Source organism: Halorubrum sodomense (assembly GCF_900111935.1).
In the GTDB taxonomy this organism is placed as follows: domain Archaea; phylum Halobacteriota; class Halobacteria; order Halobacteriales; family Haloferacaceae; genus Halorubrum; species Halorubrum sodomense.
Genome location: NZ_FOYN01000001.1, coordinates 871994 through 925947 on the forward strand (window position 1 = coordinate 871994; position 53954 = coordinate 925947).

A 53954-nucleotide genomic window follows, 5' to 3' on the forward strand; every position below is an offset into this window, starting at 1 on the left:
TCGTCGTCCGCGACCTCATCGAGCGCGACGAGCTCCGCGAGGAGGAGGACGTGGAGGCGACGATGCGGAACGTCTCGCGGCTCCTCCTCACGATCCGCGACCTCGAACGCGTCGGCGACCACGCGGTGAACATCGCCGCCCGGTCGCTGTACATGATCGAGAACGACGACGAGCTGCTGTACTGAGCGGCGGTCGCTCCGGTTCGGTCCGAACGATTCACGCCGGCGACCCGTCCGGAGCGCGCCGGCAGCCCCGAACCTATCACCGAGCGTGACGCTGTCCCCCCGTTATATCCCTCCGACCGGCGACGGCGTACACATGGTACTCGGAGCGATCGTCTCGTTCGTCGTCGCGCTGTTGGTCGGTGGGCTGGGAATTCACGTCAGCGGCCGCCTCGTCGCGGGCGTCGACGACTACTCGCACGCGGTGGTCACGGCGCTGCTCGGCGCCGTCGCGTGGGCGATCGGGTCGCTGATCCCCCTGATCGGCTCGGTGGTCGCGCTGGTCGCGTGGGTATGGGTGATCAAGTGGCGGTACCCCGGAAGCTGGAAGGACGCGGCGATCATGGGGCTGGTCGCGTGGGCGGCCGCGCTGGTCGTCATCGTGGTGTTGGACGGCGTCCTCGGCCTCGGAATCAGCGCGTTCGGCGTCCCCGGCGTCTGAACGGGTCGCACTCCGCTCTTCTCCCTTCCGTCCGCGTTGTCAGGTGAGGATCTCGAAGCGAGCGCCGCCCTCCGTCCCCTCGGTGAGGCGCACGTCCCAGCCGTGCGCGTCGACGATCCGCTCGACGATCGCGAGTCCGAACCCGCTCCCGTCCCGGCGGGTCGTGTGTCCCTTCTCGAAGACGCGGTCTCGCTCCGCGGGCGGGACCCCGGGCCCGTCGTCTTCGACGAACACGCCCGCCTCGTCGGGGAGCACGCCGGCGGTGAGCGTGACGCCGCTCCCGCCGTGCTCGACGGCGTTGCGGACGACGTTCTCGAACGCCTGCGTGAGCCGCGCGGAGTCGCACGACAGCGGGACGCTCCCCGTGACCCGTAGGTCGCTCTCGGACGCCCGGACGTTCTCGTAGCTCTTCTCGACGATCTCCTCGTACGGAACGTCCCGCCGCTCGCCGAGCGTCCGGCCCTCCTTCGCGAGCGTCAGCACCTCCTCGATGAGGTCGTCCATCCGCGCGACCGCGTCGATCGCCGTCTCGAGGTGCTCGTCCCCGTCGCTCCCCCGCGCGAGCTGGAGGTTCCCGGCCGCGATGTTCAGCGGATTCCGGAGGTCGTGAGACACGGTGGCGGTGAACTCCTCCAGCCGGTCGACCGTCTCGGTCAGCTCCCGCTCGTACAGCTTCCGGTCGGTCACGTCCCGCGTCAGCCCGACGAGCGAGGTGACGTTCCCGGCGTCGTCGGTGATCGGCTTACACCGCGACTCGACCCAGAGCCGCACCGCGTCGGACTTCTCGACCCGGTACTCGACCACCTGCGGCGTCCCCTTCGAGGCCGACTCCATCGCCAGCCGGACGCGGTCCGCGTCGTCCCCGTGGACGCGGTCGAGGAACGTCGTCGGATCGGCCCGGAGCTCCGACACCGGCTGGCCGAAGATCGCCTCGTGGCCGTCGTTGATGAACCGCAGCTCGTCCCACGTCGGCGAGAACACCCACCACACCTGGTCGGTCACGGAGGCGATCTGGCGGAGCCGCTCGTTCGTCCGGTCGCGCTCGCGCTGCGCCCGCCGGTGCTCGACGTAGGTGATTATCTTCCGGGCGAGCAGCGGCGCCTGGTTCTCGATGGCGTCCTGGATCACGTAGTCCGTGACGCCGGCCTCGATGCTCTCGCTCGCGACGGCCTCGGTCCCGGTGTTCGTGAAGAGCAGAAAGGGGAGGTCCGGGCGGTCCTCGCGGACCCGCTTCAGGAACTCGACGCCGGTCACCTCCGGCATGTGGTGATCGCAGAGCACGCAGTCGATCGGCTCCGCCGCCAGCAGCCGCTCGCCCTCGGCCGCGGAGTCCGCGGTCTCGATCCGGAGCCGGTCGCTCTCGGCGCGCAGCTGCGCGGAGACCAGCTCCCGGAGCCGGTCGTCGTCGTTGACGTACAGCAGATCGACGGGGGGGTCGCTTCTCATGCCCCCGCTACCGGAAGCGACCCGAAAGTCGTTGTCCCGCGACAATCACTTCTGATACCTCGCTGTCGCCCCCTGACCCGCCGGAACGCCGCGGTCCCGGACCCGGCACCGGACGGAACGGTGCGGTTCCGGACCCTCCCGACTCAGTCGTCGGCGACGGCGGGCGCCGTCCGCGGCTCGGCGCTCGCGTCTGTCGCCTCGGGCGCCGGCGCCCACTCCAGGTCGCCCTCGTAGTGGAACGCGCGGTGGTCCCGCGTCGGGTCGATCACCGTCAGCGAGAGCCAGTCGTTGTCCAGCAGCCCGGTCACCGTCTCGGCGTCGCGCAGGGCCTCGGTGACGCGGTCCACCGGCGCGTGGATCACCGCCGAGAGCCTGAGCGGCTGGTGGTACGGGGCGTCGGCGTCGGCCATCACCGACTGGAGCGGAAGCCCGGTCATCAGGTCGCCGCCGTTGCCCTGGTAGACGCCGACGTTGCCGACCGGGTTGTGAGTCACCTTCGACCCGCTTCCGTACGCCGCGTTGTCGACCGTCGAGAAGTAGTACTGGGCGTTGATCCACTGGGTGACGACGGTCGGCCCCGCGAGGATCGCTTCGAGCGCGTCGCCGTCCGGGTCGGTCGTCCAGTCGTACGAGTGGAGGAACGCGCGCCCGTCGAGGTCGAGCCCGCTCGTCAGCTCCCGGGGCCCGACGACGAACCCGGCGTTGCCGGCCAGTCCCCACTCGGGGCGCGCCTCGGCCCAGTCGGCGGCGCGGCGCTCCGCCTCGCGAACGGCCGGCGTCCCCTCGTCCGACCCGGTGCGCTCGGCGGCGGCGCCCTCGCGGGCGGCGTCGAGGTCCGCGCGCAGCCGGTCGAGGTCCGCGGCGTGCGAGTCCGGGACATCGCCGTCGTACAGTTCGATCTCGTCGGTCGTCGTGTTGTGTTCGGCGGCGAGGAAGACGGTGTCGTCGGGCACGTCGATCCCGCGCTCGCGCAGCCCCGCCCGCACGTCGGGGTCGTTACAGATCGCGGCGAGGGCGCGGGCGTTCGGGCCGCCGGGGTTGCCGGCGCAGGCGCCGCAGTCGAGGCTGGAGTCGTAGGGGTTGTTCGCCGTCTCCGCCGCGTGACCGGTGAAGACGACGAGCCGCGCGAACTCTTCGAACCCCATCAGCTCGAACGCGGTCGCGGCGTACTCGACCCGCTCGTCGCGGGTCAGGCCCGTCGGGAGCCCCTCGCCGGAGTCGTCGTGCTCGTGGACGCCGGGCTCGCAGAACTCGTGGTCGCCCGGCACCGCGTCGTCCGCGCCGCCGAGCAGGTCGCGGACGCGACCGGGCACGAGCGTGCGGGCCGCGAGCGCGAGCCCGTACCCGCTCCCGGCGCTCTCGACGAAACTGAACGCGGTGGCCGGGTTCGACTTCAGCGTCTCGATCACCTCGCCCGCGGCCTCGCGGAGGCCCGCCCGGCGGTCGCGACTCGCCCGCGCGTCGTCGTCGACCGGGACCTCCGAGACGCGGTGTTGCGCGTCGACGATGGGCGGACAGGCGTCGACCGAGACCTCGGAGTCGTATCCCCGGTACTCCATCGGAACGCCGAAGAAGCCGGCGTATCCGTGCGTCTCGTAGTCGCCGGTCGCCTCGACGTGGCGGCGGATGACCTCCGAGCGCGTGTCGATACAGAAGACCAACTGGGCGGCCGGCCGACCCGAGGCGTCGCCGTCGTCGAGCGCCTCGCTCTCCGCGGCGACCCGGCCGACGAGCTCACCGCGGTACGTGGCCTCCCACGCGCTCAGGAACGCCTCGGCGATTCCGTCGCTCCCCTCGGTCGGCGCCTCACACGCTCCGGTCGCCGCGTCGCCCGACTCGGTCGGCGGCGCGACGTCGACGTCGAAGGCGTCGGCCAGCGCGAGCCGCACCGCGAGGTACCCTTCCGGCGTGATCGGGTACGCGGACTGCCACGCGCCGCCGTCGTCGGCACGGCGTTTGAGCAGGCCGGTCCATCCGGGCAGCGCCGCGAACTGCGCTTCGAAGACGGAGTTCCACCGCCCCTCGGGGTGCGACTCCAGCGCGGACTCGATCGCTTCGATCGGTGAGTCCGGCAGATCGGTGACGAGGCCCCCGTCGGGAACCTCGTCGTCGTACGCGGCCACCGACCGGAAGGCGTCGTAGAACCCGTCCTCGCGGTTCGGCATCGACCACTGAGCCCGCCCCTCGTCGAGGAACACCGACAGCCACTTCGTCAGCACGCGGTCGACGCGCTCGGCGTCGGCGGGGCCCGCCTCGTCGGCGGCGTTCCGGGAGTCCGCCGCCTCCGCGGCGCTTGACGGTTCCGGCTCGGCGGCGGTCTCCGCCCGCGCCAGCAGGCTCTCCGGGTCGGCTTCGTAGCCCCGCTCGGTCAGTTCCGAGTCGAGGCGGTCGCGGTCGATCCGCCCCTCGTCGAGGGCCGCCCGGAACGTCTCCGGACTCGGATAGCCGCGGCCCCCGAGGCGGTCGGACGCCCGCTCGACGGCCTCGGGGAACGGGAGGTCCTCGAAGCCGGAGAGGGGGTTCGCGGTCACGAACGAGTGGATCGGCCACACCGATCCGACGGCGGTCGCGGCCTCGTCGACGCGGTCCTCGATAGCGCGTTCAGTGCTCATCGTACTCCTCCGTGGCGGTCAAGACGGTGTCCGGGGCGGGTTGGCCCGCGTTCAACAGCGCGACGTAGAGGCGTTCGCTCCGCTCGTACACCCCGGTCTCGATCGCGACGTACGCCGCGAGGAAGGCGACGGCGACGACCGCGTGAAGCGCGGTCAGTTCGGTCGGTGCGGAGACCACCGGGACCCCCGAGAGGACGCTCGAAACGGCCTCGTAGACGAGCGCGTAGCCCGCGATGGCCGGGAGGAAGACCAGCGGGACCGCGCCGTAGCGCGCCGTCGCCGGCAGGCCGGTGCGTCTGACCGCGCTCCGGGCCGCGTGGAGCGTCGTGAGCGCGACGAGCGACGCGAGCAGCAGTCCGCCGTCGACGCTCGTTCCCTTCCCGGTCAGGAGCGCGAACGTCGCGCCGCCGGCCAGCGCGGTCAGCAGGACGACGACCGCGCCCGCGAAGCCCGTCCCGGGGAGGTCCTCTCCGGTCGGACCGGTGTGTTCGACTTCCTCGCCCGCGCTGAGGAAGTGGTACGCCTTATAAAAGCCGTGGACGATCAGGTGCGTGATCGCGGCGCCGAAGAAGCCGAGGCCGGCCTGGAGTATCATGAACCCCATCTGTCCGACGGTCGAGCAGCCCAGTTCGGTCTTGACGTCCGGCTGGACCGTTTTGAGTAGCTTCCCGGCCAGGGCGCTCGCCGCGCCCACGACCGCGATACCGAGCATGAGCGCGGTCTCGGCGGTCACGACGGGCGCGAAGCGAGTCAGCAGGACTCCGCCCGCGTTGACGAACCCCGCGTGCATCAGCGCCGACGCCGGCGTGGGGGCGGTCATCGAGGAGAGCAGCCAGCCGTGGAACGGGACGAGCGCCGACTGGATCATCGCCGCGAGGACGAGCGCGACGCCCGCGACGAGCCACGCGGGCCCGCCGAGGCCGTCGGCGCTCGCGGCGATACCCGATATGGTCGTCTCGCCGGTCGCCCACCACAGCGCCGTCAGCGCCACGCCGAGGAGCGCGCTGCTGGCGAGGAAGTGCCGGCGGGCGACGCCCGCGGCGGCCCGGGCCTGCGGCCAGCCGTCGACGGTGCCGACGAGCCGGGCCATCAGGAGCCCCATCGCCAGCCAGAAGCACCAGAACAGCGCGAGGTGGTCGGCCGCGACGAGCGCCATCACGGCGAGCGTGAACCCGAAGACCCCGAGGAAGAACTCAGTCTCGTGGGCGCTCCCGGCCATGTAGCGGCGCGAATAGCTGTGGACGATCCCGCTGAAGAACGTCACGACGACCCACAGCAGGACGGTCAGTCCGTCGACGGCGACGGCGCCGGGGACCTCCCACGCCCCGTCGAGTCGGAGTCGGGCGACGAGCGCGACGACGCTCGCGGCGAACAGCGCCCACGCGAGCCGCGTTAGTACGACGGGAGCGGACGACGCGTTCGCCGCCTCCCGGAGCGCTCCGACCGTCGGTTTCGAGGTGCGTCCTGACATCGGTCGATCCGTTGTGCGACCGGTTCCGGAATCCGAAACGAGTTCAGATCCGATTTCGGTCGCTCTCTACACCGCCTGAGAACACTCCGGGTATTAAACTTGTCTTTATTCACAAATCGTTCGTAAATTGCGAATTATAGAACATTATGTTTCTGCGGGGCCGAGGAGTGGCGGGCGACCCGCCGGCCCTCGCTCTCCTCGCAGCGGCGAGACTCGCGCGTCGTTCGCCGTCGCCACTCAGGAACTCATATCGTCCCCGAGTTCGCAGGGACGGTATGGAGACGCTCTCGGGAACCGTCCTCGCCGGCGAGTCGTTCGACCCGATTCGGGGACGCGTCGTCGTCGAAGACGGACGGATCGAGGCGGTCGAGGAGGCGGACACCGACTCGACGGACATCGTGCTGCCGGCGTTCGTCAACGCGCACACCCACCTCGGCGACTCGGTCGCGAAGGAGGCGGCCGTCGGCCTGTCGCTCGAGGAGGCGGTGGTGCCGCCGGACAGCCTGAAACACCGCCGGCTGGCGGCCGCCGACCGCGAGGAACTGGTGTCGGCGATGCGCCGGACCCTCCGGTTCATGCGGCGGACCGGCACCGTCTCCGCCCTGGACTTCCGCGAATCGGGGCGTGCCGGGGCGCGGGCGCTCCGCGAGGCGGCCGCGGAGACGGGGGTCGACCCGTTCATCTTCGGGAGCGGCGACCCGTCCGTCCTCGACGTCGCCGACGGCTACGGCGCGTCCGGCGCGAACGACGGCGACTTCGCCGCGGAGCGCGCCGCCTGCGAGGAGCGCGACCGGCCGTTCGCGATCCACGCGGGCGAACCGGACGCGACCGACATCCACCCGGCGCTCGACCTCGACCCGGACCTCCTCGTTCACATGGTCCACGCCGGGCGGGAGCACTTGGAACGGGTCGCGGACCGGTCGGTCCCGGTCGCGGTCTGTCCGCGCGCGAACGCGGTCCTCGACGTGGGGGAACCGCCGGTTCGCGAACTGCTCGACCACGCGACGGTCGCGCTCGGGACGGACAACGCCATGCTGAATCAGCCGTCGATGTTCCGGGAGATGGCGTACACGGCGAAGCGGTTCGACGTGACCGACCGGGAGGCGTTGCGGATGGCCACCGCCGCAGGGGCGGAGATCGCCGGCCTCGACTGCGGCGTCGTCGAGCCCGGTCGGCGGGCGGCGCTCGTCGTCCTCGACGGCGACTCGGACAACCTGTCCGGGTCGGACGATCCGGTCAGTGCGGTCGTCCGGCGGGCGACCGGGCTGGACGTCGAGCGGGTCGTGGCCTGACCGACGCCGACGGAGGAGGCCTCACTCCTCGTCGTGACGCTCCGCGTCGAACCTACCGAACGGGGTCGTCTCGTGGGTCCGCACGAGCACCTCGTCGGCGACGGTGACGCCCATGTCGAGGAGGGCCTGCGCCACGGGCGTGATGTCGCTGTCCGACTCGCCGACGACGGTCACGAGGAGGTTCTGCTCGCCGGTCACCAGCTCCTGGACCGACACGACGCCGTCGATGTCGAGGATGTCGGGGATGAGTTCGCCGCGCTCCGGTATCGACGCGGTGCAGTAGAGCAGCATCCGGAGCGGGTACCCCGACCGCTGGTAGTCGACGCTGGCGCTGTACCCCTTGATCACGCCGTCGGACTCGAGGCGCCGGATGCGCTTGCGGACGGTGCTGTCCGAGGTGCCGGTCCGCTCCGCGATGTCCCCGGACGACGTGTTTCGGGCGTCCGCCTGTAGCGCGTACAGGATCGCCCTGTCGACGTCGTCTATCGCGCCGTTGTCCATGCGTTCGTCGTAGGCGCGTCTCGTTTTTATACGTTGTCGAGTCACCGCTCCGATCCCGACGCCTACATACGGTCGCCGTCAGTGGGTCGAATATGGGAACGTACACCGCGGACATCGACGTGCGGTTCCGCGACATCGACGCGATGGGCCACGTCAACAACGCCGTCTACGCGACGTACATCGAACAGGCGCGGACGCGGTACTTCCGCGACGTGCTCGATGTCGACATCTCGCGGGCGTCGACCGTGCTGGCGTCGATATCGATCGACTTCCGGTCCCCCGTCGAACTCGCTGACGGCGAGGTCACGGTCACCGTCGACGTGGCGGACCTCGGGCGGTCGAGCGCGACGATGACCCACGAGGTCCGGGTCGGTGACGCGGTCGCCGCGGCGGCCGAGGCGACGCTCGTCTCGCTGGACCCCGACACCGGGAAGCCGGCGCCGATCCCCGAGGAACACCGGGCCGGGATGGAGTCGTACCACGACCTCTGAGGCGGTCGCGGGGGACCGCTTCCGGATCGACCCGCCGAGCCGACCCGGACGCACACCTTCTTGACGGCGCGGACGGATCAATCGGTATGAACGTTCGACTGTACGCCCTCGACGGGTGTCCGTGGTGCGAGAAGGCGACCGACGCCTTAGACGAGGCGGGCGTCGAGTACGAGACCGAGTGGGTGGAGGCGCTCCACTCCGAGCGGAACGAGGTCAAGCGCGTCAGCGGCCAGCGCGGCGTCCCGGTCCTCGTCGACGAGGAGCGGGGCGTGACGATGGCGGAGAGCGCGAACATCGTCGAGTACGTCGAGAGAACCCTTCAATGAGCATCTACACCGGCCGCGGCGACGAGGGCGAGACCGACCTCCGGGACATGAGCCGGGTGTCGAAGTCGAGTCACCGGATCGAGGCGTACGGCTCCGTCGACGAGGCGAACGCGCTGCTCGGCACGGTCCGCCCCACGGGCCACGACGACCTCGACGACCTGCTGGAAACGGTCCAAAATCACCTCCACGTCGTCCAGGCCGACCTCGCGAACCCCGATCCCGACCCGGACGACCCGCAGGTCGAGAGCGAACACACCGAGCGGCTGGAGGCCCACATCGACGCGTTCGACGAGGAGCTGGAGCCGCTCACATCGTTCGTCCTGCCCGGCGGCGGCGAGGCGGGGGCCGCGCTCCACCACGCGCGCGCCGTGGTGCGACGGGCGGAGCGCCGCGTCGTCGACCTCGCGCGCTCGGAACCGATTAACGAGGCCGTCGTCACCTACCTCAACCGGCTCTCGGACCTCCTCTTCACCCTCGGTCGGGTCGCCAACGCGCGCGACGGCGAGCCCGAGGAGTCGCCGTCGTACTGACGCCCGAGCGCGCGACTTTTCACCGTCCCGCGCGAGACACCGGTATGACGCTCGACAGCTACGCGGCGGCGGTCTCCGGTCTCGACCCGGCACCCGGCGAGGTCGAGACGGCGGAGCTCGTCGTCACCGACGACGTGCTCGTGAAGGCGTTCGTCCTCGGTCCCGACGCGGCGGTCGACCCGCACGAACACGCCGACGCCACGAACGTGTTTCACGTGGTAGAGGGCGAACCGACCGTGATCCGCGACGACGAGGAGTCGGCGCTCGCGGCACCCGCGGTGGTGGAGAACGAGCGGGGCGCGGTCCACGGCGCGCGCAACGACACCGACGAGCGAGCCGTGCTCACGGCCAGCCTCGCTCCGCTCCCCTGATGGACGGCGAAATCGACCCCGAGGAGCTGTCGTCGCTGCTGTCGGAGCGGGGCGACGGGTCCGTCGACGAGCCGCTTCGTATCGTCGACATCCGCGACCAGCGCGCGTTCGACCGGGGGCACCTCCCCGACAGCGAGTGTATCCCGTTCCCCGAACTGACGAGCCGGGTCGCCGAACTCGACGACGCCGACCGGATCGTCACCGTCTGCCCGCACGGCGTCGCCAGCCGGCAGGCCGCCCAGCTGATCGGCAGCTACGAGGGGACACGGGAGGCGCGCGTCGAGAGCCTCCGCGGCGGGATCGAGGCGTGGGAGCGCGAGGTCGGCGAGCTGGTGACGGCGGGAGCGGAGTCGCAGGCCGAGAATGACGGGACGGACGAGGGGCCCGAGGCGCCGTTCTAACCGCGCCGTCCGTACCCTCCGACCGCTCCGCCCGCGCTCCCTAACCGCTCCGCCCGCGCTCCCTAACCGCTCCGCTCGAACCGCCCGAACGGCCCCGCGGCCGTCGGCAGCGCGACCACGGCCGGCACGAGACCGAACCCGGGCACCCCGTCGTCGCTCGCGCCGCCGACCGGCAACGCGGTGACGAGCAGGACTGCGACGAGCGAGGCGACGACGACCGACCGAACCGAGGGGCTCGAGGCCGACCGTGTCGTGGACGCACAACGCGCGTCGCCGATATATGGCCGTTCTTCACCGTTCGCCCGAACCGTCGGAACACGGCGCGGAGTCGGACCGACGGAAGCGTCGAAAACCCGCGAAAAAGAGGGGGGAGGGGGAGCGAGTGACGTTCCCTCCGTTCGTCAGTGTGCTATCCAATTTCAAAGGTATTCAGTGCTTACCGGCGGCGAACCGACGGATATCTGTGGATCCTGGTGAGCTATCGGGTGCGTCTCCCGGTTGAGCGAGCCCGGTCGAAGGTGGCCGACGTGGTGTCAGATCGCGTGTAGCCTGCCGGTCCAGAAGTCGCGGAACGCGTCCTCGAGGGCCGCTTTCGGGTTCCCGGTGGCGTCCGACACGTCGGTGACGTCGGCGTGGTCGCGAACCCGCCCCAACACGCTGCGCTCGCCGACGACTATCGTGCGGTCGACGTTCTCGACCCCAGCGAGCGCCTCGTTCGCCCGGTCGAGGTGGTCGTCGATCTGCCCCTCGCGGCGCCGCTCGAAGCGCCCCTGCGAGAAGCCGCCCTTCGAGTGAGCCTCTTTCACGTCTGAGGTGAACCCCTCGTACGCGACCCGCTCGCCGCCCTCGTAGGTGCCGAGCGCGAACGTGTCCGCCCGGACCAGCCCGAACGCGAACCGCCCGGTCGGCCGGAACCACGCGTCGTCGAGCCGGAAGCGGTCGCTCCACGCGTCGAAGGGGTCCGGCGCGACAGCCGGCGTCAGCGCGGCGCTCACTGCCCCGGTGTCGTCGGCGAGGACGACCGCCGGCGCAGCGCGCCGGACCAGTGCCGTACGGTCACCGAACCAGTCGCTGACGGTCTCGGGCACCGAGTCAGGGCCGGGGACGAACGCGGTGAGGAGTCCCTCGGGGCCGTCGCTCTCGACCGCCCGGAACCGGTCGAGCGCGTCTGCCAGCCGCGGGCCGCCGAGGTCGCTCACGCGTCGGAACTCGACGGACTCATCGGTGCCCTCAGTCCGATCGAGGCGCTCCTCTAACGACTCGATCCGGTGTTCGAGTTCGTTGACGCGCTCCTCGGCGCGCTGACGGTCGGCGACCGCGTCGGACCGGCGCTCCTCCTCGGCCTCGGCGCGGCGCTCGAGGTGGCGCTTCTCCGCTTCGAGCTCCTCGATCCGCTCTTTCAGCTCGGCGCGGCCGAGCAGCTTGTCGATCATACCGAATCCGCGCTCTCCCGCGACCTAAAAGGTGCGTCTGCGGCGACGACGCGACCGGGAACCCACACCGCAGTGCCGTGCGGTGGCGCACGCCTCCGAGTGACCGCCTCCGGCGGCCGGAGCGCCTGCGAGGGCGGCGGCGGCGGAGTCGTCGGCTGCCCGTGGCGCGTAGCGTCATCGCGGTCGGAGTTCGGGCTCCGTCGAAGTCACCTCTCCGAGGACGCGCTGAACACAGAGCGCGAATGTGTTACAAAACGAGGCAGGGCTACGCGGGAACTGATCACTCAGTACGGGGAATTCAAGCAACGAGTGGCGTCGCCGATCGGGAACTCGATTCGTCTCGGTCGCGTCGATACGTTGTTAAATACGGTATCGCGGTCGAGTCGCTTCCGTTCGGTTGGTGAGATCGGTCGTCGCGGGTCACTCTCCGAGCGTCCGATCGAAGAATCGCCTCCCGGCGTCGATTTTCTCCTCGGGGGGCGTGTCGAGTTCGTTCTCGTAGACGACCCACTCGACGGCGGCGACGCTCGCGGCTTCGAGCACGCGTTTCATGTCCACTACCCCGTCACCGTGTGGAACGTGCTCGAACTCCCCGAGACCGGAGCCCGGAGCCAGGTCGCGGAGATGGAGCAGCTCCACCCGGTCGCTGAGCAACGACAGCGCCTCGGTCGGCGCAACGCCCCCGGCACGGAGCTCGGCGACCTCGAGCTCAAACCAGACGGACCGGGGATCCGTCTCCGCGAGCAGCCGGAGGGGGGTGCCGCGAGGGACTGTGCCCGCGTTTCGAGTCCGGAGTCGCCGCCCCGCCGTCTGGAGGTAGTCGGCCGCTCCGTCAGGTACCGGCGTCGCGTCGATAAGCGCCTCGACACCGCCCGGTAGCAACGGACGCGTCCACCGGCGGTCGTTGTGGAGCCCCAGTTCCAGCCCTCGGTCGTCGAGCGCCGCCGCCGCGTCGTTCAGTCGGTCCGCGAGCGCGCGAACGGACTCACGGGTGTGAAAGTGCGCCGAGTCGGGGTGGGCGACGACGAGTCGGTCACAGCCGACGATCGCACACCGCTCCAACAGGTCACTCTCACCGGTGAGAGCGTCCTCGATAGTCGAGAGGTCAGCGTGGACCGCGACCGGAACGAGCCCGGTTTCGTCGAGTGCGGCAGCGATAGCGTCGGGCGGCTCCTCCTGAAACCGCTGGGCGAACTCGACGCCGTCGTATCCGCCTGCCGCGACGCGACGAACGAGATCAGGGAGGGAATCCGAATCCGACCGAACGCTGTACAGCTGAAAAGCGGTGCTAGCCGATGCGGTCATACGCGTCGATCACGAGGCGGTCTCGATTAGTATTCGGTGCCTACCACCCGGCAGCGAAAGTCGCTGCCACGCGCTTGAACCCCGTATTCAGTAGCTGACCCTTATCCGTGTCTGAGAACTTCAGCGGAACCGGTTTCGGCGGTGTTGGCTCCCGGAATCGAACTCCCCGCTCGCACGTGCCGGCCAACGTCGACATCGAACCGGGGCCTTCCCCGTCGCCTTACGCGTTCACGTACGGCTCCCACCCCTCCCACCGAAGGAGCGTCTCGGCGCGGTCCGCGTCCGCTAGGAGGACGTTCTTCCGGTCCGGGAGCGTCTCGTCGGCGAGCTCCTGGGGAATCGCGAGCGTGCCGCTCGGTACGTCGTCGTCGCCGCCGACCGGGATGTGGCCGCCGTCGACCTTCATGACGAGCGGGGCGTCGAGCCGCTCGACGCCCTCGCCGTCCGCGTACAGCTGCTCGTTGACGCGTTCGTGGTCCGCCCGCCGGATGACGGCGCGCTCGCCGTCGCGGGGTTCCACGTACAGTTCCCCAAGGTAGTAGCCGCTCGAGAATCGCTCGAACATTCTATGCGTGTCAGACTCTACCACGACAGTACATAAGCCTTTCTCGGACGTGACCGATCCTGCTACTCAGACGAAGGAACCGTTTCGGTCGTCCGCTCCTACTCCTCTCCGGACCGCCGCGCGACCTCGTGACGGCCGAACCCGTACCGGAGCCGGTTCGCGAGCCGCCGCGAGAAGCGCCCTTCGTTTCGCGAGTCGAACCGCTCCGCGAGCGCCTGATAGATGATCGGCACGGGGACCTCCTGTTCGAGCGCCTCCCGAACCGTCCAGGTGCCCGTCGAGCCGCCCGCGACGTGGTCGGCCACGTCGCCCAGGTCCGACCCCTCCTCGCGGAACGCCTCCTCGCAGAGCTCCAGCAGCCACGACCGGATCACGGCGCCGTTGTTCCACGTCCGCGCGACGGTCTCCATGTCGAGGTCGTACCGGCCCTCGGTGAGCAGCTCGAACCCCTCGCCGTACGCCTGCATCAGCGCGTACTCGACGCCGTTGTGGACCATCTTCACGTAGTGGCCGGCGCCCGACTCGCCCATGCGGTCGTGGCCGTCGGGCCCGGTCGCGACCGCGTCGAACACCGGGACCATCGCCTCGTAGGCCCACGCCGGGCCGCCGACCATCAGCGAGAAGCCCGCCTCCGCGCTCGCGGGCCCGCCGGAGGTGCCGCAGTCGAGGTACGCCGCGTCCGTCTCCTCGGCGCGCCGGACTGACTCCCGGAACTGCGAGTTGCCGCCGTCGACGACGACGTCGTCGCCGTCGAGGTGCGGTTCCAGGTCCGCGAGCGTGGCGTCGACGGCGTCGCCCGCGGGCACCATCAGCCAGATGCGCTTGCCGCCGCCGTCTCCCCCGCCGTCGTCCAACCGGTCACACAGGTCCGCGACCGAGTCGGCCGGCTCCGCCCCGTTCTCCGCCGCCGTCGCGGTCGCCTCCGCCGAGAGGTCGAACGCGACCACGTCGTGGCCCGCCGAAAGCGACCGGTCCGCGACGATCTGCCCCATCCGACCGAGCCCGATGACGCCGAGTTCCATGCGCGAGGGGTGGCGACCGGTCGCCGTAGTGGTTCCGGTTCGAGTCCTCGCTCCTACTCGTTCGCCTCCGCCTCGGCCTCGCGCTCGCCGAGGTGCGCGCGGAGCGCGTCCACGTCCTTGTTGCCGGCGCCGGTGTTCAGCAGAACGACGGTGTCGTCCGGCCCGAACTCGCCGGACTCCGCGAGCGCGAACGCGCCCGAGACGGCGGCGGCGCAGGTGGCGCCGACCTCCAGCCCCTCCGCCCGCGCGACCTCGATCGCGGCGTCGAGGATCTCGCGGTCCGTCGTCGCCACCGCCCCGCCGTCGGACTCGCGGATCGCCTCCAGGATGAGGCCGCTCGCGCCGGGATCCGGGATCGCGATCCCGTTACAGGCCGTGTCGACCTCGTCGTCGTCGAGGGGCTCGTGTCTCTCCGCCCCCGACTCGTAGGCTCGGACGACCGGGGCACAGCCCGCGGCCTGCGCGGCGTACATCGGGACGAGTTCGTCGGTCCACCCGAGGTCGCGCGCCTCGCGGGCGGCCTTGTGCATCCCGACGAGGCCGACGCCGCCGCCGGTCGGGTAGACGACCCCGTCGGGGACCTCCCAGTCGAGCTGCGCCAGCAGCTCCAACGCCATCGTCTTCTTCCCCTCGTGGCGGTACGGCGTGACGAACGTCTTCGTCGAGTACCACTCGGGGTGCTCCTCGATCGCCTCGGCGTACGCCTTTCCGGCGTCGCCGATCTGCGAGTTCCCGTCGACGGGGTCGGTGACGGTCAGGTCCGCGCCGTGGACCTCCGTCATCGCCTTCTGCGTGAACCCCGCCCGCGAGGGGAGAAACACGTGCGCGTCCAGGTCCGCGCGCGCCGCGTACGCCGCGGCCGCCTGCCCCGCGTTGCCGGCGCTGTTCAGCGCGACCTCGCTCGCGCCGTGTTCGCGCGCGGCCGTCATCGCGGCCGCCTGCCCCCGGTCCTTGAACGTGCCAGTCGGGTTCGCGCCCTCGTCTTTCAGGAGGACGCGGCCGACCCCCATCGCGTCCGCCAGCGCCGGGCACTCCACGAGCGGCGTCGCGCCCTCCCCGAGCGACACCGCCGTCTCGGCCGGGAACGGGAGCAGCTCGGCGTACCGCCACATCGACCCGTCGGGACGGGCGTCGAGCGTCGCCGGGGTCAGGTCGACCCGGTCGTAGTCGTAGTCGGGGTCGAGGATCCCGCCGCAGTCGGGACAGCGGTGCGTCGCCGCCGCCGCGTCGAACGTCTCCTCGCAGTCGACGCAGGTCAGGCCGATGAACGCGTCCGTCGTCTCCATGAACGCGCGCTCGCGCGCCGGGGACTTCGGTCCTGCGGTCGCGGCGGGGTATTTAGGTTCGAAACGTATGAAGGGGTACACCGAGGGGGACCGCCGCCGTACCCGGACGTGAGATGCGCGCACCAGCGACCGTCGGGACGGGCGATCCGCCGGGCGAACCGAGGTGGAAGCGATGAGCCGGACCGACCTGCGACTCGACCTCCCGACCGGGTCGTGGCTCGGTGACGTCTCCCGAAGCGTCCCCCCGGCGACGCTCCGGGTCGCGGAGACGATCGCGGTCGGCGTCGATTCGAGCGCGACCGGTGGCAACACCCGGCAGACGGCCGACGACGACCCGGAGGCGATCGCGACCGTCCTCGTCGCCGGCACCGAGAGGGACCGCGCCGAGGACGCCCTTCGCGATCACGACGCGGTCGAGCGCGCGACGACGGTCGAGCGCCGCGGCGAGGTTCGCACGCTCCGGGTCGCCGGGCGCGCCCCCGTATACCTCCCGGCGGCGCGGGCGGTCGGCTTACCGATCGAGTCGACGGTGGAAGTCGTCGACGGGCGCGCCACCGTGACGGTCGTCGGCGACCGCGACCGGATCGAGGCGTTCGGGCGGCGGCTCACGGGCGACGGCGTGACGGTCGGTGTCGCCGCGACCGACGCCGGCGACCCGGATCGGACGCTCACGGAGGCGCAGCGCGAACTCGTCTTCGAGGCGGTCCGGGCGGGGTACTACGACACGCCGCGACGGTGTACCCTCACCGAACTGGCCGAGGCCAACGAGATCGCGAAATCGACCTGTAGCGAGACGCTCCACCGCGCCGAGGGGCGGGTGATGCGCCGGTTCGTCGACGGCGAGGGGGCGTTCGCCTCGGGGGCGGACGTCGGAGACGCGGTGACGGCCGAGACCGCGCCCCCCGAGGAGCCACCCCTCGACGAAGGGGAGTTCGACATCGACGACGCCGACGAGCTCGACGCGAGCGACCGCGAGGAACCCGTTCGGTCCGCGGCGACCGAGCCCTGACGCGGTCGACCGCCTTCGGACGCCGACCGTCCTACTCTCCGTCGAGCGCCTGCCACGAGAGCCGCGGGTCCCGCGCGGCGCCGACCTGGTCGATCCGGGCGGCGGCGGTCCGGGTCGGCGCGGAGTCGAGCGCCGCGTCGGTGTCGGCGTACGCGAGGTTGAACGCCTCGGCGAGGTCGTCGAGCGACGACCGCCCCTCGATTTCTGTCGGCTCCGTCAGCATCGCCTCCGGGACCATCTCGGGCCACTTCGTTGTCGGCGGGTGGACGCCGAAGTCCAGCATCCGCTTGGCGACGTCGGCCGCGTCGCGGTCGCCCGCAGTCGCCGCGAACTCGTGGTGGAAGGGGCCGAAGGGCACCTCTAAGTCGATCCGCTCGGCGAGGTAGTTGGCGTTGAGAACGGCCTTCGCGGCGGCGTCCGACAGCCCCTCGTCCCCGAGGCGGGCGATGTACGCGTACGCCTTGATCAACACGAGCCAGTTGCCGGCGAAGCCGTGGACCTTGCCGATGGTGTGACTCGGTTCGAAGCGCTCGTAACCACCGCCGTCGTCCGCCTCTCGGACTCGCGGCGTCGGGAGGAACGGCGCCAACTCGTCGACGACGCCGACCGGCCCGGCGCCGGGACCCCCGCCGCCGTGTGGCGTCGCGAACGTCTTGTGGACGTTGTAATGCATCACGTCGAACCCCATGTCGCCGGGGCGGCCGCGGCCGAGCAGCGCGTTGAGGTTCGCGCCGTCGTAGTAGAGCAGGCCGCCGGCGTCGTGGACGATCTCGGCGATCTCGGTGATGTCGCGCTCGAAGAGTCCGACCGTGTTCGGGTTCGTGAGCATCAAGGCGGCGGTGTCGTCGCTCACGGCCGCCTCCAGCGCCTCGAGGTCGACTCGGCCGTCCTCGCCGGAGGGGAGTTCGACCACGTCGTAGCCGGCGGTCGCGGCGGTCGCGAAGTTCGTCCCGTGCGCCGACGCCGGGATCACGACCTCCGAGCGGTCGTTGCCGTGATGCTCGTGGTACGCCTTCGCCACGAGGATTCCGGTCAACTCCCCGGCGGCGCCCGCGGGCGGCTGGAGCGTGACGGCGTCCATGCCGCCGATGTCGGCCAGCACCTCTTGGAGCCGGTACTGGAGCGCTAAGGTTCCCTGGGCCGAGCGCGCGGAGCGGTCGGGGTGGACCGCCGCGTTCGGGTCGGCCGCCACGTCCTCGGTGAACTTGGGGTTGTACTTCATCGTACAGCTCCCCAGCGGGTACGGGCCTGCGTCGATCGCCCAGTTCATCTGCGAGAGCCGGGTGTAGTGGCGCGCCGTCTCCGGCTCCGAGGGGTTCGGGAGCGTCAGCGCCTCCCGGGTCAGGTCGTCGGGTAGCGGAGAGTCCTCACGCACGTCGACCGTCTCCTGGCCCTTCTCCGAGAGCAGCGGCTCCCGGACGTCCTCCGCCTCGCGCTCGTAGTTCGCCTGGTCGTGGATCATCTACAGCACCTCCTCGAAGGCGGCGACGAGGCCGTCCGCCCGCCCGGCGTTCAGGTCGGTGACGCAGACCTGAAGCAGGTGGTCGCCGATCGCGTGGACCGCGAACCCCTCGGCCTCTAACTCCTCGGCGACGGCCGCCGCCGGCTGGTCGACGCGCACCGCGAACTCCCGGAAGTGGTGGCGGTCGTGGACGGGGGCCGCGGCGCCGGAGCAGTCGTCGATCCGCGTCGCGAGCGCCTCGGCCTCGCGGACGCAGTCGTTCGCGAGGTCGACGAGCCCGTCCGGACCGAGCGTCGCCGCGTGGATCGCCGCCCGGAGCGCGACCCACGCCTGATTCGTACAGATGTTCGAGGTGGCTCGCTCCTTGCGGATGTGCTGTTCGCGGGTCTGGAGCGTCAGCGTGTACGCGCGGTCGCCGTTCGCGTCCTCGCTCGCGCCCACGAGCCTGCCGGGCACCTGCCGCAGGAACTCGTCGCTACAGGCGAAGATCCCCAGTCCCATCCCGTAGCTGGTCGGCAGGCCGAGCGCGCCGGCCTCGCCGACGACGACGTCGGCCCCGACCGCTTCCGGCGACTGTAACACCGACAGCGCGACGACGTCGGAGCCGAGCGCGAACAGCGCGTCCGTCTCGCCGGCGAGGTCACCGATTGCCGCGAGCCGCTCCTCGATACAGCCGCGGACGGTCGGGCTCTCGGCGTACAGCATGACGACGTCGTCGCCGGCGCGGTCGGCCAGGGCGTCGACGTCGGCGGTCCCGTCGGCCATCGGATACGTCTCGACGGTCAGGTCGACGCCCGCGCAGTAGTTCTCCAACACCGCCCGTTTCCCCTCGCGGAGCTGTTCGGGGACGAGGACGACGTCGCCGGACGTGGCACGGACGCGGTCCGCGAGCGTCGCGGCCTCGCCGAGCGCGGTCGCGGCGTCGTACATCGAGCAGTTCGCGACGTCGAGACCGGTCAGCTCGACCAGCATCGACTGGTACTCGAACAGCGCCTGGAGGAACCCCTGTGACGCTTCCGGCTGGTACTGGGTGTAGCTCGTGAGGAACTCGGCGCGGTCCGAGAGGTGATCGACGACGCTCGGGACGTAGTGGCCGTAGTGTCCCCGTCCGAGGAACTCCGTGAGGTCGTCGTTGCGGTTCAACATTCGGGCGCACTCGTCGCGGATCTCGCGTTCCGTCCGCGGCTCGATGCCGAACTCGCCGTCGAAGGCGACCGACTCGGGGATGTCGAACAGCGCCTCCTCGTCGTCGACGCCGATCTCCGCCAGCATCGCCGCGGTTTCCGCGTCGGTGTGGGGCGCGTACGGCGTGCCGTTCGCCCGGCTCATCGGTTCGTTCCGTCTCGTCCGCGACGGTTTGTTCGTCCGGTCGCGGGTCGTGGATTTTCGGATCGTCGGTTCACGGGCGGCGCGGAGTCGAACGCTGGCGTGGGATCGGAAGGTGGCGTGGTCATTGTCGTGTGTCCGGTTGGTGTTTCGTCCGAGTCTGGCGCCCCGTTCCCGGCGTCGATCGGGACACTCAGGCGATCTGGTCGTCGTACGCGTCGGCGTCGAGCAGCCCCTCGGCGTCGCCGCCCTCGACGGGCTCGACCTCGAGCATCCAGCCGTCTCCGTAGGGGTCCTCGTTGACGAGCTCCGGGCGGTCGAACAGTTCCTCGTTGACGGCGACGACCTCGCCCGAGACGGGCGCGTACAGGTCGGAGACGGCCTTGATCGACTCGACGACGCCGAACGCCTCGCCGGCGGCGACCTCGTCGCCGACCTCCGGGAGCTCGACGAACACCACGTCGCCCAGTTCGTCCTGCGCGAAGTCGGAGACGCCGATCCGGACGGTGTCGCCGCCGGTCGTCGCCCACTCGTGCGATTCCAAGTACCGTCTGTCGTCGGGAACGTCGAAGCTCATTGGTCAGGGTCGCCGCGGTCCGCTCGGGCGTCGGCCCGCGGACGCGCCGCGCCGCCGGAAACGGCGGCGGATCCGGCTCGTCTACCGGTCGTGGACGACGTCCGCGATCGAAAGGCGATCCGCGACACGTGTGAGTCACCCTTCTGACGACGAGGAAATAAAAGGTGTGTTCGCGGCGGTCTCGACGACGGACCCCCGCCCGAACCCGGTCGGTGGCGCCTCGTCTGTTCCCGGGCCGTCTCCTCGGTCCACCGGTCGTATCCGCTCAGGTCCACCGGTCGAGACCGGCCTGAACCTGCGACTCCGCGATGCGCTCGAACCCGCGTTCGACCTCGTCGGCGGCCACGCCCCACTCGTCGACGACGTACTCCCGGGCGGCCTCCACGTCCGGGTTCACGTCGGTGTCGACCGCGACGTCCTCGGCCGGGGGGTTCATGAACAGCTCGCGGATCGCCTCGGCGTCGGGTATCTCGGCGTCGCGCGCCTCCAGAACGCCCCACAGATCGCCGTGTTCCGTCACCGCCGTCACCGCCGTCTTCGGTCCGATTCCACGGATCCCGTCGTTGAAGTCGGTGCCACAGAGCATCGCGACGTCGACGAGCCCCTGTCGGTCCAACCCGAGGTCCGCCAGCGTCGCCGCGAGGTCCATCAGCTCCGGGTCGCCCTTGCTCGTCAGCTGGCGGAGCGTCGTCGGCGCGCCGAACAGCAGGGTGTCGTAGTCCTCGCTGCCGGCGTGGTCGACGGTCCCGCTCGCGGCCATGTGCGCGCACTGCGCTTCCCCCTCGGCGGGCGCCTCGACTATCGGCACGTCGAGCCGTTCGAGCAGCTCGCGGGTCGTCTCGTGGATCGCGTCGGTGAGCCGCTGGGTCCGGGCCTCCAGCCGGGCGGCCTCGACGGCGTCGCCGCGCTCCTCGGCGGCGGCCCGACGCTCCTCGGCCGCCTCGCGCTTCTCGCGGCGCTCCGCAACCTCGTCCGCCTTCAGGTCGGTGACGGCGCCGTCGAACACCATCACGGGGATCAGGTCGTGTTCGAAGAACTTCGGGAGCCCCTGGACGACCCCGATCAGGTTCGCGACCTCGACGCCGTCGGCCGTCGTGTACTTCTCGTCGCTCGTCCACTTGACGGTCGTCGTGAGGTACCGGTACAGCCAGTTGTGCGCGTCGACGGCGACGACGCTCCCCTCGAGTTCCGCGAAGGGCACGTCGCGGATCGACGCGAGGTCGCGCAGGTCGGCGTTTCCCATTACCGGTCTCTGGGGCGCGCCGCTCTTAAACGCTGACGGCTCCCGGACCGAGGAATCGCCGGCTCGGTGTCTCGCGGCGATTCCTCGGTCCGTCCCGCGTCGCGATTCGCCTGCCGACTTCTGGGCCGTTTATATGCGTCACGCGCGTACGGGTCCGCGTCTGAATGGTCTCCCCGTTCGAGGTGTTGGAGGTCGACGAGGACGCCGACGACGAGGCGGTCGAACGGGCCTACCGCGAGCGCGTCAAGCGAGCCCACCCGGATCAGGGGGGTTCGATCGAGGAGTTTCAGCTCGTCCGCCGCGCCTACCGGGAGCTGTCCGAGCGCGACCGGAACGGCGACGAGAGCGGCGAGGAGAACGGGGCCGGGCCCGCCGACATCGACCTCAGCGACGACGGCGACGCCGCGGGGCCGAAGCCGACCCGCGTCGAGTTCCTCGACTACGAGGCCGTCGTCGACTACGGCTGGTCGCTCGACGACGACGAGCTGTTCCGGAAGGCCGGTCAGGCCGACCTCGACCCCGACGCGCACGGTCGCCTGCTGGTCCAGCCCGACGAGAGCCTGCTGGAGGCGGCCGAGCGGAGCGGCTTCGCGTGGCCCTTCTCGTGTCGCGGCGGCGCCTGCGCGAACTGCGCGGTGTACCTCGCCGCGGGCGAGCTCTCGCAGCCGACCGACCACATCATGCCCGACGACCTCGCCGAGCGGGGGTTCCGCCTCTCCTGCAACGGCTACCCGCTGACCGACGAGCTGTCCGTCGTGTTCAACGTGAAACAGCGCCCGGAGCTCGACGACCTCATCCTCCCGCCCGGTCCGTTCACGCGTCGCTGAGGGGGAGTCGATCGGTCGACGCAACAACGTCCGGCGCCGGAGCGCGGCCGGCGTCCGTCACCCGAGCAGGTACCGCAGCGCCGGGGCGTTTCGGACCAGCTCCGTCTCCTCTAACGCCCGGTCGATCCCGACGATCCGCCCGGCGCCCCACGCGCCGAGGCCGAACAGGATCAGCATGTACACGAGCGAGCTGTCGACGAAGTAGCCGTGCGCGACCGGGAACCCGGCCAGCAGTCCGCCCTGCCACGCGGCGGTCCAGAACATCGACATCATGATCGCCCCCATCAGCGCGGCGAACCGGAAGAGGACGCCGAACAGCAGCGCCAGCCCGATCAGGATCTGTCCGAACACCACCATCGGGTCGATGATTGCGGCGTAGTCCGCAAAGAAGAGGAACAGCCCCTGTAACGGGTTGGCCTCGGCGATGGCGTTCCGGAGGAACCCGACCGAGCTCCACGCGAGCGGGTCTGCGAGGCCCCCCTCGAACAGCTTCTCCAGGCCGGCCTGAAGGAACACCCACGCCATCACGACCCGGAGTCCAAGCATCGAGTACGCCAGCCAGGTCTCGGAGTAGTTGAACTCCACGTCGCGGCCGAGCAGCTCCGCGCGAAGCGTCCGTTCGGAGGGTTGCGTTGCCATGTCTGTGACACCAGCTTGAGAGAGGTCAACACACCGGTAATAATCTACCGCCGGATCCGATGCCCCTCGGTTTTCGATCGACGGCGAGAGAAAACCATCGCGCATATGGATGCGCGGAACGGGAAGCGACTCCGAGTCGGCCAGTCCCCGAGTCGTCTGACGCGGCGGCCGCCTCAGAACGCCTCGGCGACGGCCGCGACGACGGCGTCTTCGACGGCGTCGCGCTCGCCCGAGAGGAACTCGATCTTCCCCTCGCGGACGCCCGCGGTGTCGATGTCCGCCGTCGGCGCGAGCTCGGCCGCGCGCGCTGCCACGTCGCGGACCGAGACGTCCGCGGTCGTGCGCACGTACAGCTCGTCGGTGCCGACGCCGACCGTCGCGAACGGTTCGCCGTCGGCGCGGCGCCGATGCAGGTCGTCGAGCAGGAGCGGCGTCGGCGGGAAGTCGTACCGGTGGGTGTAGTCGTCGGTGTCGAGCAGGGCGAACTCGACGCCGTCGACCGCCTCGGTCACGACGTTCGCGTCAGCGGTCTCGATCTCGGTCTCTAACTTCTCCCTGAACTGCTCGGAGACGTGCGCCGCGAGGTTGCCGCCGTCCGAGAACAGCAGGTCCGCGATCAGCTCCCGCTTGTCCTGGTACGACTGGTAGTACGCCTCCAGCGCGACGGCCTCGCGGAGCTCCGCGACGCGCTCGGCGTCGTGGCCCGCGTCACGCGCGAGGTCGACGTAGCGGTCGGGGGCGTCCGCCCAGTAGCTCACCGCCGGCAGGTGCCGGAGGTCCGCACGGACCTCGTCGTTGATCGCCGACGCGAGCGAGGCGACGAGCGCGCCCGTCGAGAGCGTCTCGTCGCCGTCGACATCGGCCAGCTCCGGCGAGACGAGCGTGTCGACCGCGTCCCGGGTCTCCGGGTCCGCGACCGCGGCGTCGACGACGACCGCGTCGACCCCGTACACCGACAGCAGGTCGATGCCGTCGGCGGACTCGGTCGTCGAGCCGGCGCCGACGAGCAGGAACAGCGGGAGATTCTCGTCGTGGCGGTCGCGGTCCTGGAGCATCCGCGTCGCGTCGTTGGTGGCCGCGTCCATCCCGTACACCGGCTCGTCGAGCGGCCGGCGGGTAAAGTAGTGGTACTCGGCGTCGCTCTTCGCGTGTTCGTCGCGGATCAGCGGGAGGACGGCGCGTTCGACCGCGGCGCCGGCGACGTAGCCGTCGGCGGTCGCCGGGTGGCGGACGACGATCGGTCGCGACTCGAGGACCGCGCGCCGGACGGCTTCGGCCGCGTCGAGGAGGCCGTCCGCGAGCTCCGCGACCGTCTCGTCGCCGGCGAGCGGCTGGAGCCCCTCGGGTCGGGCCTCGTCCGTGAGCGCCTCGGCGATGCGGCGGCGGACCGATTCGGCCGCCGCTCCGTCGAGGAGGACGAGCGCCTCGGACTCCACCTGGACGTCGCCGCGGTGGCTCTCGACCTCGCCGTCGACCCGCACCGCGTCCCCGACCTCGACGTCCGGATGCGCCCGGACGCCGGGCTCGACGAACGCGGCCACGTCGACCGCGCCCGTCTCGTCGCTGACCTCGAACACCGTCGGGCCGCCGGTCTGGCGGACGCCGACGACCTCGCCCTCGATCCGCACCGCGTCGCCGACCGCGTCTCCGAGCGTCGTGATCGGCACGCGTTCCGGGTCCGCGTCGGCGTCTTCCCCGGCCGCCTCGACCGCCTCAGATTCCGGGATCTCCTCGGCGGCGGTCGGCGCCGCGTCACCGCTCTCGGCGGACCCCGTCTCGCTTTCGGGTTCCGCCGCATCGTCGGACCCCGCGTCGGCCTCGGGCTCTACCTCGACGGACCCCGCGTCGGCCTCGATCGTCTCGTCGACCGACTCGTCCGCGTCCTCGTCGTCGCCTGCGTCGACCGACTCCTCGGCTTCGGCGGACGCATCGCCGGTCGTCTCGGCTGCGCCCTCGCCGTCGTCGCCGTCGTCGCCCGGCTCCTCGTCCGGGAGGTGCTCGCCGTCGGACTCCTGAACGAGAACGCCCCGGAACTCGCGGTCGGCTTGGCGGATCGACCAGCCGAGGTCGACGTTGCCGTTGTCGCGGACGCCTTTCACCTGGACGAACACCTCGTCGCCCGGCTCCCAGTCGAGGCTGTCGAGCCGGCGGTCGAGTTCGGAGCGGTGGAGCAGTCCGGTGACGCCCGGCGCGAGGTCGACGAACACGCCGAACTCGGCGTACCCGTCGACGACGCCCCGATAGAACCGGCTCGGAACCAGATCGTCGGGAGAGTCGCCGCGGAAGTCGAACACGACGTCTTCCTGGTGCGAGTCGCAGACGCGACCGCCTCCGACGTCGGTACCACAGATGATACAGGATCCCATTTGAGTACACCGAGAGCCTCGGGCCTAAAACGGTTGTCGAAAACCCGCTGGCGGCGGCGCGGGCGCCCGGCCCGTCACGCGCCGAGCAGCGTTCGCGCCGCGGCCACGGCCCGATAGCCGACGCCGTAGCCGAGCGCGGCCGGCGGGAGCGCGGCCGCGGCGGTCCGGAGCGGTCCAAGTCCGTGAACCGCCCGGAACCCGACGAACAGGAGGAGTGCCGCGTACGCGCCGCAGACGACCCTGAGTTCGGGGATCGCCGGTCCGGCCAGCGCCATCGGGGAGCTGGCGTACGCGACCGCCTGGACCGTCTCGCTCACTCCCCCGCGGTCGCGAAAGCCGACTCCGCCGTCGACCTCGAGGCTCGCCAGCACGACGGAAACGGTCGCGACCGCGGCGGTCAGGTGGAGCCCGACCGGCGCCGCCAGCGCGACCACGACGACGACGACCACGGCCTCGGACAGCACTCGCGAGGAGGGGACGACGACGGGCATCGCCGCGGGGTCCGACGCGATCCACCCGAGGGTGAACGCCGCGGCGACCGCCACCGCGAACGTCAGCGCGGGCGCCTGATCGCCGGGCGTGATCCCGTTCGCGAACGTGCGCCGCGGCCGAACGAGCACCTCGGCCCACGTGCGAGCGATGCCTCGCGGTCCGCGGGGACGACCGCCCGCCGAGCCGTCGGGACGAGACTTCACGGCCGGCGTTCGCCCGCGCGGAATAACCCGTTTCCGGTTCGGGTCGAGGCCCGGTTCCGACCCGGCCCGCCGCGCCCGGCGACCCCGAACGTATCACGACTGATACGCGGCGCGCAAACGCTTATACCGGTGCCGTCTGAGTCACGGCCGAATGGTCGCGTTCCGAGACGACGAGCGAGGGTTCACCCCCCTGGCGGGGACGGGGCTGCTCGTCGGGGTCGTCGTGCTGCTGCTCGCACTCGTCGGCGCGGCGGTGTTCGGTCTCATCGACGGCGTCGCACCGCCGGACGCCGAGTTCGAAGGCCAACAGGAGAACGGCACGCTCGTCGTCGTCGCGCTCGGCCCGGACCCGGTCCCGGCCGAGGAGCTGTACGTCCGCGGCACGGACCCGGACGGAAGCGTCCAGTTCGGCGCGTGGCCCGGCGACGGCGTCGTCCGACCCGGCGACCGGATCGTCGTGCCCAACGCCACGGGCAACGAGAACTTCGAGGTCGTCTGGGAGCCGGTCGCGTTCGACACCCGCGAGACGCTCGGCAGCTACAACGGCGAGAGCTCCAAGATCGACGAGTGGAGCGAGGGGAACGGCGGCAGCACCCCGGGCGTCGGCGTCTGACGCGGCGGCGGCTGACGGGACGGCGGCGTCGGCTGACGCAGCGGCGTCAGGTGACGGGACGGCGGCGTCGGCTGACGCGGCGGCGTCGGGCGACGGGACGGCGGTGTCTCGCGCGCTGTCTGGCCGTCGGAGATCGACCCCCTACGAACGCCTACCCTACGGTGACCCACTCGCCGCGATCGTCGGCCCGTTGGATCGCCGCGAGCACGCGCTGGACCTCGTAACCGTCGTCGAACGACGGCTCGAACGATCCGCCCTCGTCGACCGCCGAGAGGAATTCGTAGTTCTCGTGGACGAACGTGTGCTCCCACCCGATCACGTGGCCCGGGGGCCACCAGTGGTCGACGTACGGGTCGGACTCCTCGGTGACCAACACCGTCTCGTAGCCGCGGTTCCGCCCGCGTAACACCTCCAGTTCGTTGAGCCGTTCCAAGGAGAACTTCAGGCTTCCCTCCGTGCCGTGGACCGCGATCGCGTGGTCGTTTTTGTGCCCCTCGGCCACGCGGCTGGCCTCGAAGCCGCCGGTCGCGCCCGACTCGTAGGCGACCTGCGCGTTGTAGGCGTCGTCGACCGTCACGTCGCGGTACTCCTCGATCCTCCCGTTCTCGTCGTAGACGGGGCGCTCGTCGACGAACGTCGTCAACTGGCCCGAGAGGCGCTCGATTCCCCCCACCGCGTCGCCGACGAGGAAGTTCGCGAGGTCGATGGTGTGCGCGCCGAGGTCGCCGAGCGCGCCGGAGCCGGCCATCTCGGCGTCCATCCGCCACGCCCACGGCGCCTCGGGGTCGACGAGCCAGTCTTGGAGGTATCGCCCTCGAACCTGCCGGATTTCGCCTAGTTCGCCGTCCTCGATCAGTCCCTTCGCGTAGCGGATCGCGGGGATGAACCGGTAGTTGAAGGCGGTCCCGGCCGGGGCGTCCGCCGCGGCCGCCGCGTCGCGCATCGCCGCCGCCTCCTCCAGCGTCGGCGCGAGCGGCTTCTCACAGAGGACCGGGATCCCGGCTTCGAGGGCCGCGATCGACGGCTCCGCGTGGACGTGGTTCGGCCCGAGGTTGTAGAAGACGTCCACCTCGTCGAGCGCCGCCTCCCAGTCCGTCGCGGTGTGCGAGAAGCCGAACCGATCCGCGGCGTCCGCGAGCGCTCCCTCGTCGCGTCCGACGAGGGTGTGGCGCTCGATTTCGGGTGCGTCCGGGAAGAACATCGGCAGCCGCGCCATCGCGTTCGAGTGCGCCTTGCCCATGAAACGGTACCCGAGCACGCCGATACGGAGTGTCATGGCAGGGCGTTCTCCGCAGCGGGCCTTGAGTGTGGGTGGTTCCCGACCCGGATCGCTGCGGTTTCGCGCCGTCGCCGCGACCGGGGCCCGCGAGCGAGAGACGCGCCGCGGCTCTCGGGTCCGCTCCTCACTCCGCCCAGTAGGCCTCGCCCGGTTCCGTCTCGAAGACGGCCCGCTCCAGCACGTCGACGGCCTTCTCTAACCCCTCGCGCGAGGAGGTGAGCGAGTCCTCGTGTTCGATCGACAGCGCGCCCTCGTAGCCGACCATCCGGAGCGTCGAGACGACGTCCTTCCAGTGCGCCTCGTCGTGGCCGTACCCGATCGAGCGGAACAGCCACGAACGGTCGGCCTCCTCGGCGTAGCCCGTCGTGTCGAGGACGCCCTTCACGCGGGCGTTCGCGTCGTACACCTTCGTGTCCTTGGCGTGGAAATGGTGGATCGCGTCGCGCTGGCCCAGGAACCGGATCGCCTCGGTCACGTCGATCCCCTGCCAGTAGAGGTGCGAGGGGTCGAAGTTGGCGCCGACCCGCTCGTTCGTGGCCTCCCGAAGCGCGAGCAGCCCGGTCGGCTCGTACACCAGCATGTTCGGGTGCATCTCGACGGCGACGTCGACGCCGTGCCCCTCGGCGTGCTCCGCCAGGTCGCGCCAGTAGGGAACCGCGACCTCGTCCCACTGGTAGTCGAGCGCGTCGGCGTGTTCCGTCGGCCACGGCGCCGTGACCCAGTTCGGCGTCGAGTCGCCGGGCGCGCCGGCCGGGAGCCCGGAAAAGCAGGTCACCGTGTCGACGCCGAGCAGGTCGGCCAACTCGACCGCCTCTCGTAGCTCCCGGTCGGCTTCCGCGGCTCGCTCCGCGTCGGGATGGAGCGGGTTGTTGTGCGTCGCCAGCGCGGAGATCCGAAGCCCGTGGTCGTCGAGCAGGTCGCGCAACTCCTCGCGGGCCGCCTCCTCGCCGAGGAGCGTCTCGCGACCGACGTGGTCCTCGCCGGGCCACCCCCCGACGCCGAGTTCGACGGCGTCGACGCCGATCTCGTCGAGGTACGCGGCCGCGTCGTCGATCGATTCGCCGCCCAGGGGTACCGTTAGCACGCCGATGTCCATGCACGGGGGTACGTCGATCCGCCGAATAAATCTTCAGGGAGCGTCGCGCGGCGCCCGGCCGTCGCGGACGGTGCCCGCTGGCCACGGTCCGCGACGGCCCGCCGCGAACCGCATGAGGTTTTAACGGATGGAACGCGTACGATGTGGCATGGGAATCCTCTCGCGCGCCTCCTACGTCGTCCGCTCGAAGGTGAACGCCCTCCTCAACCGGGCGGAAGACCCGACCGAATCGCTCGACTACTCGTACGAACAGATGCGCGACGAGCTTCAGGACGTCAAACAGGGGATCGCCGACCTGACGACCCAGAAGAAGCGCCTGGAGATACAGAAGCGCAAGCTCGAAGAGAACGTCGAGAAGCACAACCGCCAGGCCCGCGAGGCGGTCCAGCAGGACCGCGACGACCTCGCGCGGAAGGCCCTCGAAAAGAAGAAGTCGAAGATGACCCAGATCGAGGAGCTGGAGGGCCAGATCGCCGAGCTGAACAACACGCAGGAGCAGCTCGTCGAGAAGAAGAACAAGCTCCAGAACCGCATCGAGGAGTTCCGCACGAAGAAGGAGACGATGAAGGCTCGCTACGAGGCGGCCGAGGCGTCCACTCGCGTCTCGGAGGCGATGACCGGCGTCGGCGACGAGATGGAGGACGTGAGCCGCTCGATCGAGCGCGCCGAGGAGCGGACCGAGGAGATGGAGGCGCGCTCGGAGGCGATGGACGAGCTGGAGGACTCCGGCGCCTTCGAGGACGCGCTCTCGGACAAGGACAGCATCGACCGCGAGCTGGAGGGCCTCTCGACCGACAGCGAGGTCGACGCCGAGCTGGAGACGCTGAAGGGCGAGCTCGGCAAGGGCGAGTCGGCCGACGACGGCGACGCCGCCGTCAGCGACGAGGACGTCGACGCCGAACTGGAGGACATCGAGTCGGAGATCGACGCCGACGACCTGGAGGCCGACCTCGACGGCGACGGCAGCTCCGGGAGCACCGACCTCGACGAGGAGCTCGACGTCGAGTTAGAGGAGTCGGAGTCCGACGCGGACGAACAGCGGAACTGATCGAGCGCGGTCGCGGCCCGGTCCCCGCGGTCCCCGCCTCCCGTCGGTCCCGCTTCCGACCCCTCACTCCGACGCCGGGCGCGCGCCGGTCCCCGCGCGGTCCCGGTCGGCGAGCCGGATCTCGCCGTCCGCGAGGTCGACGCCCTCGTACGGGTCCTCGGCGAGCAGCAGCGAGCCGTCGAGGTCGGCGTAATCGAGGAGCGGCGCGAGCTGCGCGGCCGCCGCGATCGAGGCGTTCGACTCGATCATACAGCCGCACATCACCGCCAGCCCGTGCGCTCGCGCGGCGGCGATCACCCGGCGCGCCTCCAGCAGGCCGCCGGTCTTCATCAGCTTCAGGTTCGCGATGTCACAGCGGTCTGCGATCGCGGGCACGTCCGCGGCGGTCACGCAGGACTCGTCGGCGGCGATCGGCAGCGCCGACCGCTCGTAGACGTACCGGAGCCCCTCGGGGTTCTCGGCCGGGACGGGCTGTTCGACGAACTCCACGTCGCGGCCGGCGAGCCACGCGCTCTTCTCGACCGCCTCCTTCGGCGTCCACGCCTCGTTGGCGTCGACGCGGAGCCGCGCGTCGGGGGCGGCGTCGCGGACCGCGTCGATCAGCTCCCGGTCGCGGTCGGTGCCGAGCTTGACTTTCAACACGGAGTAGCCCGCCGCGACGGCGTCGGCCGCCTTCTCGCGCACGCGCTCGGTCTCGTCGAGGCCGATCGTGAATGAGGTCATCGGGGCGTCGCTCGGGTCGAGCCCCCACAGGCGGTAGAGGGGGACCCCGAGACGCTTCGCCGCGAGGTCGTGGACCGCGATCGAGACGGCGGCGCGGGCGGCGGGGTTGCCGTTCACGACCGCTCGCAGCTCGGCCTCGATCGCGTGGAGCGCGTGGGGGTCCCCGACGCGCTCGACCGCGTCGAGGAGGGCCGGCAACACCGCTTCGACGGTGGCGGCCGTCTCGCCGTAGTGGGCCGACGGCGCCGCGCCGCCGACTCCGGTCGTCCCCGCGTCGTCGGCCACCCGGACGACCACGTTCTCCGCCTCGGTCTGGGTCCCGCGCGCGATGGTGAACGGCGCTTCGAGCGGCATCGAGACCCGCTCGAATCCGGTTTCGAGGCTCATTCGGCAGTTCCCCCTCCCTCGGTCGCTCGGTCACCGCCCGCGGCGTCGCCCGCGTCGGGGTTCGCGCCGAGGCCCGCCTCGACGACGGCGTCGACGATGTCGCCCGCGCCGTGGCGCACCGGGTCGGTCGCCGGCACGCCGGTCTCGTCCGCGAACGACGCGACCGCCTCGGCCGCCGCCTCGTCGTCCGCGACGCCGTTCGTGTTGACCGCGCCGGCGACGACGCTCGCCTCGCGCACGGGCGCCGCCAGGTCCTCGTAGAGGTCGACGTAGTCGGCGAGCGGCGGCAACTCGAACGACTCGTACCCGTGGATCGCCTCGCGGCCCGCGGCGTGACAGAGGACGAGGCCGTCGGCCATCGACCCGTGGAGGATGCCGCAGGTGACCGCCGAGTAGGCGGGGTGGACGATGCTCCCCTGTCCCTCGACGACGAGGAGGTCGCGGTCGTCCCCGACCTCGAGGAGCATGTCCTCGACCGCGCCCGCGGCGAAGTCGGAGACGACGCGGTCGATCGGGTTCCCCCAGCCGGCGATCATGATCCCGGTCTGGCCGGTGGGGACGAACGCGGCGTCGATCCCGCGCTCGCGGGCGGCCGAGACGATCTCCAGCGAAGCGGTCATCTTCCCGACCGAGCAGTCGGTGCCGACCGTGAGCACCACGTCGGCGTCGACGTCGCCGGACGCCCCGGAAGCGACCGTGAGGTCGTCGTCGGGTTCGCGCACGTCGACGAGGTCGACGCCGTGCTCGTCGGCCAGCGCGGCCAGCTCCGCGTCCTCGTTCAGGAAGTAGTGGAGGCCGCTCACCACGTCGCAGCCGGCCTCGATCGCGGCCTCGACGTCGCCGCGCCACGATTCGTCGAAGCCGCCGCCGATGGGCGCGATCCCGATGTAGAGTGCGTCGAGGTCGCCGTCGGCGGCAGCGTGCGCGTCCGCGAACGACTCGACGATCGGCGCGTCCGAGACGTCCGCGACGTGGTCGCGCACCCGGTCGCCGGCGCGGTCGCGGTCGAGGACGGCCAAGACGTCCTGGTCGCCGTAGCGCAGCACGCCGAGCGCGGTCTTCGCGCGGTCCGGGAACTTCTCGTGGGCGAGGACGGCGATCCGCTCGTGGTCCATGGTGGGTCGCTCGCCCCGGGAGTTCTTAAAAGAGTCGAGGGATGTCGCTCTGCGTGGTCGGCGGGAGAGACCCCGTTCGGCCGCTCCCCGGCCCGTGACCGGCCCCGCCGGCCGAGGGCTGAAGTGGGTGCCGCCCCACCGTTCAGTTCGAAATGAGCGACCCGTCACTCACGCTCGCCCCGGCCGACGACGGCTCGCTCGCCTACGTCGAGGAGCTGCTGGAAGCGAACGGCCTGCCGTCTCGGGACGTCCGTACCGCGCCCGGCGCCTTCTACGTCGCTCGCGACGGCGCCGAGCGCATCGGCGTCGGCGGCGTCGAACGGCGCGGCGGCTCCGGGCTGCTCCGGTCGGTTGCCGTCGAGGAGCCGAAGCGCGGACGAGGGTACGGGACGGCGCTTTGCGACGCGCTCGAAGCAGAGGCGACCGCCGACGGCGTCGACGCGCTGTACCTGCTCACGACGACCGCTGCCGACTTCTTCGCGGCCCGGGGCTACGCAGAGATACCGCGGGAGGAGATCCCGGCCGAAATCCGCGCGACTTCACAGTTCGAGGGGCTGTGCCCGTCAACGGCCGTCTGTCTATGGGCGGAACTGTGAGCTCGCGCCCGTCACCGAGCGCGCGACGGGTGAGAAGTCGATCGACCGCAGAACGAGATCAGGCGCTGCCGTCGACGAACTGGTCGGCGCCCTCGTAGAACCAGTAGCCGTTCTCGCGCATCGCGCGGCCGAGCTCCTGGTGGAACTCGACGAAGTCCGCGAACTCCTCCTGCTCGACGCCCTCGAAGATCTCCTCGACGGAGACGACCGTCTCGAAGTCGATCCGGATCGGGTGGTCGCCGTACTGCTCGACGTACTCCGCCGCCGTGAGCGGGAAGTCCTCCTCCTCGTCGATCTTCTTCGCGAGCACGGCGTGGCCGTACTGCCGCATGCCCTCGCTCCCCTGCTCGCCGTCGGGGTCGTGTGGCCAGTCCATACCGTGGAATTCGCCGGATCGGGGATAGTGGTTTCGGATGCGGCGGTGACGCCGGTCGCACGCCGCGAGGGCCCCAACCGCACCCCCGACCGCACAAGACACTTCCCGCCAGTCCGCGTCGCCAGCAATATGCGCCGCAGAGCCCTCCTCGCGTCCGCGGCCGCTGTCTCGACCGCTTCGCTGGCCGGCTGTCCCACCCCGCCGTGGACCGACGATCCGACGACGATCGACGGCGCTGAACTGACCTTTCGACGCGAGTACGACGGCGACCTCGACGTCACCGAGTCCGGGGGGAACGACGTCGCAGAGCTGCGTCGACGCCTCGACGAAGATCCGCCGCGGCTGGTCGTGGCGGGATCGCTCCTCGACAGCCCCCGGCGTTGCTATCGAGTCACGCCGTTCGAGGCGGCGCTCGACGACGGGACCCTCCGCCTCCGGATCGTCTCCGAGGACGACCCCGACTCGGACGTTGACCGCTGCTCGGACGTCGCCGAACCTCACCCGTACTCGGTCGCGGTCGCGTTCCTCGAGGCGCCCGTCCCGGAGCGCGTCGTCGTCCGGCACGAAGACGAGACGGTGCTGGAAGAACGGGTATAAAAAAGCCGACGTCGCTCAGTCGTCCGCCGATGCCGGCGAGTCGTCGCCCGCGGCCTCGATGTCGACCTCGATCTCGGCCGAAGCGGCCTTGTACTCGGGGATCTTCGAGCGCTCGTCGAGCACGTCGTTGGTGAGGCGGTTCGCGGAGGCGGCCGCGAAGTGCGGCGTGGTCCAGACCACGCCCTCCTTGATGTCCTCGGTGACGTCGGCGCGGACGGTGATCTCCCCGCGCCGGGACTTGAGGTTGACGTAGTCGCCGTCCTCGATCCCGTACCGCTCGGCGTCGTTCGGGTGGACGTCGACGAAGTTCTCCGGGTGCTGGTTCGAGAGCGTGGGCGAGCGGCGGCTCATCGTCCCGGTGTTGTAGTGTTCCTCGAGCCGCGCCGTGGTCAACACCAGCGGGTACTCCTCGTCGGGGACCTCCTTCGGCTCCTGGTGGACGACGCCCTCGATGCGCCCGAGGCCGTCCTCGGTCTCGAACTCGTCCTCGTAGAGGAACGGGTCGCCCTCGTCGCCCTCCTCGTAGCAGGGCCAGTGGAGCCCCGTCTCCCCGAGCGCGTCGTAGGTCATCCCGTGCATGATCGGGCACACCTCGCGCAGCTCCTCGAACACGTCCTCGGGGCCGTCGAACGCGAACTCGTCGCCGTCGAACAGGCGCGTCCCCACCTCACAGAGGATGTCGAGGTCGTGACGCGTGTTCTCGTGGACCTTGTGGACGCCGCGCATGCGCTGGACGCGGCGGTCGGTGTTGGTGACCGTGCCGTCGCGCTCGGCCCACGTCGTCGCCGGGAGGACCACGTCCGCGAGCTCGGCGGTCTCGGTCATGAAGATGTCCTGGACCACCATGAAGTCGAGCTCCTCGCGGAACCGCTTCTCGGTCTCGTTGCCGTCGGGCTCGCTCATGATCGGGTTCTCGCCCATGACGTAGAGCCCGTGGACGGTGTCGCCGATCGCGTGGGAGATCTCGACGTTCGTCAGCCCGGGCTCCGAGGGGATCTCGAACCCCCACACGTCCTCGACGGACTCGCGCGCCTCGTCGTCGTCGACGAGCTGGTACCCCGGGAGAACGTTCGGCATCGCGCCCACGTCGCAGGTGCCCTGGACGTTGTTCTGCCCGCGCAGGGGGTTGACGCCGGTCCCCGGGCGACCGAGGTTCCCCGTGATCAGCGCGAGGTTGATCTCGTTCTGGACGTTGTCGACGCCGCAGGTGTGCTGGCTCATCCCCATCCCGGTGAAGATGGCCGCGTCGTTCGCCATCGCGTACTTCTCGGCGGCGAGCTCGATGTCCGCCAGCGGCACGCCGCACTCCTCGGCGGCCGCCTCCTTGTCGAAGTCCGCGAGCGTCTCCTTCAGGTGGTCGAACCCCTTCGTGCGCGCTTCGACGAACGCCTCGTCGATCCAGCCCGCGTCCGGCTCTTCCTCGTGGCGCTCGAGGATCGTCTTGAGGACGATGTTCAGGAGCGGAATGTCGGTGCCGGGCTTCAGCTGGAGGTGCATGTGCCGGTCGGTGTCGTCGATCTCGAACGACCGGGTGGTCTTGTTCGCGTGCGGGTCGACCTGGATGACGGTCGCGCCCTCTAAGACGGCCTGCCGGAAGTACTGGCTGTTGGCGATCGGGTGCTGCTCGCCGGGGTTCGCGCCCTGGATCCACAGCACGTCCGCGGAGTCCTCCAGGTCGGCCATGCTGTTCGTCATCGCGCCCATCCCGAGGCTGGTGCGCAGCGCCCACACCGTCGACGCGTGACACATCCGCGTACAGTTGTCCACCTGGTTCGTGCCGTACCGGCGCGCCAGCTTCTGGATCAGGTAGTTCTCCTCGTTGAACGTCTTCGAGGAGCCGAAGAATCCCATCCCGTCCGGCCCGTGCTCCTCGCGAATTCCCTCCATCTCGTCGACGACGCGGTCGAGCGCCTCCTCCCACGTCGCCTCGCGGAACTCGCCGCCGTCCTTGATCAGCGGCTCGGTCAGTCGGTCCTCGTGGTCGACGACCTGCGTCGCCGCCCCGCCCTTGATGCAGACGCTCCCCTCGTTCACCGGCGCGTCGGCCCACGGCATAAAGCGCATCTCGCCCGGCTCGTCGCCCTCCAGCACGCGGATCCCGCAGCCGACGCCGCAGTACGGGCAGATCGTTTTGGTCGCGTCGTCCGGCTCACTGGACATCTGTCTCACCGCCTCCGTGCGCGTTCATACCACACGATCGATCGTCAGCGTCCATGAGTGTATCGGTGGATTCACACGAGCGGAGCCGCGGGGAGGCTCCCGACCCCGTCTCGCAATATTTGTTAATAGCGAAACGAACCGAGTTATTAATGGTAAAATATAATGGAAAAACATTTACTATGTGTTGTTAACACGTTACAATCGCAACAACATGAGAGCAGTTGTGTACCAAGGCCCCTACGATGTGGCCGTCGAGGAGGTAGACGAACCGGAGATAGAACACCCGAACGACGTCGTCGTCGACATCACCACGTCCTGTATCTGCGGCTCCGACCTCCACATGTACGAGGGACGGACCGCGGCCGAGGAGGGGATCATCTTCGGCCACGAGAACATGGGGATCGTCAGCGAGGTCGGCGAGGCGGTATCGACGTTAGAGGAGGGAGACCGCGTCGTCATGCCGTTCAACGTCTCCTGCGGCTTCTGCCAGAACTGCGAGGAGGGGTACACGGGCTTCTGTACCAACGTCAACCCCGGCTTCGCGGGCGGCGCGTACGGCTACGTCGCCATGGGGCCGTACCCCGGCGGACAGGCCGAGAAGCTGCGCGTCCCGTACGCCGACCACAACGCCCTGAAGCTGCCCGAGGGCCGCGAGCACGAGGACGCGTTCTCGCTGCTCGCGGACATCTTCCCGACCGGCTGGCACGGCACCGAGCTGGCGAACCTCGAGTCCGGCGAGTCCGTCGCCATCTTCGGCGCGGGACCGGTCGGGCTGATGGCCGCCTACAGCGCGAAGATCAAGGGCGCGGCCGAAATTTACGTCGTCGACCAGGTGCCGAGCCGACTTGAGCTCGCGGAGGAGCACTGCGACGCCCACGCCATTGACTTCTCCGAGGGCGACCCGGTCGACCAGATCATCGAGGAGCACGGCGGGATGGTCGACAAGGGCGTCGACGCGGTCGGTTACCAGGCGACCGATCCGGACGACGTCGACACCGAGACGGAGGACTACTCCTACCAGCCGGCCAAGGAGAACCCGGCGGTCGTGATCAACAACCTGATCCGGGTGGTCCGGCCGACCGGCGAGCTCGGCATCCCCGGCCTGTACGTCCCCGAGGACCCGGGCGCACCCGACGACATGGCCGCACAGGGCCGCCTCGGCATCGACTTCGGGAAGTTCTTCGAGAAGGGGCTCAAGTGCGGCACCGGCCAGTGTAACGTCAAGGAGTACAACCGGTACCTGCGCGACATGATCATCGAGGGGCGCGCGGACCCGAGCTGGGTCGTCTCCCACCGGGTCGACCTCGAGGAGGCCCCCGAGATGTACGAGGCGTTCGACGCCCGCGAGGAGGGCGTCACGAAGGTCCTGTTAGAGCCTTGAGACCGCCGCGTCGCGCCGCCGCTTCGAACTCCGCGCTTTTTTCGCCCGCGCTCACGCCCTGAGCCACGCCTTCGGGTGGTCGCTCCGGAGGTGCGTCTGGTACTCCCGGACGAGCGCCGGGTACGTGTCGGCCACGCAGTGCCAGTCGCAGAGGTCGCACTCACGCTCCACGCCGTCGTCGTCGCCCCGAACGTACCCGCCGCGTCTGTAAGTCGGCATCTGTTGCTCCGTCGACCCGGGTCGGCCCGCGTCTGACCGGTGTAAACGCCCGCCACGCTTGAGGGTGTCGGCGAAGCAGGGGAGTCGCCCTCCCGTCCGGGCCGCCGAAACGGGTATGTCATTCCGGCGCGTGGTCACGCCCATGTGTAAGTACTGCAACTGGGCCTTCCACGACGGGTGGGGGGAGCTGCTGAAGTACGACGAGACGTACCAGTCGGCGGTCGGCGCGGAGACGGAGTCGACCCACGGCTTCCACGACGAGTGGGACGACCTCCGGAGCGAGCTGGGGATCTAGATCGGGAACACCGCGTCCGGGTCCGCCGTCGTCTCGGCGTCGCCCGCGACGAGTCCGGCCAGCTCCTCGCGGATCCCCGACTCGTCGAGGTCCTCGCCGATGAACACCAGCCGCGTCCGGCGGTCGTCGTCGGACCCCCACTCGCCGATCGGTCCGGCCTGGACCGACGGGCCGGCCTGGCTCACGCCGATCACCTCGTCGGTGCCCGCCACCCGGACCACGCCCTTCGCGCGGACGATCGACCCGTCCCAGTCGTCGAGCCACGCCGCGAGCGCCTCCGGGTCGAGCGGCTCGCTCGACCGGTAGACGAACGAGCCGACGCCGTGCGCGGCGGCCGCGCCCTCCGGATGCGCGTGGTCGTGGCCCTCTCCGCCGTCGTGGTCGTGACCGCTCGCCTCCTCGTCGGCGATGGCGCGCTTCCACCCCGCCGACCCCTTCGCCGACTCGAAGTCGAACCGGCCGGTGTCGAGCACCTCGCCGGGGTCGACCGCGGAGTAGGTGGTCCGGATCCGCTTCGCCCTCGGGCCCAGCCGCTCCGCGACCGCCTCGATCCGGTCGAGCACGTCGTCGGGCACCATGTCGGTCTTGTTCACCAGGAGGACGTCGCAGAACTCGATCCCCTCGACGAGCACGTCCGCGAGCGGGCGGTCCGTCTCCGGCTCCGCCCCGCCGGGGAGGCTCTCGCCCGCGTCGAACTCCTTCCAGAAGCCGTAGGCGTCGAGGACGGTCACCATCGTGTCCAGCCGGAACCGCTCGCGGGGGTCGACGTCGCTGTCCTCGGTCCCCTCGGTGAACGCCCGGGCGATCGGCACCGGCTCCGAGATGCCCGACGACTCGACGAGGAGGTAGTCGAACTCGCGCGACTCCGCGAGCGCCGCGGCCTCGCTCAGCAGGTCGTCCTGGAGCCGACAGCAGATACAGCCGTTCGAGAGGTCCACGACGCCCTCCTCGTCGTTCTCGCGGGCGATCTTCTCGGCGTCGACGTTCACCTCGCCCATGTCGTTCAGGATGACGGCGATCCGTCTGTCGCCCGGGTTCGAGAGCAGGTGGTTCACGAGCGTCGTCTTCCCGGCGCCGAGGTAGCCGCTGAGGACGGTGACCGGGATCCGGTCGTCTGACATGTGTGGTGTCAATGCCCACACCGATATGAAACGATCGATCGGGATGATTGGCACGAACGTTCATCCGTCTCACCGACGTACCACGAGGCGATGGACCTGAGCGAATCGACCGTCCGGGACCGCGCCCGGACGTACGCGGAGCGGGAGCCGTTATACGACGTGGAGCGACAGCACGTCGAGACGGTCCCGGAGACGTTCGCCGGCGACGAGTACGGCCGCCGGGACGCCCAGTGGATCGTCCGGTGGTACTTCCGGCGCTACCTCGGCGAGTACCCCGACCGCGAGCGGCGCGAGCGGGAGGAGGCGTTCCGCGACAACGACTTCGGCGACGTGATCGACGCCATCGACGCCGCCGTCGACGCGCTCGGTGTCGGGGAGAACGAGGGGGCCGACGCGGCGGAGAGGGGCGACGCGGCGGAGGCAGACGCCGCCCTCGACGCGCTCACCGCGCTCGACGGGGTCGACGTCGCGGTCGCGTCGGGGTTCTGCCAGTTCCTCGCCCCCGAGCGGTTCGTCGCGGTCGACCGCCGGACGTGGGCGGTGCTCGCCGCGGCGGGCGAGCTCGACGCCTCCTACCCGGAGCCGCCGTCGGCCGCCGACTACCGGCGGTTCGACGACGCCTGCCGGGCCGTGATGGAACGCACGGGCGTCGACGCGTGGACGCTGTACCGGGCGCTGTGGGTGTCGTACGAGCAGTTGCCTGACGCGGACGCGTGAAGAGATCCGTTCGCCGGCCGCACGGAACTACTCACTCCACGACCTCGACGACCGGGTCGTCGGAGACGAGCCGCGTGAGGACGACGCGCGGCACGTTCGCGCGGTAGAGAATTTCGCGGGCGACCGCCCGGGCCGCGGTCGCGTCCGCCTCGTCGTCGACCTTGTTCACGACCGGGATCGCGGTCGCGTCGCCGGGGACGTCCTTCAGCCCGCCGGCGGGACTCGCGAGGACCGTCGCCACGTCGGCGGGGGTGAGCTCGTCGCCGATCTCCCGGCCGGTGATCGCGGCGACCGCCTCCGGCCGGTGGACGCGCTCCTCGGTGAGCGGCTCCCCGACGACGTGCGCGCTCGCGATCGGCACGATGACGTCCGCGTTCCGCGGGATCTGCGGCTCGCGCTCGCTCGGCGCCTTGAACTCCCGGAGGCGCGCCCCGTCCGCCTTCACGAGCGTCGCGCCCGGCTCGGCGTCGGCGATATCGGCGACTACGTCCACGTCGTACCCGAGGTACCGGTCCGACCGGTCGCGCTCGGGGACGAGCCCGAGCGGCCAGTCGCCGGCGTCGGCGTCCTCGATCGCTCCTATCGGGTCCTCGGTCACGCGCACCGTCGCGACCCGGTCGTCGAAGATCGGTATCCGGACGCTCGCCGTCACCACCGACCGGTCGAGTCGGTCCGCGAGCGCGAACAGCGTCGACTTCTTGCCGCCCGCGCCGACGACGCAGAGGGTCGCGTCGCGGGCGTCGAGCGCGGTCGTCAAGTCCATGCCGCCGCGTTCGGGCGCCGCGTCCCTCACTCTGGCGGTCGGTGACGCGCTCCGCGGGCCTAACTGCGCTCGGAGCCGACGCGGGGGCCGACCCCCCCGGCGAACAGATTGATACGTCCTCGCCGCGCAGGGCCTCCAAATGAGTCGCCGCCGCACCCACGTCCTCCGCGTCGACCTCTCGGCGGGCGAGACGGCCCGCGAGCGCGTCCCGCGGGACCGGCGGCGCGACTACGTCGGCGGGAAGGGGATCGGGGCGCGCTACCTCTACGAGGAGCTGCCGCCGGGGACGGAGCCGACGGGTCCGGAGAATCTCCTCTGCTTCCTCGTCGGCCCGCTCGCGGGCTACCTCCCGGGCGAGACGCGCTACGCCGCGGTGACCAAGTCGCCGCTCACCGGCGGCTTCCTCGACTCGTACGCGGGCGGCGAGTTCGCCGACCGCCTCGCGGGGTCGCTGGACGACTGCCTCGGGCTGCTCGTGACGGGCGCGGCCGACCGACCGGTCCGGATCGAGGTCGAGGACGGCCGCGCCCGGATCGAGGCGAGCGACGCCTGGGGCGACGACGCCGCCGAGACGGCCGAACGGTTCCCGGCCGCCGGCGTCGCCTGCGTCGGCCCGGCGGGCGAGCGCGAGGCGGCCTACGCGACGGTCGCGAGCGACGGCGGCGCCCACCACGCGGGCCGCGGCGGCGCCGGCGCCGTGATGGGGTCGAAGCGGCTGAAGGCGGTCGTCGCCCGCGACCCCCCGCCGAGCGTCCCGGACGACCTCGCCGCGCTCCGCGACCGCGACGCGGCGGCCTACGGCCGCGACCCGACCGGCGAGTGGCAGGCGGCCGGCGAAACGGTCGAGACGGTCGATTACGCCAACGAGGTCGGGATCCTCGCTGCGGAGGGGTGGACGGGGACCGGCTTCGACGGCGCCGACGACATCGGCGTCGAGGCCGCGCTGGAGCGCGCGACGGGGCGCGAAGAAGTTACCGACGCCGGCCAAGGCGAGGACCCCGCCGTCCCCGGCGGCTTCCGGATCGACACCCCGGACGGCGAGGTGGTCCCGCGCGGCGCGGCCCCGATCACGCTCGGCGCGGGCCTCGGCGTCGACGACTTCGACCGCGTCGTCGAGCTCTGCGGGGTCTGCGACCGGCTCGGCCTCGACGTGATCGGCGCGGGCAACGCGGTCGCGTGGGCGGTCCGCGCCGGGGAAGCCGGTGTCGTCGACTGCCCGGTCTCGTTCGGCGACGCCGACGGGGCAGAGCGCCTGTTAGCGGCGATCGCGGCCCGCGAGGCGCCGCCCGACCTCGACGTCCACCCGGATCTGCCGGACGCGCTCGCCGACGGGATCGACGCCGCGGTCGAGCGGTTCGGCGGCGAGGCGCTCGTGCCCACGGTGAAGTCGATGGCGCTGCCCGGCTTCGACCCCCGCGCGGCGGTCGGGGTCGCGCTCGCGTACGCGACGAGCGACCGCGGCGCGTGTCACAGACGCGCGCGGCCGCAGGACAGCGAGCCGCTCGCCCGGCCCGACCGGTCTCCGACCGACCGGGTGCGGGACGTGGTCGGCGAGCAGAACGCGCGCTCCGTGCTGTGGAGCCTCGTCGTCGACGACTTCGTCGGCGAGGCGGTCTGGGACGACCTCGGCGCGGAGTGGCTCGCGGCGGTCGACCACCCCGCGGTGACGGACCGCGACGGCGACGCGCCGGAGCGCGGCGACCGCGCCGAGGACCGCTCGGACCCGGTCGCCGCGCTCGCGACGACCGGCGAACGGATCTGGACGCTCACCCGGCTGTTCAACGCCCGCGAGGGGTTCGACCGCGACGACGACGCGCTCCCGGAGCCGCTCCGCACGGCCGCGGCGGACGGGACGCCGGGGGTCGACGTCGACGCGTTCGACCGCCTGCTGGACCGCTACTACGCGGCCCGGGAGTGGGGCGACCGCGGCCTCCCGACGCCGGCGGCGCTCGACCGCCTGGGCCTCGCGGAGGTCGTCGACGACGCGACCCCGCTGGACGAGCGCCCGATCGACCTCGCCGAGGCAACGGATTCGGACGACTGACGCGAGTTACAATCGACTTCCGGCGCTCGCGCCCGCCTCAGCGGCGCAGTCCGCCCTCGGCCTTGATCCGCATGATGTGCCGGACGTTGAGGTAGATCTCCTCGGGCGAGGTCTCCTCGTCGGCGTCGTAGAGGTCCGAGACGCGGTAGAGGATCGCCGAGAGCTGCTTGCTCTCGGAGCTGTCGCCCCGCACGTCCTCGGCGACCTCTCGGAGGAACTCCCGGACCTCGTCGTCCGCGGGGAACTCGGCGTCCGACGCCTCCTCGGGGACCACCGGGTCGACGCCCGCGGCCGCGAGGGGGTCCTCGCGGTCGTCGCCGGCGCCGTCGTCGTCGGGCCCGGTTCCGGTAGCGGCGTCGGACTCCGCCCCGTCGGCGCCGCCGTCCGCGTCGGTCATCGCCCCTCGCTCACCCCGCGGCGGCGGACGACGCCGGCGTTGTTCGCGACGTTCTCGACGAGCACCCTGAACGCGTCCGCGGTCTCGCCGTCCTCCAAGACGACGGGCTCGCCGTCGTCGCCGCCGGTGCGCACGTCGGGGTCGAGCGGGATCCCGCCGAGGAACGGGAGGTCGTGTTCCTGCGCGAGCGCCTTCCCGCCACCGGAGCCGAATATCTCGTGGAACCCGCCGCAGTCGGGACACCGGAAGCCGGCCATGTTCTCCGCGATCCCGAGGACGTTCGTGTCGTGTTTCCCGAACATGCGGAGCCCCTTCACCGCGTCGTCGAGCGCGACGTCCTGCGGCGTCGTGACGATGACGGCCCCCGTCAGCGGCAGCGTCTGAAGGATCGTGAGCTGGGTGTCGCCGGTGCCCGGCGGGAGGTCCATCACGAGGTAGTCGAGCTCGCCCCACTCCACGTCCTCGACCAGCTGGGTGATGATCTTGTGGACCATCGGGCCGCGCCAGATGACGGGGTCGTCCTCGCCGGTGAGGAAGTCCATGCTCATCAGCTTCACCCCGAACCGCTCCGGGGGAACGATCGTCTCGCCGTCGGTCTCGGGGCGCTCCTCGGCCGACACCATCCGCGGGACGTTCGGCCCGTACACGTCGGCGTCGAACAGGCCGACGCGCGCGCCGAGCGCGGAGAGCCCGGCGGCGAGGTTCACCGCGACCGTCGACTTCCCCACGCCGCCCTTCCCGGAGGCGACCGCGATGACGTTCTGGACGCCGGGGAGGACCTGCTCGTCCGCCGAGAGGTCGTCCGGGATCGACGCCGACAGCTCCACGTCGAGGCCGGTGTCCGCGAGCGCCTCGCGCACGTCGTCCGCGACGGCCGACTCGGTCGGGGAGAAGGGGGCGCCGAGCGCGAGCGACACGCGGACCGTTCCGGCGGTGCCGTCTCCGGTCCCCTCCCCGCCCTCCTCGACCTCGACGTCGTTCACCAGCCCGAGCGAGACGATGTCGCCGCCGAGGTCGGGGTCGCGCACGTCCGCGAGCCGCTCCCGCACGTCCGATTCGTTCATGCCCGGGGGGAGGGCCGTGGGTCGAATAAGGGTTCTGTCACCCGGTCAGTCGATCCGGGTTCCGGCGCCCTCACCGCGCAGGAACGGGGCCAGTCCCGCCGCGCCGAACACGTACGCCGGCGCGTCGAGGTCGAGCAGCTCGCGCACCTTCGCGGCCATCCCGCCGGAGACGTCCGTCGCGTCGCTCGCGCCGAGCGCGTCCGCGACCGCGCCGAAGTCGTCGATCTCGTCGATCACGTCGCCGTCGCCGTCGAGGACGCCGGGGACCGTCGAGCAGACGCCGACGCGGCGCGCGGCGAGCCCCGCGGCGAGCTCCGCGACCAGCTCGTCGCCCGAGACCACCGTGACGCCGTCGCCAGCGGTCGCCACGCCGTCGCCGTGGAGGACGGGGACGAACCCCTCGTCGAGCAGCGTCGCCGTCGACCCGAGCGGGAGGTCGAGCCGGCCGTCCGCCCCCTCGGTTCGCGCCGCGAGCGACAGCGGGTGAACCGGGACCGCCGGTACGCCGCGTTCGCGGAGCCGCTCTAGCACGTGCGCGTTCAGCCGCTTCATAGCGCCGTGGACCGCGGCCACCGCGTCGGCGTCGCGCGTCCCGTCGGTCGTCGACACCCCGCGTTCGCTGGCGTGGTGATGGCCGAAGCTCCCACCACCGTGGACGACGACGAGCCGGTCGACGTCGCCCGCCGCGAGCGCGTCCGCGACCGCGTCGCAGGCCGCGTCGAGCGCGGCGTCGTCGAGCGTCTCGGGACGGTCCTTCTCCGTGATCAGGCTCCCGCCGAGCTTGAGGACGACCGGGGGCGCGTCGGTCCCGGCGCCGTCGGCGGCTTCGTCGCCGCCCGCGCCCCGTGCGTCGCCGCCGTCTGCGGTCGGGTCGGCGCCCGTCACGCCTCCACCACCCGGACGCCCTCCGTCGCCAGCTCGGCGCGGAACGCCTCCTCGCAGCCCTGCGTGAACGAGAGGGCGGTCTCCGTCGCGTCGCTCGCGTCGAGCGCGACGATACAGCCCCCGCCCCCCGCACCGGTGAGCTTCGCGCCGTGGGCGCCCGCGTCCCGCGCGGCCCACACCATCGCGTCGAGCGACCGGGCGGAGACGCCGAGCGCGGCGAGCAGCCCGTGGTTGAAGTCCATCAGCTCGCCCAGCCCGGCGAGCAGCTCGGACGACGGCGGCTTCTCCGGGTCCGCGTCGGCGAGGAGGGCCTCGCCCTCCCGAACCAGGTCGCCGATCGATTCGACCGTGTCCGCGGCGAACCCGTGTTCCTCGCGCAGCGCGCGAACGCCCGCGACGAGTTCGCCGGTGTCGCCCGCGCCGCCGTCGAAGCCGACGACGAACGGGAGGTTCGGGGCGTCGATCGGCTCGCAGTCGTCGCCCTCGACGCGGACCGCGCCGCCCATCGTCGAGCAGAACGTGTCCGCGCGCGAGGCCTGCCCGTCCTGAACTTCGAACTCGGCACGATACGCCCGCTCCGCTAGTTCCCGGCGGTCGAGCCGCGCGCCGAGCGCGCGGGTCGCCGCGTCGATGCCGGCCACCACCACGGCCGCCGACGACCCCAGTCCCGCACCGAGCGGAATGTCGCTCTCGACGGTGATGTCGAAGCCGGCGTCGGGGGCGTCGGCGGCGTCGCGCGCCTGCTCGACCGCGGCGTCGACGTACCCCATCGCGGCCTCGACGAGCGGCGTCGGCACGTCCACGTCCGGGCGGTCGCCGGTGCCGCCGGCGTACTCCACGGTGAACCCGTCCAAGGTGAGGTCCTCGGCCTCGACGCGCACGTGGTCGTCCTCGCGCGGCTCGACGCGCACGGTCGCGCGTCGCTCGACGGCCGCCGGCACGGCCGGCTCGCCGTAGACGACGGCGTGTTCGCCGAAGAGGTACACCTTCCCCGGCGCCTCGCAAACGGTCATACGAACTCCCTCTCCCCCCGCGCTTACAGGCGTTGCGCTTGCGGGCGCGGGGCGGACTACCGCTCCGCCCCGGCGTCGCGCGGCGACTCGCCGCGGCGGGCGGCCCGGCGGAGCCCGATCTCCGCGACGTCGTCGCCCCGGTCCGCGCTCCGGCGCAGCGCGCGCGAGACGCGCCGCAGCTCCGGCGCGCTCGCGCCCGCCTCGTCCAACCGCCGGTCGAACGCGTCGATCCGTTCGCGCACCTCGCGCAGGTCGCCGAGCGCCCCCCGGGCGACCCCGGCGTCCTCGTCGCCCAGCACGACGCCGACGCCGTCGGCCACGGCGCCCCGAACGGCCCGCCCGATATCGCGGCACGACTCCAGCCGCCGCTCGGCCGGCGGCCCGTCGAGCGCCGCCGCGGCCGCGCCGACCTCCACGGCGGCGTCGCGGAGGCGGCACAGCTCCCGCATCGCGGTCCACGACTCGAACAGCTCCGAGCGGGTCGTCCCGAGCGCGTCGACCTCTCCGAGGTCCGCCATCCCCCGCGACACGGAGCGCTCGATCATCGCCGCGAGGCGGTCGACCTGCTCGTCGCGAGAGCCGACCGGCGACGCGCCGGGCGGGGCCGCCAGGGCCTCGACCGCGTCGCGGTGTATCGCGCGCACGGTGAACGCGAGCTGGCGGAGCGACTGGCTCACCGACACCTCCTCCGAGTTGAGCATAATCTGTACCGTCGTCGCCGCCTCCGACTCCGCGGCCACCGACATCCCGATCCGACCGCGGGCGACCCGCTCGACGGCGCGGCGCCGCTGCGCGGTGAGCGGCTCGTCGGACTCCAGCGTCACCTCCCGGACGCCGGCCGCGTACGCCGCCCGCAGTCCGCGCTCGATCACCGCCGGATCGGCCGACTCGATCCGGGCGGCAGTCGGGACGTCCCCGCCCGACCGGTCGCACGTCTGGACCGCCAACACCCCGTCGACGTAGTCGTGGAGCGTCACGGTGTCGCCGGCGGTGACGCCCTGCGACTCGGCCCACTCTTTCGGCAGCGAGACGGTGTACGTTCCGTTTCCGACGGTCTGGACCTTGCGGGTTTCCATGTTCAGTAGAGTAGCTCCGGGTCGTTCTCGACCATGTACAGCGTCCGCGCCGCGATGTTCACCGCGTGGTCCCCGATCCGCTCTAAGTCTCGGACCGTCAACAGCACCCGCGACACGTCGTCCAACAGCCGCTCGGCGGCCCAGCCGTCGTCGTCGGTCCCGGCGATCAGCTCGCGGGTGACGCTCTCGCTCGCGCGCTGGCAGAGCGCGTCCACCTCGTCGTCGCCGGCGGCCACCGCCCGACACGCCGCGGCGTCGCCGGTCTCGTACGCCGCGAGGCTCCGTTCGAGGAGCCCGCGCGACGCCGCGCCGATCGCGTCGATCGCCACCTCGGGGGCCACCGTCTCCCGCGCCGCCAGCGAGTAGTTCGCGAGGTTCACCGCGAGGTCGCCGATCCGCTCGAGGTCGGTGATGATCTTGAACGAGGCGGTGACGAACCGGAGGTCGCCGGCGACCGGCTGCTGGAGGGCGAAGAGGTCGACGCAGCGGTCCTCCAGGGCGAGGTACGTCTCGTTGACCTCGTCGTCGCCGTCGGCGACCGCCCGCGCCAGCGACTCGTCGCGGCGTTCGACGGCCGCGAGGCTGTCCCCGAGACGCTCCGTCACCAGGTCGCCCATCGAGAGCACGTCAGACCGGAGCTCGTCGAGCGAGTCCTGGTAGTGTTCCCGGGGCATACGGTTATCCGAACTTGCCGGTGATGTAGTCCTCCACGCGCTCGCTGTGCGGGTCCTCGAACACCTGGTCGGTGTCGCCGTACTCGACGAGCTCGCCGCCGGTGAGGAACACCGCGGTCTGGTCAGAGATGCGCGCGGCCTGTTGCATGTTGTGCGTGACGATGACGACCGTGTACTCCTCGGCGAGGTCCTCGATCAGGTCCTCGATCTTCGCGGTCGCGATCGGGTCGAGCGCCGACGCGGGCTCGTCCATCAGGATGATCTCCGGATCGACGGAGAGGCACCGGGCGATACAGAGGCGCTGTTGTTGGCCGCCCGAGAGGCCCAGCGCGTTGTCGTCGAGCCGGTCGCTCACCTCGTCCCACAGCGCCGCGTCGCGGAGGCAGCGCTCGACGAGCCGGTCGCGCTCCTCGGCGTCGCTCCGGTTCAGTAACCGGGCGAGGAGCCCGGTGTCGAGGTCGCCGTGCTTCTTCGGCCCGTAGGCGATGTTCTCGCGGATCGACTTCGGGAACGGGTTCGGCGACTGGAACACCATCCCGACCCGCTTCCGCAACTCGACGAGATTGACCCCGTCCTGATAGATCTCCTGGCCGTCAAAGCGGACCGACCCATCGATTGTCGCGGACTTGATCCGATCGTTCATCCGGTTGAGGCAGCGTAGATACGTCGACTTTCCGCAGCCGGAGGGACCGATCAGGGCGGTGACGCTTCTCTCGGGGATCTCCATCGAGACGCCCTTCAGCGCGTGGTCGTCGCCGTAGTAGACGTCGAGGTCGTCGACCGTCATCTTCGCCTCTCCTCGGAACTCGTAGTCCGTCCACTCGTCACGGGTACGCTCGTCCGTCTCGCCGGTGGTCGTCGTGAGGGGCTGGTCGGTGTCCGTCGTCGCGGTACTCGTCTGGGTCTGTGGGTTTTGGTTCTCGCTCATCGGTGATCAGGTGTGTTTGAGCCGGCGGCGGAAGTAGTAGCGCGTCGCGATGCCGATCGCGTAGAAGGATAGCACGACCATCAGGAGGATGAGCGCCGTTGCCCACCGGAAAGCGTCGGGGTCACCGACGTTACTCCCGAGGCCGACGCCGGCCGTAATCAGCGCGAACAGCTGGTACGGGAGCGCCGATGTGGCTTCGAGTAACGCCGGGTTGGCGACGAACGGCGGCGTCGCGGTGAACTGGAAGCCGCCGATGACGTCGACCGTCTGCGAGCCCGGCAGGAACGTCCCGCCGGCCATCGTCAGCAGGATCGGCGCCGTCTCGCCCGCGATGCGGCCGACGCCCAGAATGACGCCGGTGACGACGCCCGGGAGGGCCGCGGGCAGCACGACGCTTCGGATCGTCTGCCACTTCGACACGCCGAGGGCGGCGCTCGCGTCGCGGTACTCGTCGGGGACCGAGAGCATCGCCTCGCGGGAGGTGATGACGACGAGCGGCAGCAGCATGAACCCGAGCGTGATCATCCCCGAGAGCAGCGACTTCCCGTTGCCGAACCGCGGGATCAGGAACGCGAACCCGAACAGTCCGAACACGATACTCGGCGTGCTCCACAGCCCGTTCGTCGCGACCTCCACGACCTGCGTGAACCGGCCGCGCTCGGCGTACTCGGTGAGGAAGACGGCCGCGCCGACGCCGAGCGGGACCGCCAGCAGGACGGCCCCGATCACGAGCCAGAACGTGCCGACAATGGCGGGCAACACGCCTTGGAAATCGTTCAGCAGGGCCACGCCGTTCATCACGAACGGAACGGAGACCGGGAGCGCGACCGAAACGCCGAGGATCGTCGTCTCCGGACCGGTGCCGAGGCCGACGTCGACGCCGGTCAGCAGGCCGGGAACGCCCTGAACGACCACGTAGGCGACGAGGATACAGAGGAAGGCGACGATGGAGAGCGCGTTCAGGTAGACGAGCACGTACGCGCCCATGTGCCGCCCGCGGGCCCCGAAGCCGCCGTACGCCTTCGCGGACGCCCACCCGCCGTAGAGGGCCGCGAACAGCGTCGCCGCGGGGATGAGGAACTCGGCGGTGATCGCGGCCTGCTGTTCCCAGTCGAGCTCCCACGCCCACGCCGGGTCGATGACGCCGGTGAGGAAGACGAGCCCCGTCAGCACGAGGAGGGCGCCGAGGGGGAGCGTCGACCCGACGTCCTCGCGCGGGAGGACGGTGAGCGCGAACGCGACGGCGCCCACGGCGACCCCGGCGACGACGCCGACCCCGGTGCCGAGGCCGAGCGTCTGGCTCGCGACGCTCCCGCCGATCAGGACCCACGGGACCGCGGCGCCGAAGCCGGCCACGAGGCCGGCGCTCGGGTCGGGGTCGGTCTCAACGTAGCCGAGCCGCGAGCCGGCGCCGAAGGCGATCACCGCGACGCCGAGCGCGGTCAGGAGGCCGCCGAGCAGCGTGACGGTCCCGACGCCGAACAGCGAGCCGGTGAGGCTGACGCGCTCGAACAGCGCCGTGACGGCGAGCGCGAACAGCACCGCCGAGAGCCCGACGGCCACGCCGGCGACGGCGTCCGTCTCCGTGGTCTCCGACTCGACCAGCTTCGCGTCCGTTTCGCTCGCCCCGGCCATCAGACCTCACCCCCGAGCCGCTTGTGCATCCGCCACTCGATGTACTGCGCCCCGATCGAGATGACGAGGACGGTGACGAACAGGATGACGCCCGCGACGAACAGCGCGTCCATCTGGAGCCCGTCGGCCTCGCCGTAGTTCCGCGCGATGATCGAGGTCAGGGTCTCCTGGCCGTAGAAGACGTTGACCAGCGGATCCGTCAGTCGCGGCACGCCGCGGAGCATCACGGTCGCGGCCATCGTCTCGCCGATGGCCCGGCCGACGCCGAGCAGGACCGCCGCGGAGACCCCCGAGAACGCCGCCGGCAGGGTGATCGAGGTCATCGTCTGCCAGTCGGTCGTCCCCATCGCCAGCGACCCGCTCTTCATCGACTCGGGGACGCTGCTCAGCGCGTCCTCCGCGACCGAGACGACGGTCGGGAGCGCCATCAGGCCGACGACGATCCCGACGAACAGGTACGACCCCTGCCCGGTCGTCTGGAACTGGTCCGAGGCCCACGGGCCGAGCACGGTGAAGCCGATGAACCCGTAGACGATCGACGGGATGCCCGCGAGGATCTCGACGCCGGGTTTGACGACCTCGCGGACGGTGGCCGGAGCGATCTCCGAGAGGAACAGCGCCGCGGAGACGCCGAGCGGCGCGGCGACGGCCGACGCGATGAGCGTCACCATCACCGTGCCGTGGATCATCGGGACCATCGAGTAGCGGATCGGCGGCGAGACCGCGTCCCAGTTCGGCTGGATGAACATCCGGAGCCCGGGGACGGAGACACCGAACACCGTCGCGCTCTCGTACCGGATCACCGGGATCGACTCCCGGAAGATGAACACGATGATCAGTCCGAGGATGAGGATCGTCGAGGCCGTCATCATCAGCGCGATGGTGTACGCCGTCTCCTCCTGGTACCGGACCCACCCGATCGCCGACGAGCCGAGGAAGGCGACGAAGGGGAGGACGGTCCAGTTCGAGACGGCGAGGAACCCGACGAGCGCGCCGAGGAGCGACACCGCCATCACCGAGATGATCGCCAGCGCGGCCGTCTCGGTCTCGTCGGCGAACCGTTTGGTCCGCCGGACCTGTTCGCCGATCGCACCGCGGATCCGTCCGTCTCGGGAGTCTGTTACCTGTGCCATGGGGTTGGTATGAGTGGCATGTGTGTTCCGTATGTCGTAGAAACGTCGTTCGCGTCGAGGGCGGGTTCCGAACGCCGCGGGGGAGCAGGCGTCCGAGGGGAAGTGCCCCCTCGGGGAGCGCGGCGGATCCCGACGGCGCGCGACCGAACTCCCTCCGCGCTAGGGCATCAGGAGGTCTTCCGTGGCGACGGACGAGACCTTCTCTTTCATCGCCTCGAGGTCGCTGGTCGGGAGCGGGATGTAGTTGCTCCCCTCGACGAAGACGGTCTGCCCGTACTCGTTGAGGAACATGTTGATGAACGCCGCCTCGCGCCGGTCGTACCCGCCGCCGTCGGGGTTGCTCTCCTCGATGAGGGTGTACATGTGGAGGTCACGGTTGAGCGGGTACTCGGAGTCGAAGATCGTGTTCTCCGCGTCTCGGCTGGTCTCGTACAGCGTGCCGTCGAAGTTGATGGCGATGGGCGTGACCTCCGGACCGGTGAACGCCAGCGCCATGTACGCGATGGCGCCCTCGTTCTGGGCGACCGCCTGCGCGACCTGCTGGTTCTGCCCGAAGCGCGTGTCGACGCCGGACATCGAGGCGTCGGCGCTGCCGAGCATGTTCAGGCGGAACGAGGTGTCGGTGCCGGACCCCTCGGCGCGGCCGATGGCGTAGATCTCCTGGTCGTAGTCGATCCCGTCGATCTGGTTCCAGTTGGTGATCTCGTCCTGGTAGATGCCGCGAATCTCCTCGCCGGTCAGCTGGCTAACGCCGGCGTCGACGACGTCGGAGCTGACGACGACCGGCTGGCCGTCGCGGCCGACGACGTTGTCGACCACCGTGTTCTGCGCCTTCTCCTCGCTCCAGTCCAGTTCGGCCGTGATCGGCCCGGAGGAGTTGCCGATGTCGACGAGCCCCTCGGTGACGGCCTCGCAGCCGGTCCCGGAGTGGCTCAGGCCGACCGTCGTCGGGAACGGCGGGGAGGAGCGCTGGTCGGTCGGCTCGAAGCCGAACTTCGAGGCGAAGTAGTCGGCGAGGAGCATGTCGTCCGCGCCGTCGGACGCGAGCTGCTCCCAGCCGGGCACCGAGCCCTCGTCGTTCGCACCCCAGTACTCGCCGTCGCTCGGCGGGGCGTTGGAGTTCCAGTACGAGCTCCCCGTGTTCGAGATCGGGTACACCGTCGAGGAGCCCTCGGCGTTGAGCAGCGCCGTGTTCGAACCCGAACCGCCACCGCTGCTGTCGGACATCGTGTTGCCGCCGCCGGAGCCCCCTCCGCTGCCGCCGGAGGCGTCGCCGCCGTCGGTGCTGCCCCCGCAGCCCGCCAATCCGGCGGTCCCGAGCGCCCCGGACGTGATGAGCACTTTCCGCCGCGACACGCCGCCGTCGACCCAGTTCCGGTCTGACATCGAGTAGTCACACGGACCAGCTCATTAAACTGTTTTATATTTCTGATATTTTCGAGTCGGTACTCGTAGCGAGTGCGCGGTACCGATATGTTGCGCTCCGGAGAACGATGTCTTCTATATAGAACGCAATATCGCTAAGTTGAGAACTATCCGTCAACGATCGGCTCTGACGGAAGGTATACACCGCCCTGTACAGAAGGGCGCGGTATGAGCCAACTCGCGCTCGGGGAGCGCCCCCTCGACGAGCTCGTCGACGCCGTCACGGAGCGGACGGACGAGGACCCGGAGTCGGTCCGTCGGTGGCTCGACCCGTTCACCGACGGCGGGACCGTCACCCCCGCGGCGGTCGAGGCGACCGTCACCGACGTGTCACAGATCATCGCGACCGCCGAGACGCGCGCCGACCTCGCGACGCGGGCCCGCGAGAGCGCGAGCGACGCGGTCGCCGACGCCCCCGACCTCGACGTCGTCGACGTCCGCGACAGGGAGTTCGACGAGCGGCTCGCGGACCTCCGCGAGGAAGTCCAGGCGCTCGGCGCGGCGCTCGGCGCGGCGACCGACGACCTCGACTCGCCGGTGCGCGTCTACCGGGCCGCCGTCGAGCTCCACGATATCACGACGGACGCACAGAACGTCGTCCGGACCGCTCACGACCTCGAAACCGAGCTCGAGGCGTTCGAGGCGTGGCTCGACTCCGCCGACCGACGGCACGACGGACTCGCCGCCGACGTCGACGCCGCCGCGGAGTCCGCCGAGTCCGTCGCGGAGACCGTCGCGTCCCTTCGGGAGGCGACCGATCCCGACCGAGCGCGACGGTTCGACGCCGCCGTCCAGACGCGGGTCCTCGACGTCGTCGTCGACGACCTCCGGGCGGAGGCGGCCGACCTCCGCGCGTGGGCCGAGCGCGACGGCGCCGACTTCCCGACGGACGTCGACGCCCGGATCGACGAGGTCGAGACCGAGGTGGCGGCGAGCGCCGAGGCGCTCGCCGACGGCCCGAGCCTCGACGGCGAGTTCGGCGACCGTCTCGACGAGCTCGACGCGGCGCTGTCCGACGTCGAGCCGCCAGTCGCGTGGGGGCTTGTCGACGAAACGGTCGCGGAGGCCCGGGCGTCGGCCTCGGCGGACGAGCCGGCGACGGGCCCGGCGGCGAGCGACGACACGGGGCCATCGGAGAGCGGACGGGCCGTCGACCGGAACGGCGCCCGATAGCCGCCGATGCGGACCGCACTCACCAGCCCCACCGAGGGCTCGCGACCGGTACGCGCGTCTCGCAGGCCTCGGGCCGCCGCCGCGGCCCTCTTGGTCCTCCTCGCGGGGTGCGGAGGGGTCGTCCCCGGCGGATCGCCCGCCGGCGACTCCGCCCCGCAACTC

54 protein-coding genes and 1 pseudogene (2 of these 55 running past the window's edge) are annotated in these 53954 nt (G+C 71.0%); 20 read left to right on the forward strand and 35 right to left on the reverse strand.

The genetic code is table 11. The annotated features are described in order from the left end of the window. Both phoU (BM286_RS04500) and BM286_RS04505 read left to right on the forward strand, forming a co-directional pair. Positions 1-185, forward strand: partial view of a phosphate signaling complex protein PhoU gene (gene phoU, locus BM286_RS04500; protein WP_092920372.1) — the 3' end only. The gene continues 490 nt to the left of window position 1, outside the view; 185 of the gene's 675 nt are visible here — the last part of the coding sequence; its start codon lies off the left edge, out of view; its stop codon occupies positions 183-185. 133 nt (positions 186-318) lie between these two features. Continuing rightward, complete coding sequence (locus BM286_RS04505; RefSeq protein WP_092920373.1) at positions 319-663, forward strand: hypothetical protein; 345 nt, start codon at positions 319-321, stop codon at positions 661-663. A 39-nt stretch (positions 664-702) separates the two neighbouring features. Here the strand turns inward: BM286_RS04505 and BM286_RS04510 are convergent, their stop codons facing one another. The 3 genes from BM286_RS04510 to BM286_RS04520 form a co-directional block, all read right to left on the reverse strand. Beyond that, complete coding sequence (locus BM286_RS04510; protein ID WP_092920374.1) at positions 703-2109, reverse strand: sensor histidine kinase; 1407 nt, start codon at positions 2107-2109, stop codon at positions 703-705. 143 nt (positions 2110-2252) lie between these two features. After that, positions 2253-4721, reverse strand: coding sequence for a DUF2309 domain-containing protein (locus tag BM286_RS04515; RefSeq protein WP_092920375.1), 2469 nt, complete (start codon positions 4719-4721; stop codon positions 2253-2255). Further along, entirely contained in the window at positions 4711-6192 is a 1482-nt protein-coding gene (locus tag BM286_RS04520; RefSeq protein ID WP_092920376.1) for a proton-conducting transporter transmembrane domain-containing protein, read from the reverse strand. The genes BM286_RS04515 and BM286_RS04520 overlap by 11 nt, the downstream gene beginning before the upstream one ends. Positions 6193-6467: 275 nt before the next feature. On the opposite strand from BM286_RS04520, the gene BM286_RS04525 reads away from it, so the two are divergent. Further along, entirely contained in the window at positions 6468-7484 is a 1017-nt protein-coding gene (locus tag BM286_RS04525; protein WP_092920377.1) for an amidohydrolase family protein, read from the forward strand. A 21-nt stretch (positions 7485-7505) separates the two neighbouring features. On the opposite strand, the gene BM286_RS04530 is transcribed toward BM286_RS04525, so the two are convergent. After that, the gene (locus BM286_RS04530) at positions 7506-7985 is read right to left on the reverse strand and encodes an Lrp/AsnC family transcriptional regulator (RefSeq protein ID WP_092920378.1); all 480 of its coding nucleotides are present in this window, start codon (positions 7983-7985) and stop codon (positions 7506-7508) included. A gap of 92 nt (positions 7986-8077) precedes the next feature. On the opposite strand from BM286_RS04530, the gene BM286_RS04535 reads away from it, so the two are divergent. The 5 genes from BM286_RS04535 (at position 8078) to BM286_RS04555 (ending at position 10104) form a co-directional block, all read left to right on the forward strand. Then, positions 8078-8476, forward strand: a complete 399-nt coding sequence (locus BM286_RS04535) for an acyl-CoA thioesterase (protein ID WP_092920379.1) — start codon at positions 8078-8080, stop codon at positions 8474-8476. Positions 8477-8562: 86 nt separating this feature from the next. Continuing rightward, the gene (locus tag BM286_RS04540; RefSeq protein ID WP_092920380.1) at positions 8563-8802 is read left to right on the forward strand and encodes a glutaredoxin family protein; all 240 of its coding nucleotides are present in this window, start codon (positions 8563-8565) and stop codon (positions 8800-8802) included. Beyond that, positions 8799-9332, forward strand: coding sequence for a cob(I)yrinic acid a,c-diamide adenosyltransferase (locus tag BM286_RS04545; protein ID WP_092920381.1), 534 nt, complete (start codon positions 8799-8801; stop codon positions 9330-9332). Before BM286_RS04540 ends, BM286_RS04545 begins: the two co-directional genes overlap by 4 nt. 44 nt (positions 9333-9376) lie before the next feature. Then, positions 9377-9703 (forward strand): cupin domain-containing protein, encoded by a 327-nt coding sequence (locus tag BM286_RS04550; protein ID WP_092920382.1) that lies wholly within the window; start codon positions 9377-9379, stop codon positions 9701-9703. Further along, the gene (locus tag BM286_RS04555; RefSeq protein ID WP_092920383.1) at positions 9703-10104 is read left to right on the forward strand and encodes a rhodanese-like domain-containing protein; all 402 of its coding nucleotides are present in this window, start codon (positions 9703-9705) and stop codon (positions 10102-10104) included. The genes BM286_RS04550 and BM286_RS04555 overlap by 1 nt, the downstream gene beginning before the upstream one ends. Positions 10105-10637: 533 nt before the next feature. Here the strand turns inward: BM286_RS04555 and BM286_RS04560 are convergent. The 5 genes and pseudogenes from BM286_RS04560 to BM286_RS04580 form a co-directional block, all read right to left on the reverse strand. Then, the gene (locus tag BM286_RS04560) at positions 10638-11537 is read right to left on the reverse strand and encodes a Vms1/Ankzf1 family peptidyl-tRNA hydrolase (protein ID WP_092920384.1); all 900 of its coding nucleotides are present in this window, start codon (positions 11535-11537) and stop codon (positions 10638-10640) included. Between the two features lie 420 nt (positions 11538-11957). Beyond that, positions 11958-12842: a sugar phosphate isomerase/epimerase family protein gene (locus tag BM286_RS04565; protein WP_092920385.1), complete on the reverse strand. Its 885-nt coding sequence runs from the start codon at positions 12840-12842 to the stop codon at positions 11958-11960. A gap of 220 nt (positions 12843-13062) precedes the next feature. Then, positions 13063-13407 (reverse strand): DUF5802 family protein, encoded by a 345-nt coding sequence (locus tag BM286_RS04570; protein ID WP_092920386.1) that lies wholly within the window; start codon positions 13405-13407, stop codon positions 13063-13065. Between the two features lie 98 nt (positions 13408-13505). Continuing rightward, positions 13506-14447, reverse strand: a pseudogene (locus BM286_RS04575) (NADP-dependent phosphogluconate dehydrogenase); the annotation flags it as partial. Positions 14448-14482: 35 nt separating this feature from the next. Beyond that, a complete protein-coding gene (locus tag BM286_RS04580) occupies positions 14483-15715 on the reverse strand; it encodes a threonine synthase (RefSeq protein WP_092920388.1) in 1233 nt (410 codons plus the stop codon). 172 nt (positions 15716-15887) lie between these two features. Here BM286_RS04580 and BM286_RS04585 point away from each other — a divergent pair, with 172 nt between their 5' ends. Beyond that, on the forward strand, positions 15888-16724 hold the full coding sequence (locus BM286_RS04585; RefSeq protein WP_092920389.1) for a helix-turn-helix domain-containing protein: 837 nt from the start codon (positions 15888-15890) through the stop codon (positions 16722-16724). A 31-nt stretch (positions 16725-16755) separates the two neighbouring features. Here the strand turns inward: BM286_RS04585 and gcvPB are convergent, their stop codons facing one another. The 4 genes from gcvPB to fen form a co-directional block, all read right to left on the reverse strand. Continuing rightward, complete coding sequence (gene gcvPB, locus BM286_RS04590; RefSeq protein WP_092920390.1) at positions 16756-18186, reverse strand: aminomethyl-transferring glycine dehydrogenase subunit GcvPB; 1431 nt, start codon at positions 18184-18186, stop codon at positions 16756-16758. Then, a complete protein-coding gene (gene gcvPA, locus BM286_RS04595; protein WP_092920391.1) occupies positions 18187-19515 on the reverse strand; it encodes an aminomethyl-transferring glycine dehydrogenase subunit GcvPA in 1329 nt (442 codons plus the stop codon). It abuts the gene before it with no gap. Positions 19516-19705: 190 nt separating this feature from the next. Then, positions 19706-20089, reverse strand: a complete 384-nt coding sequence (gene gcvH / locus BM286_RS04600; RefSeq protein ID WP_092920392.1) for a glycine cleavage system protein GcvH — start codon at positions 20087-20089, stop codon at positions 19706-19708. A 265-nt stretch (positions 20090-20354) separates the two neighbouring features. Continuing rightward, complete coding sequence (fen, locus tag BM286_RS04605) at positions 20355-21332, reverse strand: flap endonuclease-1 (protein WP_092920393.1); 978 nt, start codon at positions 21330-21332, stop codon at positions 20355-20357. 164 nt (positions 21333-21496) lie between these two features. Between fen and fer the strand changes: the two genes are divergently transcribed. After that, entirely contained in the window at positions 21497-22159 is a 663-nt protein-coding gene (fer, locus tag BM286_RS04610) for a ferredoxin Fer (RefSeq protein ID WP_092920394.1), read from the forward strand. A gap of 57 nt (positions 22160-22216) precedes the next feature. Here fer and BM286_RS04615 read toward each other — a convergent pair whose 3' ends face one another. The 3 genes from BM286_RS04615 to BM286_RS04625 all read right to left on the reverse strand — a co-directional run bounded on the left by BM286_RS04615 (position 22217) and on the right by BM286_RS04625 (position 25859). Beyond that, on the reverse strand, positions 22217-22798 hold the full coding sequence (locus BM286_RS04615; RefSeq protein ID WP_092920395.1) for a DoxX family protein: 582 nt from the start codon (positions 22796-22798) through the stop codon (positions 22217-22219). A gap of 173 nt (positions 22799-22971) precedes the next feature. Beyond that, on the reverse strand, positions 22972-25164 hold the full coding sequence (locus BM286_RS04620; protein WP_092920396.1) for a DHH family phosphoesterase: 2193 nt from the start codon (positions 25162-25164) through the stop codon (positions 22972-22974). Between the two features lie 74 nt (positions 25165-25238). Continuing rightward, complete coding sequence (locus BM286_RS04625; protein ID WP_092920397.1) at positions 25239-25859, reverse strand: YIP1 family protein; 621 nt, start codon at positions 25857-25859, stop codon at positions 25239-25241. Positions 25860-26010: 151 nt separating this feature from the next. Here BM286_RS04625 and BM286_RS04630 point away from each other — a divergent pair, with 151 nt between their 5' ends. After that, positions 26011-26472, forward strand: a complete 462-nt coding sequence (locus BM286_RS04630) for a type IV pilin (RefSeq protein WP_092920398.1) — start codon at positions 26011-26013, stop codon at positions 26470-26472. A 151-nt stretch (positions 26473-26623) separates the two neighbouring features. Here the strand turns inward: BM286_RS04630 and BM286_RS04635 are convergent, their stop codons facing one another. Together BM286_RS04635 and BM286_RS04640 are read right to left on the reverse strand one after the other, a co-directional pair. Beyond that, a complete protein-coding gene (locus BM286_RS04635; RefSeq protein WP_092920399.1) occupies positions 26624-27748 on the reverse strand; it encodes a Gfo/Idh/MocA family protein in 1125 nt (374 codons plus the stop codon). Between the two features lie 127 nt (positions 27749-27875). Then, positions 27876-28847 (reverse strand): sugar phosphate isomerase/epimerase family protein, encoded by a 972-nt coding sequence (locus BM286_RS04640; RefSeq protein ID WP_092920400.1) that lies wholly within the window; start codon positions 28845-28847, stop codon positions 27876-27878. 148 nt (positions 28848-28995) lie between these two features. Here BM286_RS04640 and BM286_RS04645 point away from each other — a divergent pair, with 148 nt between their 5' ends. Further along, positions 28996-29895 carry a PspA/IM30 family protein gene (locus BM286_RS04645; protein WP_092920401.1) on the forward strand — a complete coding sequence of 300 codons (900 nt, stop codon included), beginning with the start codon at positions 28996-28998 and terminating at the stop codon, positions 29893-29895. Between the two features lie 63 nt (positions 29896-29958). Here the strand turns inward: BM286_RS04645 and BM286_RS04650 are convergent, their stop codons facing one another. Further along, positions 29959-31005, reverse strand: coding sequence for a dipeptide epimerase (locus BM286_RS04650; RefSeq protein ID WP_092920402.1), 1047 nt, complete (start codon positions 31003-31005; stop codon positions 29959-29961). Beyond that, positions 31002-32120, reverse strand: a complete 1119-nt coding sequence (locus tag BM286_RS04655) for a DUF1611 domain-containing protein (protein WP_092920403.1) — start codon at positions 32118-32120, stop codon at positions 31002-31004. Before BM286_RS04655 ends, BM286_RS04650 begins: the two co-directional genes overlap by 4 nt. Before the next feature lie 152 nt (positions 32121-32272). On the opposite strand from BM286_RS04655, the gene arsN2 reads away from it, so the two are divergent. Continuing rightward, on the forward strand, positions 32273-32716 hold the full coding sequence (gene arsN2, locus BM286_RS04660; RefSeq protein WP_092920404.1) for an arsenic resistance N-acetyltransferase ArsN2: 444 nt from the start codon (positions 32273-32275) through the stop codon (positions 32714-32716). A gap of 58 nt (positions 32717-32774) precedes the next feature. Here arsN2 and BM286_RS04665 read toward each other — a convergent pair whose 3' ends face one another. After that, a complete protein-coding gene (locus BM286_RS04665) occupies positions 32775-33092 on the reverse strand; it encodes a DUF5785 family protein (RefSeq protein WP_092920405.1) in 318 nt (105 codons plus the stop codon). 129 nt (positions 33093-33221) lie between these two features. Here BM286_RS04665 and BM286_RS04670 point away from each other — a divergent pair, with 129 nt between their 5' ends. Continuing rightward, the gene (locus BM286_RS04670; protein ID WP_092920406.1) at positions 33222-33689 is read left to right on the forward strand and encodes a hypothetical protein; all 468 of its coding nucleotides are present in this window, start codon (positions 33222-33224) and stop codon (positions 33687-33689) included. Positions 33690-33704: 15 nt separating this feature from the next. Here the strand turns inward: BM286_RS04670 and fdhF are convergent, their stop codons facing one another. Beyond that, positions 33705-35849 (reverse strand): formate dehydrogenase subunit alpha, encoded by a 2145-nt coding sequence (gene fdhF, locus BM286_RS04675; protein ID WP_092920407.1) that lies wholly within the window; start codon positions 35847-35849, stop codon positions 33705-33707. 211 nt (positions 35850-36060) lie between these two features. On the opposite strand from fdhF, the gene BM286_RS04680 reads away from it, so the two are divergent. Then, positions 36061-37230, forward strand: coding sequence for a glutathione-independent formaldehyde dehydrogenase (locus BM286_RS04680; RefSeq protein WP_092920408.1), 1170 nt, complete (start codon positions 36061-36063; stop codon positions 37228-37230). A gap of 51 nt (positions 37231-37281) precedes the next feature. On the opposite strand, the gene BM286_RS15455 is transcribed toward BM286_RS04680, so the two are convergent. Further along, complete coding sequence (locus tag BM286_RS15455) at positions 37282-37449, reverse strand: hypothetical protein (protein WP_167603307.1); 168 nt, start codon at positions 37447-37449, stop codon at positions 37282-37284. A 142-nt stretch (positions 37450-37591) separates the two neighbouring features. Here BM286_RS15455 and BM286_RS15460 point away from each other — a divergent pair, with 142 nt between their 5' ends. Beyond that, positions 37592-37744, forward strand: coding sequence for a hypothetical protein (locus tag BM286_RS15460; RefSeq protein ID WP_167603309.1), 153 nt, complete (start codon positions 37592-37594; stop codon positions 37742-37744). Here BM286_RS15460 and BM286_RS04690 read toward each other — a convergent pair. Continuing rightward, positions 37741-38865: a CobW family GTP-binding protein gene (locus BM286_RS04690; RefSeq protein ID WP_092920410.1), complete on the reverse strand. Its 1125-nt coding sequence runs from the start codon at positions 38863-38865 to the stop codon at positions 37741-37743. The two genes, BM286_RS15460 and BM286_RS04690, sit on opposite strands and share 4 nt — an antisense overlap. A gap of 90 nt (positions 38866-38955) precedes the next feature. Here BM286_RS04690 and BM286_RS04695 point away from each other — a divergent pair, with 90 nt between their 5' ends. Continuing rightward, positions 38956-39582 carry a hypothetical protein gene (locus BM286_RS04695; protein ID WP_092920411.1) on the forward strand — a complete coding sequence of 209 codons (627 nt, stop codon included), beginning with the start codon at positions 38956-38958 and terminating at the stop codon, positions 39580-39582. 31 nt (positions 39583-39613) lie between these two features. Here BM286_RS04695 and yqeC read toward each other — a convergent pair whose 3' ends face one another. Continuing rightward, complete coding sequence (gene yqeC / locus BM286_RS04700; protein WP_092920499.1) at positions 39614-40345, reverse strand: selenium cofactor biosynthesis protein YqeC; 732 nt, start codon at positions 40343-40345, stop codon at positions 39614-39616. Between the two features lie 139 nt (positions 40346-40484). On the opposite strand from yqeC, the gene BM286_RS04705 reads away from it, so the two are divergent. Continuing rightward, the gene (locus BM286_RS04705; protein WP_092920412.1) at positions 40485-42389 is read left to right on the forward strand and encodes an aldehyde ferredoxin oxidoreductase family protein; all 1905 of its coding nucleotides are present in this window, start codon (positions 40485-40487) and stop codon (positions 42387-42389) included. A 37-nt stretch (positions 42390-42426) separates the two neighbouring features. Here the strand turns inward: BM286_RS04705 and BM286_RS04710 are convergent, their stop codons facing one another. The 10 genes from BM286_RS04710 to BM286_RS04755 all read right to left on the reverse strand — a co-directional run bounded on the left by BM286_RS04710 (position 42427) and on the right by BM286_RS04755 (position 52580). Then, a complete protein-coding gene (locus tag BM286_RS04710; protein ID WP_092920413.1) occupies positions 42427-42786 on the reverse strand; it encodes a hypothetical protein in 360 nt (119 codons plus the stop codon). Beyond that, the gene (locus BM286_RS04715) at positions 42783-43850 is read right to left on the reverse strand and encodes an Mrp/NBP35 family ATP-binding protein (protein ID WP_092920414.1); all 1068 of its coding nucleotides are present in this window, start codon (positions 43848-43850) and stop codon (positions 42783-42785) included. Before BM286_RS04715 ends, BM286_RS04710 begins: the two co-directional genes overlap by 4 nt. A 45-nt stretch (positions 43851-43895) precedes the next feature. Next, positions 43896-44735 carry an isopentenyl phosphate kinase gene (locus tag BM286_RS04720; RefSeq protein ID WP_092920415.1) on the reverse strand — a complete coding sequence of 280 codons (840 nt, stop codon included), beginning with the start codon at positions 44733-44735 and terminating at the stop codon, positions 43896-43898. Continuing rightward, on the reverse strand, positions 44732-45748 hold the full coding sequence (mvk, locus tag BM286_RS04725; RefSeq protein ID WP_092920416.1) for a mevalonate kinase: 1017 nt from the start codon (positions 45746-45748) through the stop codon (positions 44732-44734). Before mvk ends, BM286_RS04720 begins: the two co-directional genes overlap by 4 nt. A 56-nt stretch (positions 45749-45804) precedes the next feature. Then, complete coding sequence (locus tag BM286_RS04730) at positions 45805-46824, reverse strand: AbrB/MazE/SpoVT family DNA-binding domain-containing protein (RefSeq protein ID WP_092920417.1); 1020 nt, start codon at positions 46822-46824, stop codon at positions 45805-45807. A gap of 2 nt (positions 46825-46826) precedes the next feature. Continuing rightward, positions 46827-47498 (reverse strand): phosphate signaling complex protein PhoU, encoded by a 672-nt coding sequence (phoU, locus tag BM286_RS04735; RefSeq protein ID WP_092920418.1) that lies wholly within the window; start codon positions 47496-47498, stop codon positions 46827-46829. A 4-nt stretch (positions 47499-47502) separates the two neighbouring features. Then, a complete protein-coding gene (gene pstB, locus BM286_RS04740) occupies positions 47503-48426 on the reverse strand; it encodes a phosphate ABC transporter ATP-binding protein PstB (protein WP_092920419.1) in 924 nt (307 codons plus the stop codon). Between the two features lie 6 nt (positions 48427-48432). Then, positions 48433-50061 (reverse strand): phosphate ABC transporter permease PstA, encoded by a 1629-nt coding sequence (gene pstA, locus BM286_RS04745; RefSeq protein ID WP_092920420.1) that lies wholly within the window; start codon positions 50059-50061, stop codon positions 48433-48435. After that, complete coding sequence (gene pstC, locus BM286_RS04750; RefSeq protein ID WP_092920421.1) at positions 50061-51194, reverse strand: phosphate ABC transporter permease subunit PstC; 1134 nt, start codon at positions 51192-51194, stop codon at positions 50061-50063. The genes pstA and pstC overlap by 1 nt, the downstream gene beginning before the upstream one ends. A 159-nt stretch (positions 51195-51353) precedes the next feature. Continuing rightward, positions 51354-52580, reverse strand: a complete 1227-nt coding sequence (locus BM286_RS04755) for a PstS family phosphate ABC transporter substrate-binding protein (protein WP_092920422.1) — start codon at positions 52578-52580, stop codon at positions 51354-51356. A 207-nt stretch (positions 52581-52787) separates the two neighbouring features. Between BM286_RS04755 and BM286_RS04760 the strand changes: the two genes are divergently transcribed. Further along, on the forward strand, positions 52788-53792 hold the full coding sequence (locus tag BM286_RS04760; protein ID WP_174548987.1) for a halo transducer protein: 1005 nt from the start codon (positions 52788-52790) through the stop codon (positions 53790-53792). 6 nt (positions 53793-53798) lie between these two features. Next, positions 53799-53954: the 5' end (the start) of a hypothetical protein gene (locus BM286_RS04765; RefSeq protein WP_174548988.1), read on the forward strand. 780 nt of this gene lie beyond the right edge of the window; only the first 156 of its 936 coding nucleotides appear in the window; its start codon is at positions 53799-53801; its stop codon lies beyond the right edge, outside the window.

What these genes read in the sequence shown, in the direction of transcription:
- BM286_RS04715 (WP_092920414.1), bottom strand. Translation starts at nt 43,850, where the DNA reads ATGAACGAATCGGACGTGCGGGAGCGGCTCGCGGACGTGCGCGACCCC.
- fer (WP_092920394.1), top strand. Translation starts at nt 21,497, where the DNA reads ATGGTCTCCCCGTTCGAGGTGTTGGAGGTCGACGAGGACGCCGACGAC.
- pstA (WP_092920420.1), bottom strand. Translation starts at nt 50,061, where the DNA reads ATGGCCGGGGCGAGCGAAACGGACGCGAAGCTGGTCGAGTCGGAGACC.
- BM286_RS04650 (WP_092920402.1), bottom strand. Translation starts at nt 31,005, where the DNA reads ATGAGCCTCGAAACCGGATTCGAGCGGGTCTCGATGCCGCTCGAAGCG.
- BM286_RS04665 (WP_092920405.1), bottom strand. Translation starts at nt 33,092, where the DNA reads ATGGACTGGCCACACGACCCCGACGGCGAGCAGGGGAGCGAGGGCATG.
- gcvPB (WP_092920390.1), bottom strand. Translation starts at nt 18,186, where the DNA reads ATGATCCACGACCAGGCGAACTACGAGCGCGAGGCGGAGGACGTCCGG.
- phoU (WP_092920418.1), bottom strand. Translation starts at nt 47,498, where the DNA reads ATGCCCCGGGAACACTACCAGGACTCGCTCGACGAGCTCCGGTCTGAC.
- mvk (WP_092920416.1), bottom strand. Translation starts at nt 45,748, where the DNA reads ATGACCGTTTGCGAGGCGCCGGGGAAGGTGTACCTCTTCGGCGAACAC.
- gcvPA (WP_092920391.1), bottom strand. Translation starts at nt 19,515, where the DNA reads ATGAGCCGGGCGAACGGCACGCCGTACGCGCCCCACACCGACGCGGAA.
- gcvH (WP_092920392.1), bottom strand. Translation starts at nt 20,089, where the DNA reads ATGAGCTTCGACGTTCCCGACGACAGACGGTACTTGGAATCGCACGAG.
- BM286_RS04505 (WP_092920373.1), top strand. Translation starts at nt 319, where the DNA reads ATGGTACTCGGAGCGATCGTCTCGTTCGTCGTCGCGCTGTTGGTCGGT.
- BM286_RS04640 (WP_092920400.1), bottom strand. Translation starts at nt 28,847, where the DNA reads ATGGACATCGGCGTGCTAACGGTACCCCTGGGCGGCGAATCGATCGAC.
- BM286_RS04690 (WP_092920410.1), bottom strand. Translation starts at nt 38,865, where the DNA reads ATGTCAGACGACCGGATCCCGGTCACCGTCCTCAGCGGCTACCTCGGC.
- BM286_RS04510 (WP_092920374.1), bottom strand. Translation starts at nt 2,109, where the DNA reads ATGAGAAGCGACCCCCCCGTCGATCTGCTGTACGTCAACGACGACGAC.
- BM286_RS04635 (WP_092920399.1), bottom strand. Translation starts at nt 27,748, where the DNA reads ATGACACTCCGTATCGGCGTGCTCGGGTACCGTTTCATGGGCAAGGCG.
- BM286_RS04730 (WP_092920417.1), bottom strand. Translation starts at nt 46,824, where the DNA reads ATGGAAACCCGCAAGGTCCAGACCGTCGGAAACGGAACGTACACCGTC.
- BM286_RS04680 (WP_092920408.1), top strand. Translation starts at nt 36,061, where the DNA reads ATGAGAGCAGTTGTGTACCAAGGCCCCTACGATGTGGCCGTCGAGGAG.
- BM286_RS15460 (WP_167603309.1), top strand. Translation starts at nt 37,592, where the DNA reads ATGTGTAAGTACTGCAACTGGGCCTTCCACGACGGGTGGGGGGAGCTG.
- BM286_RS04550 (WP_092920382.1), top strand. Translation starts at nt 9,377, where the DNA reads ATGACGCTCGACAGCTACGCGGCGGCGGTCTCCGGTCTCGACCCGGCA.
- BM286_RS04555 (WP_092920383.1), top strand. Translation starts at nt 9,703, where the DNA reads ATGGACGGCGAAATCGACCCCGAGGAGCTGTCGTCGCTGCTGTCGGAG.
- BM286_RS04560 (WP_092920384.1), bottom strand. Translation starts at nt 11,537, where the DNA reads ATGATCGACAAGCTGCTCGGCCGCGCCGAGCTGAAAGAGCGGATCGAG.
- BM286_RS04520 (WP_092920376.1), bottom strand. Translation starts at nt 6,192, where the DNA reads ATGTCAGGACGCACCTCGAAACCGACGGTCGGAGCGCTCCGGGAGGCG.
- BM286_RS04630 (WP_092920398.1), top strand. Translation starts at nt 26,011, where the DNA reads ATGGTCGCGTTCCGAGACGACGAGCGAGGGTTCACCCCCCTGGCGGGG.
- pstB (WP_092920419.1), bottom strand. Translation starts at nt 48,426, where the DNA reads ATGAGCGAGAACCAAAACCCACAGACCCAGACGAGTACCGCGACGACG.
- BM286_RS04710 (WP_092920413.1), bottom strand. Translation starts at nt 42,786, where the DNA reads ATGACCGACGCGGACGGCGGCGCCGACGGGGCGGAGTCCGACGCCGCT.
- BM286_RS04580 (WP_092920388.1), bottom strand. Translation starts at nt 15,715, where the DNA reads ATGGAGACGACGGACGCGTTCATCGGCCTGACCTGCGTCGACTGCGAG.
- BM286_RS04645 (WP_092920401.1), top strand. Translation starts at nt 28,996, where the DNA reads ATGGGAATCCTCTCGCGCGCCTCCTACGTCGTCCGCTCGAAGGTGAAC.
- BM286_RS04760 (WP_174548987.1), top strand. Translation starts at nt 52,788, where the DNA reads ATGAGCCAACTCGCGCTCGGGGAGCGCCCCCTCGACGAGCTCGTCGAC.
- BM286_RS04565 (WP_092920385.1), bottom strand. Translation starts at nt 12,842, where the DNA reads ATGACCGCATCGGCTAGCACCGCTTTTCAGCTGTACAGCGTTCGGTCG.
- BM286_RS04570 (WP_092920386.1), bottom strand. Translation starts at nt 13,407, where the DNA reads ATGTTCGAGCGATTCTCGAGCGGCTACTACCTTGGGGAACTGTACGTG.
- BM286_RS04620 (WP_092920396.1), bottom strand. Translation starts at nt 25,164, where the DNA reads ATGGGATCCTGTATCATCTGTGGTACCGACGTCGGAGGCGGTCGCGTC.
- yqeC (WP_092920499.1), bottom strand. Translation starts at nt 40,345, where the DNA reads ATGGACTTGACGACCGCGCTCGACGCCCGCGACGCGACCCTCTGCGTC.
- BM286_RS04615 (WP_092920395.1), bottom strand. Translation starts at nt 22,798, where the DNA reads ATGGCAACGCAACCCTCCGAACGGACGCTTCGCGCGGAGCTGCTCGGC.
- fen (WP_092920393.1), bottom strand. Translation starts at nt 21,332, where the DNA reads ATGGGAAACGCCGACCTGCGCGACCTCGCGTCGATCCGCGACGTGCCC.
- BM286_RS04545 (WP_092920381.1), top strand. Translation starts at nt 8,799, where the DNA reads ATGAGCATCTACACCGGCCGCGGCGACGAGGGCGAGACCGACCTCCGG.
- arsN2 (WP_092920404.1), top strand. Translation starts at nt 32,273, where the DNA reads ATGAGCGACCCGTCACTCACGCTCGCCCCGGCCGACGACGGCTCGCTC.
- BM286_RS15455 (WP_167603307.1), bottom strand. Translation starts at nt 37,449, where the DNA reads ATGCCGACTTACAGACGCGGCGGGTACGTTCGGGGCGACGACGACGGC.
- BM286_RS04515 (WP_092920375.1), bottom strand. Translation starts at nt 4,721, where the DNA reads ATGAGCACTGAACGCGCTATCGAGGACCGCGTCGACGAGGCCGCGACC.
- BM286_RS04655 (WP_092920403.1), bottom strand. Translation starts at nt 32,120, where the DNA reads ATGGACCACGAGCGGATCGCCGTCCTCGCCCACGAGAAGTTCCCGGAC.
- BM286_RS04670 (WP_092920406.1), top strand. Translation starts at nt 33,222, where the DNA reads ATGCGCCGCAGAGCCCTCCTCGCGTCCGCGGCCGCTGTCTCGACCGCT.
- BM286_RS04755 (WP_092920422.1), bottom strand. Translation starts at nt 52,580, where the DNA reads ATGTCAGACCGGAACTGGGTCGACGGCGGCGTGTCGCGGCGGAAAGTG.
- BM286_RS04540 (WP_092920380.1), top strand. Translation starts at nt 8,563, where the DNA reads ATGAACGTTCGACTGTACGCCCTCGACGGGTGTCCGTGGTGCGAGAAG.
- BM286_RS04530 (WP_092920378.1), bottom strand. Translation starts at nt 7,985, where the DNA reads ATGGACAACGGCGCGATAGACGACGTCGACAGGGCGATCCTGTACGCG.
- BM286_RS04585 (WP_092920389.1), top strand. Translation starts at nt 15,888, where the DNA reads ATGAGCCGGACCGACCTGCGACTCGACCTCCCGACCGGGTCGTGGCTC.
- fdhF (WP_092920407.1), bottom strand. Translation starts at nt 35,849, where the DNA reads ATGTCCAGTGAGCCGGACGACGCGACCAAAACGATCTGCCCGTACTGC.
- BM286_RS04695 (WP_092920411.1), top strand. Translation starts at nt 38,956, where the DNA reads ATGGACCTGAGCGAATCGACCGTCCGGGACCGCGCCCGGACGTACGCG.
- BM286_RS04535 (WP_092920379.1), top strand. Translation starts at nt 8,078, where the DNA reads ATGGGAACGTACACCGCGGACATCGACGTGCGGTTCCGCGACATCGAC.
- pstC (WP_092920421.1), bottom strand. Translation starts at nt 51,194, where the DNA reads ATGGCACAGGTAACAGACTCCCGAGACGGACGGATCCGCGGTGCGATC.
- BM286_RS04705 (WP_092920412.1), top strand. Translation starts at nt 40,485, where the DNA reads ATGAGTCGCCGCCGCACCCACGTCCTCCGCGTCGACCTCTCGGCGGGC.
- BM286_RS04525 (WP_092920377.1), top strand. Translation starts at nt 6,468, where the DNA reads ATGGAGACGCTCTCGGGAACCGTCCTCGCCGGCGAGTCGTTCGACCCG.